Annotated in this window: 64 protein-coding genes and 1 pseudogene (1 of these 65 running past the window's edge); 26 read left to right on the top strand and 39 right to left on the bottom strand. The window is 67.8% G+C overall.

Features of this window, described 5'->3' with window-relative positions:
• Together G7B71_RS04730 and G7B71_RS04725 are read left to right on the top strand one after the other, a co-directional pair.
• On the top strand, nt 1–267 hold the 3' portion of the coding sequence (locus G7B71_RS04730) for a ribose-phosphate pyrophosphokinase (RefSeq protein WP_166038387.1). Its footprint begins 117 nt before the window's first position; 267 of the gene's 384 nt are visible here — the last part of the coding sequence; its start codon lies off the left edge, out of view; the stop codon is at nt 265–267.
• Nucleotides 268–318: 51 nt separating this feature from the next.
• On the top strand, nt 319–978 hold the full coding sequence (locus G7B71_RS04725) for a hypothetical protein (RefSeq protein WP_166038385.1): 660 nt from the start codon (nt 319–321) through the stop codon (nt 976–978).
• A 6-nt stretch (nt 979–984) separates the two neighbouring features.
• Here the strand turns inward: G7B71_RS04725 and G7B71_RS04720 are convergent, their stop codons facing one another.
• The 5 genes from G7B71_RS04720 to G7B71_RS04700 all read right to left on the bottom strand — a co-directional run bounded on the left by G7B71_RS04720 (nt 985) and on the right by G7B71_RS04700 (nt 5,028).
• Nucleotides 985–1,554 carry a TIGR00730 family Rossman fold protein gene (locus tag G7B71_RS04720; RefSeq protein WP_166038383.1) on the bottom strand — a complete coding sequence of 190 codons (570 nt, stop codon included), beginning with the start codon at nt 1,552–1,554 and terminating at the stop codon, nt 985–987.
• 61 nt (nt 1,555–1,615) lie between these two features.
• Nucleotides 1,616–2,602: an adenosine kinase gene (locus G7B71_RS04715; protein WP_166038381.1), complete on the bottom strand. Its 987-nt coding sequence runs from the start codon at nt 2,600–2,602 to the stop codon at nt 1,616–1,618.
• Between the two features lie 4 nt (nt 2,603–2,606).
• Nucleotides 2,607–3,293 carry a 2,3-diphosphoglycerate-dependent phosphoglycerate mutase gene (gene gpmA, locus G7B71_RS04710; protein WP_166038379.1) on the bottom strand — a complete coding sequence of 229 codons (687 nt, stop codon included), beginning with the start codon at nt 3,291–3,293 and terminating at the stop codon, nt 2,607–2,609.
• On the bottom strand, nt 3,293–4,426 hold the full coding sequence (locus G7B71_RS04705; protein ID WP_166038377.1) for a M14-type cytosolic carboxypeptidase: 1,134 nt from the start codon (nt 4,424–4,426) through the stop codon (nt 3,293–3,295). Before G7B71_RS04705 ends, gpmA begins: the two co-directional genes overlap by 1 nt.
• Nucleotides 4,423–5,028 (bottom strand): DUF4136 domain-containing protein, encoded by a 606-nt coding sequence (locus tag G7B71_RS04700; RefSeq protein WP_166038375.1) that lies wholly within the window; start codon nt 5,026–5,028, stop codon nt 4,423–4,425. Before G7B71_RS04700 ends, G7B71_RS04705 begins: the two co-directional genes overlap by 4 nt.
• Nucleotides 5,029–5,278: 250 nt before the next feature.
• Here G7B71_RS04700 and G7B71_RS04695 point away from each other — a divergent pair, with 250 nt between their 5' ends.
• From G7B71_RS04695 to G7B71_RS04685, 3 genes are all read left to right on the top strand, one after another.
• Nucleotides 5,279–6,916 carry a peroxidase family protein gene (locus G7B71_RS04695; RefSeq protein WP_166038374.1) on the top strand — a complete coding sequence of 546 codons (1,638 nt, stop codon included), beginning with the start codon at nt 5,279–5,281 and terminating at the stop codon, nt 6,914–6,916.
• A gap of 89 nt (nt 6,917–7,005) precedes the next feature.
• Nucleotides 7,006–7,131 (top strand): type B 50S ribosomal protein L36, encoded by a 126-nt coding sequence (gene ykgO, locus G7B71_RS04690; RefSeq protein WP_166038372.1) that lies wholly within the window; start codon nt 7,006–7,008, stop codon nt 7,129–7,131.
• A 91-nt stretch (nt 7,132–7,222) separates the two neighbouring features.
• The gene (locus G7B71_RS04685; protein WP_166038370.1) at nt 7,223–7,846 is read left to right on the top strand and encodes an HAD family phosphatase; all 624 of its coding nucleotides are present in this window, start codon (nt 7,223–7,225) and stop codon (nt 7,844–7,846) included.
• Between the two features lie 28 nt (nt 7,847–7,874).
• On the opposite strand, the gene pepN is transcribed toward G7B71_RS04685, so the two are convergent.
• The 3 genes from pepN to lnt form a co-directional block, all read right to left on the bottom strand.
• On the bottom strand, nt 7,875–10,457 hold the full coding sequence (gene pepN, locus G7B71_RS04680; protein ID WP_166038368.1) for an aminopeptidase N: 2,583 nt from the start codon (nt 10,455–10,457) through the stop codon (nt 7,875–7,877).
• Between the two features lie 88 nt (nt 10,458–10,545).
• The gene (gene metK / locus G7B71_RS04675; protein WP_166038366.1) at nt 10,546–11,787 is read right to left on the bottom strand and encodes a methionine adenosyltransferase; all 1,242 of its coding nucleotides are present in this window, start codon (nt 11,785–11,787) and stop codon (nt 10,546–10,548) included.
• A gap of 56 nt (nt 11,788–11,843) precedes the next feature.
• Nucleotides 11,844–13,355 carry an apolipoprotein N-acyltransferase gene (gene lnt / locus G7B71_RS04670; protein ID WP_166038364.1) on the bottom strand — a complete coding sequence of 504 codons (1,512 nt, stop codon included), beginning with the start codon at nt 13,353–13,355 and terminating at the stop codon, nt 11,844–11,846.
• Nucleotides 13,356–13,480: 125 nt separating this feature from the next.
• On the opposite strand from lnt, the gene G7B71_RS04665 reads away from it, so the two are divergent.
• Nucleotides 13,481–14,470, top strand: coding sequence for an adenosine kinase (locus G7B71_RS04665; RefSeq protein WP_243406102.1), 990 nt, complete (start codon nt 13,481–13,483; stop codon nt 14,468–14,470).
• A 59-nt stretch (nt 14,471–14,529) separates the two neighbouring features.
• Here G7B71_RS04665 and G7B71_RS04660 read toward each other — a convergent pair whose 3' ends face one another.
• The 3 genes from G7B71_RS04660 to G7B71_RS04650 form a co-directional block, all read right to left on the bottom strand.
• Nucleotides 14,530–14,688, bottom strand: a complete 159-nt coding sequence (locus tag G7B71_RS04660) for a hypothetical protein (RefSeq protein WP_166038360.1) — start codon at nt 14,686–14,688, stop codon at nt 14,530–14,532.
• A gap of 105 nt (nt 14,689–14,793) precedes the next feature.
• Nucleotides 14,794–16,398 (bottom strand): amino acid permease, encoded by a 1,605-nt coding sequence (locus G7B71_RS04655; protein ID WP_166038358.1) that lies wholly within the window; start codon nt 16,396–16,398, stop codon nt 14,794–14,796.
• 105 nt (nt 16,399–16,503) lie between these two features.
• Complete coding sequence (locus tag G7B71_RS04650; protein WP_166038356.1) at nt 16,504–16,881, bottom strand: histidine triad nucleotide-binding protein; 378 nt, start codon at nt 16,879–16,881, stop codon at nt 16,504–16,506.
• 179 nt (nt 16,882–17,060) lie between these two features.
• Here G7B71_RS04650 and G7B71_RS04645 point away from each other — a divergent pair, with 179 nt between their 5' ends.
• The 3 genes from G7B71_RS04645 to G7B71_RS04635 all read left to right on the top strand — a co-directional run bounded on the left by G7B71_RS04645 (nt 17,061) and on the right by G7B71_RS04635 (nt 19,278).
• A complete protein-coding gene (locus G7B71_RS04645) occupies nt 17,061–17,546 on the top strand; it encodes a ClpXP protease specificity-enhancing factor SspB (RefSeq protein ID WP_166038354.1) in 486 nt (161 codons plus the stop codon).
• Nucleotides 17,547–17,647: 101 nt separating this feature from the next.
• Complete coding sequence (gene fumC, locus G7B71_RS04640) at nt 17,648–19,054, top strand: class II fumarate hydratase (protein WP_243406101.1); 1,407 nt, start codon at nt 17,648–17,650, stop codon at nt 19,052–19,054.
• A 59-nt stretch (nt 19,055–19,113) separates the two neighbouring features.
• Complete coding sequence (locus tag G7B71_RS04635) at nt 19,114–19,278, top strand: hypothetical protein (protein ID WP_166038352.1); 165 nt, start codon at nt 19,114–19,116, stop codon at nt 19,276–19,278.
• Nucleotide 19,279: 1 nt separating this feature from the next.
• Here the strand turns inward: G7B71_RS04635 and G7B71_RS04630 are convergent, their stop codons facing one another.
• Nucleotides 19,280–19,813, bottom strand: a complete 534-nt coding sequence (locus G7B71_RS04630) for a DUF1697 domain-containing protein (RefSeq protein ID WP_166038350.1) — start codon at nt 19,811–19,813, stop codon at nt 19,280–19,282.
• Nucleotides 19,814–19,857: 44 nt separating this feature from the next.
• Between G7B71_RS04630 and gmk the strand changes: the two genes are divergently transcribed.
• Together gmk and G7B71_RS04620 are read left to right on the top strand one after the other, a co-directional pair.
• The gene (gmk, locus tag G7B71_RS04625) at nt 19,858–20,502 is read left to right on the top strand and encodes a guanylate kinase (protein WP_166038348.1); all 645 of its coding nucleotides are present in this window, start codon (nt 19,858–19,860) and stop codon (nt 20,500–20,502) included.
• Nucleotides 20,503–20,573: 71 nt separating this feature from the next.
• Complete coding sequence (locus G7B71_RS04620) at nt 20,574–21,152, top strand: hypothetical protein (RefSeq protein ID WP_166038346.1); 579 nt, start codon at nt 20,574–20,576, stop codon at nt 21,150–21,152.
• Here the strand turns inward: G7B71_RS04620 and G7B71_RS04615 are convergent.
• From G7B71_RS04615 to lgt, 8 genes are read right to left on the bottom strand one after another with little or no spacing between them, the layout of a single operon-like run.
• Nucleotides 21,149–21,841, bottom strand: a complete 693-nt coding sequence (locus tag G7B71_RS04615; protein WP_166038344.1) for an ATP12 family protein — start codon at nt 21,839–21,841, stop codon at nt 21,149–21,151. The two genes, G7B71_RS04620 and G7B71_RS04615, sit on opposite strands and share 4 nt — an antisense overlap.
• Entirely contained in the window at nt 21,838–22,065 is a 228-nt protein-coding gene (locus tag G7B71_RS04610) for a hypothetical protein (RefSeq protein WP_166038342.1), read from the bottom strand. The genes G7B71_RS04615 and G7B71_RS04610 overlap by 4 nt, the downstream gene beginning before the upstream one ends.
• Complete coding sequence (locus G7B71_RS04605) at nt 22,062–22,721, bottom strand: HAD-IA family hydrolase (protein WP_166038339.1); 660 nt, start codon at nt 22,719–22,721, stop codon at nt 22,062–22,064. Before G7B71_RS04605 ends, G7B71_RS04610 begins: the two co-directional genes overlap by 4 nt.
• Nucleotides 22,718–23,302: an FMN-binding negative transcriptional regulator gene (locus G7B71_RS04600; RefSeq protein ID WP_166038337.1), complete on the bottom strand. Its 585-nt coding sequence runs from the start codon at nt 23,300–23,302 to the stop codon at nt 22,718–22,720. The genes G7B71_RS04605 and G7B71_RS04600 overlap by 4 nt, the downstream gene beginning before the upstream one ends.
• Nucleotides 23,302–24,399 (bottom strand): RluA family pseudouridine synthase, encoded by a 1,098-nt coding sequence (locus G7B71_RS04595; protein ID WP_166038336.1) that lies wholly within the window; start codon nt 24,397–24,399, stop codon nt 23,302–23,304. Before G7B71_RS04595 ends, G7B71_RS04600 begins: the two co-directional genes overlap by 1 nt.
• 42 nt (nt 24,400–24,441) lie before the next feature.
• Nucleotides 24,442–24,948 (bottom strand): GNAT family N-acetyltransferase, encoded by a 507-nt coding sequence (locus G7B71_RS04590; protein WP_243406100.1) that lies wholly within the window; start codon nt 24,946–24,948, stop codon nt 24,442–24,444.
• Nucleotides 24,949–24,950: 2 nt separating this feature from the next.
• Nucleotides 24,951–25,973: an SAM-dependent methyltransferase gene (locus G7B71_RS04585; protein ID WP_166038333.1), complete on the bottom strand. Its 1,023-nt coding sequence runs from the start codon at nt 25,971–25,973 to the stop codon at nt 24,951–24,953.
• Between the two features lie 4 nt (nt 25,974–25,977).
• Nucleotides 25,978–26,883 carry a prolipoprotein diacylglyceryl transferase gene (gene lgt / locus G7B71_RS04580; protein WP_243406099.1) on the bottom strand — a complete coding sequence of 302 codons (906 nt, stop codon included), beginning with the start codon at nt 26,881–26,883 and terminating at the stop codon, nt 25,978–25,980.
• Nucleotides 26,884–26,977: 94 nt separating this feature from the next.
• Between lgt and G7B71_RS04575 the strand changes: the two genes are divergently transcribed.
• Nucleotides 26,978–28,657, top strand: coding sequence for a class I adenylate-forming enzyme family protein (locus G7B71_RS04575; RefSeq protein WP_207774715.1), 1,680 nt, complete (start codon nt 26,978–26,980; stop codon nt 28,655–28,657).
• A gap of 269 nt (nt 28,658–28,926) precedes the next feature.
• On the opposite strand, the gene G7B71_RS04570 is transcribed toward G7B71_RS04575, so the two are convergent.
• Nucleotides 28,927–29,241 (bottom strand): hypothetical protein, encoded by a 315-nt coding sequence (locus G7B71_RS04570; protein ID WP_166038329.1) that lies wholly within the window; start codon nt 29,239–29,241, stop codon nt 28,927–28,929.
• A 265-nt stretch (nt 29,242–29,506) separates the two neighbouring features.
• Here G7B71_RS04570 and G7B71_RS04565 point away from each other — a divergent pair, with 265 nt between their 5' ends.
• A complete protein-coding gene (locus G7B71_RS04565; protein ID WP_166038327.1) occupies nt 29,507–30,667 on the top strand; it encodes a PHB depolymerase family esterase in 1,161 nt (386 codons plus the stop codon).
• A gap of 48 nt (nt 30,668–30,715) precedes the next feature.
• Here G7B71_RS04565 and G7B71_RS04560 read toward each other — a convergent pair whose 3' ends face one another.
• From G7B71_RS04560 to G7B71_RS04545, 4 genes are all read right to left on the bottom strand, one after another.
• Entirely contained in the window at nt 30,716–31,489 is a 774-nt protein-coding gene (locus G7B71_RS04560) for a hypothetical protein (protein ID WP_166038325.1), read from the bottom strand.
• Between the two features lie 80 nt (nt 31,490–31,569).
• The gene (locus G7B71_RS04555; RefSeq protein ID WP_166038323.1) at nt 31,570–31,770 is read right to left on the bottom strand and encodes a hypothetical protein; all 201 of its coding nucleotides are present in this window, start codon (nt 31,768–31,770) and stop codon (nt 31,570–31,572) included.
• A gap of 126 nt (nt 31,771–31,896) precedes the next feature.
• Complete coding sequence (locus G7B71_RS04550) at nt 31,897–32,100, bottom strand: hypothetical protein (protein ID WP_166038321.1); 204 nt, start codon at nt 32,098–32,100, stop codon at nt 31,897–31,899.
• A 228-nt stretch (nt 32,101–32,328) separates the two neighbouring features.
• Nucleotides 32,329–32,529 carry a hypothetical protein gene (locus G7B71_RS04545; protein WP_166038319.1) on the bottom strand — a complete coding sequence of 67 codons (201 nt, stop codon included), beginning with the start codon at nt 32,527–32,529 and terminating at the stop codon, nt 32,329–32,331.
• A gap of 73 nt (nt 32,530–32,602) precedes the next feature.
• On the opposite strand from G7B71_RS04545, the gene G7B71_RS04540 reads away from it, so the two are divergent.
• Nucleotides 32,603–33,760 (top strand): HNH endonuclease, encoded by a 1,158-nt coding sequence (locus G7B71_RS04540; protein WP_243406098.1) that lies wholly within the window; start codon nt 32,603–32,605, stop codon nt 33,758–33,760.
• Between the two features lie 192 nt (nt 33,761–33,952).
• On the opposite strand, the gene G7B71_RS04535 is transcribed toward G7B71_RS04540, so the two are convergent.
• The 6 genes from G7B71_RS04535 to G7B71_RS04510 form a co-directional block, all read right to left on the bottom strand.
• On the bottom strand, nt 33,953–35,005 hold the full coding sequence (locus G7B71_RS04535; RefSeq protein WP_166038317.1) for a ribonucleotide-diphosphate reductase subunit beta: 1,053 nt from the start codon (nt 35,003–35,005) through the stop codon (nt 33,953–33,955).
• A 22-nt stretch (nt 35,006–35,027) separates the two neighbouring features.
• On the bottom strand, nt 35,028–35,309 hold the full coding sequence (locus G7B71_RS04530; protein WP_166038315.1) for a hypothetical protein: 282 nt from the start codon (nt 35,307–35,309) through the stop codon (nt 35,028–35,030).
• Nucleotides 35,310–35,314: 5 nt separating this feature from the next.
• A complete protein-coding gene (locus G7B71_RS04525; RefSeq protein ID WP_166038313.1) occupies nt 35,315–35,560 on the bottom strand; it encodes a hypothetical protein in 246 nt (81 codons plus the stop codon).
• Between the two features lie 10 nt (nt 35,561–35,570).
• Nucleotides 35,571–35,831: a hypothetical protein gene (locus tag G7B71_RS04520; protein ID WP_166038312.1), complete on the bottom strand. Its 261-nt coding sequence runs from the start codon at nt 35,829–35,831 to the stop codon at nt 35,571–35,573.
• A 76-nt stretch (nt 35,832–35,907) separates the two neighbouring features.
• Nucleotides 35,908–36,093: a hypothetical protein gene (locus G7B71_RS04515; protein ID WP_166038310.1), complete on the bottom strand. Its 186-nt coding sequence runs from the start codon at nt 36,091–36,093 to the stop codon at nt 35,908–35,910.
• Nucleotides 36,094–36,118: 25 nt separating this feature from the next.
• Entirely contained in the window at nt 36,119–38,047 is a 1,929-nt protein-coding gene (locus G7B71_RS04510; protein ID WP_166038445.1) for a ribonucleoside-diphosphate reductase subunit alpha, read from the bottom strand.
• A 337-nt stretch (nt 38,048–38,384) separates the two neighbouring features.
• On the opposite strand from G7B71_RS04510, the gene G7B71_RS04505 reads away from it, so the two are divergent.
• The gene (locus G7B71_RS04505) at nt 38,385–38,813 is read left to right on the top strand and encodes an addiction module antidote protein (RefSeq protein ID WP_166038308.1); all 429 of its coding nucleotides are present in this window, start codon (nt 38,385–38,387) and stop codon (nt 38,811–38,813) included.
• A gap of 9 nt (nt 38,814–38,822) precedes the next feature.
• Here the strand turns inward: G7B71_RS04505 and G7B71_RS04500 are convergent, their stop codons facing one another.
• The gene (locus G7B71_RS04500) at nt 38,823–39,365 is read right to left on the bottom strand and encodes a hypothetical protein (protein ID WP_166038306.1); all 543 of its coding nucleotides are present in this window, start codon (nt 39,363–39,365) and stop codon (nt 38,823–38,825) included.
• 95 nt (nt 39,366–39,460) lie between these two features.
• Here G7B71_RS04500 and G7B71_RS04495 point away from each other — a divergent pair, with 95 nt between their 5' ends.
• The 3 genes from G7B71_RS04495 to G7B71_RS04485 all read left to right on the top strand — a co-directional run bounded on the left by G7B71_RS04495 (nt 39,461) and on the right by G7B71_RS04485 (nt 40,652).
• The gene (locus G7B71_RS04495; RefSeq protein ID WP_166038304.1) at nt 39,461–39,670 is read left to right on the top strand and encodes a KTSC domain-containing protein; all 210 of its coding nucleotides are present in this window, start codon (nt 39,461–39,463) and stop codon (nt 39,668–39,670) included.
• 70 nt (nt 39,671–39,740) lie between these two features.
• Entirely contained in the window at nt 39,741–40,145 is a 405-nt protein-coding gene (locus tag G7B71_RS04490; RefSeq protein WP_166038302.1) for a nuclear transport factor 2 family protein, read from the top strand.
• Between the two features lie 51 nt (nt 40,146–40,196).
• Entirely contained in the window at nt 40,197–40,652 is a 456-nt protein-coding gene (locus tag G7B71_RS04485; protein ID WP_166038301.1) for an MgtC/SapB family protein, read from the top strand.
• On the opposite strand, the pseudogene G7B71_RS15615 reads toward G7B71_RS04485, so the two are convergent.
• Both G7B71_RS15615 and pyk read right to left on the bottom strand, forming a co-directional pair.
• Nucleotides 40,649–40,945, bottom strand: a pseudogene (locus G7B71_RS15615) (thermonuclease family protein); the annotation flags it as partial. The gene G7B71_RS04485 and the pseudogene G7B71_RS15615 sit on opposite strands and share 4 nt — an antisense overlap.
• A 264-nt stretch (nt 40,946–41,209) precedes the next feature.
• Nucleotides 41,210–42,700 carry a pyruvate kinase gene (pyk, locus tag G7B71_RS04475; RefSeq protein WP_166038297.1) on the bottom strand — a complete coding sequence of 497 codons (1,491 nt, stop codon included), beginning with the start codon at nt 42,698–42,700 and terminating at the stop codon, nt 41,210–41,212.
• A 106-nt stretch (nt 42,701–42,806) separates the two neighbouring features.
• Here pyk and G7B71_RS04470 point away from each other — a divergent pair, with 106 nt between their 5' ends.
• On the top strand, nt 42,807–43,049 hold the full coding sequence (locus tag G7B71_RS04470; protein WP_166038295.1) for a DUF2312 domain-containing protein: 243 nt from the start codon (nt 42,807–42,809) through the stop codon (nt 43,047–43,049).
• A gap of 23 nt (nt 43,050–43,072) precedes the next feature.
• Here the strand turns inward: G7B71_RS04470 and G7B71_RS04465 are convergent, their stop codons facing one another.
• Both G7B71_RS04465 and G7B71_RS04460 read right to left on the bottom strand, forming a co-directional pair.
• Nucleotides 43,073–43,462: a PilZ domain-containing protein gene (locus tag G7B71_RS04465; protein ID WP_243406097.1), complete on the bottom strand. Its 390-nt coding sequence runs from the start codon at nt 43,460–43,462 to the stop codon at nt 43,073–43,075.
• 8 nt (nt 43,463–43,470) lie between these two features.
• Entirely contained in the window at nt 43,471–43,905 is a 435-nt protein-coding gene (locus G7B71_RS04460; RefSeq protein WP_166038293.1) for a PilZ domain-containing protein, read from the bottom strand.
• Nucleotides 43,906–44,044: 139 nt separating this feature from the next.
• Here G7B71_RS04460 and G7B71_RS04455 point away from each other — a divergent pair, with 139 nt between their 5' ends.
• Nucleotides 44,045–45,049: a low specificity L-threonine aldolase gene (locus G7B71_RS04455; protein WP_166038292.1), complete on the top strand. Its 1,005-nt coding sequence runs from the start codon at nt 44,045–44,047 to the stop codon at nt 45,047–45,049.
• Between the two features lie 8 nt (nt 45,050–45,057).
• Nucleotides 45,058–45,996: a DMT family transporter gene (locus G7B71_RS04450; RefSeq protein WP_243406096.1), complete on the top strand. Its 939-nt coding sequence runs from the start codon at nt 45,058–45,060 to the stop codon at nt 45,994–45,996.
• Nucleotides 45,997–46,001: 5 nt separating this feature from the next.
• Here G7B71_RS04450 and G7B71_RS04445 read toward each other — a convergent pair whose 3' ends face one another.
• The gene (locus G7B71_RS04445; RefSeq protein WP_166038290.1) at nt 46,002–46,376 is read right to left on the bottom strand and encodes a hypothetical protein; all 375 of its coding nucleotides are present in this window, start codon (nt 46,374–46,376) and stop codon (nt 46,002–46,004) included.
• A 51-nt stretch (nt 46,377–46,427) separates the two neighbouring features.
• On the opposite strand from G7B71_RS04445, the gene G7B71_RS04440 reads away from it, so the two are divergent.
• Entirely contained in the window at nt 46,428–47,108 is a 681-nt protein-coding gene (locus G7B71_RS04440; RefSeq protein WP_166038288.1) for a tRNA (guanine(46)-N(7))-methyltransferase TrmB, read from the top strand.
• A 10-nt stretch (nt 47,109–47,118) separates the two neighbouring features.
• On the opposite strand, the gene G7B71_RS04435 is transcribed toward G7B71_RS04440, so the two are convergent.
• Together G7B71_RS04435 and G7B71_RS04430 are read right to left on the bottom strand one after the other, a co-directional pair.
• Complete coding sequence (locus G7B71_RS04435) at nt 47,119–47,514, bottom strand: GFA family protein (protein WP_166038286.1); 396 nt, start codon at nt 47,512–47,514, stop codon at nt 47,119–47,121.
• A complete protein-coding gene (locus G7B71_RS04430; RefSeq protein WP_166038284.1) occupies nt 47,511–48,674 on the bottom strand; it encodes a PQQ-dependent sugar dehydrogenase in 1,164 nt (387 codons plus the stop codon). Before G7B71_RS04430 ends, G7B71_RS04435 begins: the two co-directional genes overlap by 4 nt.
• 201 nt (nt 48,675–48,875) lie before the next feature.
• On the opposite strand from G7B71_RS04430, the gene rimP reads away from it, so the two are divergent.
• The 4 genes from rimP to G7B71_RS04410 form a co-directional block, all read left to right on the top strand.
• Nucleotides 48,876–49,424: a ribosome maturation protein RimP gene (rimP, locus tag G7B71_RS04425; protein WP_166038282.1), complete on the top strand. Its 549-nt coding sequence runs from the start codon at nt 48,876–48,878 to the stop codon at nt 49,422–49,424.
• Nucleotide 49,425: 1 nt separating this feature from the next.
• A complete protein-coding gene (nusA, locus tag G7B71_RS04420; protein WP_166038280.1) occupies nt 49,426–51,048 on the top strand; it encodes a transcription termination factor NusA in 1,623 nt (540 codons plus the stop codon).
• Nucleotides 51,029–51,763, top strand: coding sequence for a DUF448 domain-containing protein (locus G7B71_RS04415; protein ID WP_243406095.1), 735 nt, complete (start codon nt 51,029–51,031; stop codon nt 51,761–51,763). The genes nusA and G7B71_RS04415 overlap by 20 nt, the downstream gene beginning before the upstream one ends.
• Nucleotides 51,760–52,334, top strand: a 575-nt coding sequence (locus tag G7B71_RS04410) for a translation initiation factor IF-2 associated domain-containing protein (RefSeq protein WP_207774714.1), incomplete at its 3' end; no start/stop codon positions are given. The genes G7B71_RS04415 and G7B71_RS04410, both read left to right, overlap by 4 nt.

Below are 52,334 nucleotides of genomic sequence, written 5' to 3'. Positions count from 1 at the left end.
CCGCGCATGCGGCAGCTCTGCGTGCTTCTCGGCGAGGTCGATTCGATCGGCGAAGCGAAGGGCGAGCCAGAGCTCGCGGTGCTGGTGGTCCGCCAGTCGGACGGGCTGCCGGGCCAGGGCTGGTGGATCGGCTTGAGCGAGCGCTACGGCTACAAGGGCCCTTGGGAGGGGCCCGAAGCGAGCCGCTTCATCGCCGGTCTTCAGGCGCAATGCTTCGCTTTCTGGACGTCCCGCGCCGGGACGGTCCCGCCAAGAGACGGCGGTTAACCACAAGCGCTCACCCATTGGCGCGTCGCATGAGGCATAAGCCTGATCCTGATGCGCGACCGTAAAGGCCATATGATGCTGTTCTGCGCCGCTTCCGCCGGCCTCCTCCTGCTCGCCGGGTGCGGCGGGTCGACCGAGGCCAATAATCTGGCCCAACTCGACAACGTGATCGCGGCGGCCGACGCCGATCCGGCGCTGACCAGCGCTCTGCAGGACGACATCCTCGTCGACCCCGCCTTGGTCCAGCAGTCGAACGCCAACGCTGTGCGCCAGCCCGAACGGCCGCTGACCGCGCAATATCCGCCGAGCCGCGTCGGCGCCTCCGGGCAGGGCGGCTCCGCAGCCAATCCCGAGGCACCGATCGCGGGGGCCTGCGGCGTTCCGATCCAGTATGGCCCCGAATGGGCCGAGCGACTGCCGCCCGAATTCCCCGCTTATCCGGGCGGACGCGTGACCGAGGCGGCGGGCGTCAATCACGGCAATTGCCGGATGCGCGTGGTCACCTTCACCACCGGGCACAATTGGCAGCAGGTGGTCGGCTGGTATCGCGAGGTCGCGGTCCGCGCCGGCTTCGACGCCGAGCAGCAGTCGCGCGGCGGCGACCAGATCCTGGCCGGCGTCAATCCGCGTACCGACGGCGCCTATTACCTGATCGTGACGCCCGCACAGGGCGGCTCGGAAGTGGCGTTGATCGTCAACAACGGCCGTTAACAGCCGCTACCAGACCATCCCGCGCTCGGTCGCGCCGGAGGCGGCGGACAGCTGTTCGATCGCGTCGTCCGGCCCGCGCGTCACGAGCAGCTGGGCGCGCCGGGCCGGCGAAATGAAGCCGGCCTCGACCGCGGTGTCGAGGAACGCGAGCATCGAATCCCAGAAGCCATCCTCGGCAAGCACCGCGAACGGCTTGGCGTGGTAGCCGAGCGCGTTCCAGCTCCACGCTTCGAACAGCTCGTCGAGCGTTCCGATGCCGCCGGGAATCGCCACGAAGGCGTCGGTCAGCTCGGTCATCAGCGCCTTTCGCTGGTGCATCGTGGTGACGACGTGGAGCTCGGTGAGGCTGGTATGGGCAACCTCGAGATCGACCAGCGCCTGCGGGATCACTCCGAACGCCTCGCCGCCGGCCGCCAGCACCGAATCGGCGATTACGCCCATCAGGCCGCGATGGCCGCCGCCATAGACGAGGCCGATGCCGCGCTCGGCCATGCGCGTGCCGAGCCGGCGCGCGAGGTCTTCATGGGCCGGGTCGGTGCCCATCGATGAGCCGCAATAGACCGCCAGTCGCTTCACTTGTCTCTCACCCTTCGAAATGCGGCGGACGCATGGGCCCGGCGCGGGCCCAAGTAAAGCGTCAGCGCGCGATCAGAGCCTTGAGGTCCGACTGCGGCCGGGCACCGAAATGGGAGATCACCTCGGCCGCCGCGATCGCGCCGAGACGCAGGCACTCGGCGAGCGGTTCGCCGCGGGCGTGGCCGAACAGGCAGCCGGCGGCGAACAGGTCGCCGGCGCCGGTCGTGTCGACGACGCGCTCGATCGGCTGCGCGGGGGCGGAGACGCGCTCGCCGCGGTGGACGGCGGTGGCCCCCGACGCGCCATGGGTGACGACGAGCAGATCGACCTGCGCCGCCAGCTTTTCGGTGGCCGCTTCGACGTCGTCGATGTCGGCGAGCGCGGCAAGCTCGATCTCGTTGAGGAACAGCATGTCGATCTTGCCGTCGGCGAGGAGCCGGACGAAGCGGTCATGCTCGCGGCGGATGCAGGCGATGTCGGACGGGGTCAGCGCGACCTTGCGCCCCGCCTCATGGGCGATTGCGATCGCATGTTCCATCGCCGCGCGGGCGATCGGCGAATCCCACAAATAGCCTTCGAGATAGAGGATGGCGGAGTCGCGGACCTGTTGCTCGTCGATCATCTCCGGCGAGAGAAGGTGAGCGGCGCCTCCGAAGGTGCACATCGATCGCTGGGCGTCGTCGGTGACCAGGATCAGGCAGCGGGCGGTGGCGGCTCCGTCCGCGTCGGGCGGCGTCGCATATTCGATGCCGGCATCGTGAAGCTCGCGGGTGAACAGGGCACCGAGCCGGTCATTGCCGACCTGGCCGACGAAGCCGACCTTGCCGCCGAGCGCAGCGAGGCCGACGGCGGTGTTGGCGGCCGAGCCGCCGCTGATCTCGCGCGCGCCGGTCATCCGGGCGTGGAGGTCGAGCGCCTCGGCCTCACAGAGAAGGCGCATCGAGCCTTTGACGAGGCCGGCGCCCTCGACCAGCGCCTCGTCGGCGGGGGCGATCACGTCGACGATGGCGTTGCCGATCGCGAGGACGTCGAGCCGGGCGGCGGCCACGGCGCTACCGATCCTTGAGGTAGTAGCGCTCCAGCGCGTTCAGATCGTCGTCCAGTTCGTAGACGATCGGCTGGCCGGTCGGAATCTCGAGGCCGGTGATCTCGTCGTCCGGGATGTTGGAGAGGTGCTTCACGAGGGCGCGAAGCGAATTGCCGTGCGCCGAGATCAGCACCCGCTGGCCATCGCGCAAAGCCGGCGCGATGCGCTCCTCCCAATAGGGAAGGACTCGGGCGATCGTGTCCTTGAGGCTCTCGGTCTGCGGGATCGGAACGCCCTTGTAGCGCACGTCCTTGGCGAGGTCCCAGGGATTGCCCTCTTCCGGCAGCGGCGGCGGGATGTCGAAGCTTCGGCGCCAGATATGGACCTGCTCCTCGCCATGCCGGGCGCGCATCTCGTTCTTATCGAGACCGGTGAGGCCGCCATAATGGCGCTCGTTGAGCCGCCAGTCCTTCTCTTCCGGAAGCCACAGCCGGCCCATCGCCTCAAGCGCCAGATGCAGGGTCTTGATCGCCCGGGTCTGGAAGCTGGTGAAGCACTGGTCGAAGTCGAGCCCGCGGTCGCGCATCAGCTCGCCCGCGGCCCAGGCCTCGCGCTCGCCCTGCTCGGTGAGGTCGACGTCCCACCAACCGGTGAAGCGGTTCTCGAGATTCCACGCCGACTGGCCGTGGCGGATCAGGACGAGCTTCGGCATCAGGCGCGATAGTCCGCGAGCTCGTCGAGCATGCCATGGAGCGAGTCGAGGCAGGCGCGCGCCAGCAGTCGGCAGCGGTCGGGCGACCAGCCATATTCCGGATCGGGCAGGTCGGCATTGTCCTTGAACGGCATTTCCAGGGTCATCGACACCGCGCCGAACCGCTCGGCGAGCTGCGCGGTCGACATCGACATGTTTGCCTGGCCCGGCTTGGCGACCTCATAGCCATGCTTCTTCTGGAAGTCGGGCGAACGGGCGACGAGCTCGTTACCGAAGCGGTGGAACAGCTCGAGCTGCTCCTCCTTGATGCTCGGAATGCCCTCGAACCCGGCGAGGAAGTTGTGCGGGATCGCCTCGTCGCCATGGACGTCCATGGCGAAATCGACGCCGGTCGCGTCCATCGCCTTGAGGATGTGGACGACCTCGGGGCTCTTCTCGAGGCTCGGTGCGTGCCATTCGCGGTTGAGGTTGACGCCCGCCGCGTTAGTACGAAGGTGTCCGCGCCGCGAACCATCCGGGTTCAGGTTCGGGACGATGTGAAGCGTCGTGCGCTGGCGAAGCTGGCGGGCGACCGGGTCGGCCGGATCGAGCAGCTTCTCGAGCGCGCCTTCCATCCACCACTCGGCCATGGTCTCGCCGGGATGCTGGCGTCCGTAGATCCACACCTGCAGAGGCCCATCGCCCATGCGCAGATAGTCGATCTCCTGACCGTCGAGGGTCTGGCCGAGCGAGCGGTAGGCGACTCCGGGATGCTCGATCACCGAGGCGATGAGGTCGTGGTGGCGCTCCATCGTGTAGGGCGCGAAATAGGCGATCCAGACGCTGTCGGCGGCCGGGCTCACCCGGATGGTGAGGATTCCGTCGTCATAGGACGTGTCGGTGCGCTCCCATTCGTCGCGGTCGTAGGACACGCAGGCGCGGTAGCCCTCCCAGCCGTTCGGATAGGCCGAGCCGGCGGCGTTGAGAATCCGAAGCTCGAGGTCGCGGCCCGCCGCGCCGGTCACGCGGAAGTAGAACCACTGGTAGAAATCCGACTGGTGATCCTTGACGATCTCGAGGTCGATTCGGTCACCTTCGACGGTGACCAGCTTGATGTTGCCGCCGTCGAAGGGGCTGCTGATGGAAAGACTCATGGCACGCGGATAGTGCGCCCGGATTCTCCTGGGAAGCCTTGAAAGAGCGCCGGCGCGAGTCGGTCGACCGCATTCGCGGCATTGGCCAGCGGCGAGTTGCCGAGCGCTTCCATCTGCGCCCGGCCTTCCCAGATCGCACTGCCGTCGGAGCGGCGCTGCAGCCTTACCGCCAGCTCGGTGTCCACGACCATGTTGGGACGCGAGCCGCCGATCGGGACTTGCACGCCGCCGCCTGCTCCGAAGCCGCCGCCGAGATAGCCGCCGCCGAGGCCGATGCTGAGGCCGGAGCGGCGGGCCCCTTGGCGGGCGCCCTGGTTCACCCGCACGAGGGCAACCTGCTCCGAACGGACATTGCCGCGGGTGACCTGCCAGCCGAGCCGGGTGAGCTCGCGCTCGACGGCATTGGCGAAGCGGTTGAACTCGAAGCTGCCCGCCTGGGTCGCGTCGATTGGCTCGACCGAGATGGTGCCGCGCGCCGGCTCGTGGCCGAGATGGAAGCGGGTGACGTCGACGCCGGAGCTGACCATGCCGCCATTGGTGGCGCATCCGGCGATCAGGGCGGCCAGGCCGATCGCGGCGCCGCGCACGAGCATGAGTTTCATCTTACCCTCTCGTCGTCACGTGAACCCTATCGGTGGTGTAACGATCATCCCGGATTTTTGCTGCACGCGCGGCGCGCACGCCGGCGCGCGCCGCGGCCATGACGCGACAGGGCGAGTGGGCTGGGCGCCGGCCGGTAGCATAGAGCAAACCCAATCATTTTCGCGGCGAGCGAATAGACGCTCCCACGGAGCTGCCAAAAGAGGTAAGTAGAAGAAGCTCCAATTGTTCGACTCGACTTGGGAGGGTGTCATGGCGAACGGCGGACCTTTGTCCTGGATTCCGCGGCCGGTGCGGCCGGTTCTGATCAACATCGTCAACAATACGACGCCGATCCGCCGCTGGGTCAGCAAGAAGACCATCAACCGCTACGGCTATGCGGCGCCGCCGCGGCCGCGGCCGGTGTCGATGGCGGCCGACTATGTCACCTGGCGCGGGCTCACCGACCGCCGCTATTCGGGCCGGCACCTGCCGGTGCCCAAGGACGACGTCTCGCCGAAGAAGCCGGCGATGGAGGACGTGCTTGCGCTGTTCGCGCGCAAGGAATTTCGGCCGGCGAACGACACCAGCCTGCTGTTCCCCTTCTTCGCGCAATGGTTCGTCGACAGCTTCCTCAGGACCAAGTGGGAGGATCCGACCAAGGACCGCCATTTCCAGGAGAATGAGAGCAACCACGAGATCGACCTGTGCTCGATCTACGGGATGACCGAGGCGCAGACCCAGATCCTGCGCGAGAAGAGTGAAGACTCAGGCCGCCGCGGGCGCCTGCGCACCCAGGTCATCGGTGGCGAGGAATATCCGCCCGCTCTGTTCGAGAGGAAGGCGGACGGGACGGTCGGGCTGATCGACGCCTATGACACGCTCTACACGAGAGCCAATTTCGACCGGGTCTACAATCCCCCCGACCCGACCCGCGCGTGGAACGACGAACAGAAACTCCATGCCTTCGCGGTCGGGCTCGAGCATGGCAGCTCGACGCTCGGCAATTCGATCATGAACACCCTGTTCGTCCGCGAGCACAATCGCGTCGCGGGGATCATCGAGGCGGCGCATCCCGATTGGGACGACGAGCGCGTGTTCCAGACTGCGCGCAACGTCGTGATCGTCGAGCTGCTCAACGTCGTGATCAGCGACTATATCGTCCACATCGCGCCGATCGACATCAAGATCGAGGCGGTGCCGGGGATGGCCGAGCGCGAGCGCTGGTACCGGACCAACTGGATGGCCGTCGAATTCGCGCTTCTGTACCGCTGGCACGACCTCATCCCGGACCGATTCGGGGTGACCCGCGAGGACGGCACAATCGAGGAGCATCACGGCAGGGACCTGATGCGGGCCAACAAGCTGCTGGTCGAGGTCGGTCTCGACCGCCTGCTCGACGACGCCAGCCGCCAATATGCCGGCAAGATCGGCATCGGCAACACCGCCGATTTCCTGCTCGAGGTGAAGCGGCTCAGCATGGACATGGCGCGCGCCTGCCGGCTGCCGAGCTACAATGCCTATCGCAAATATTACGGCCTCAAGCCCAAGACCTCGTTCCAGGCACTGACCGGGGACAGCGCGCTCGCCGGCAAGCTCGAGGCGCTGTACGGCGACATCGACCGGCTCGAATGGTTCGTCGGCCTGTTCGCCGAAGGCTATGACGAGGATTCGATGATGGGCGAGCTGCTCGTCACGATGGTCGCCAACGACGCCTTCACCCAGGCGCTGACCAACCCGCTGCTCGCCAAGGCGGTCTATTGCGAGGACACCTTCTCCAAGGAAGGGCTGGAGATCATCCAGCAGAATCGCACCCTGGCCGACATCATCGTGTGCAACACCGGGATACAGAATCCGGCCAAGGTCGGCTTCCAGGTTCGCAAGCCGGTGATGCCCACGCCTGCGGGTTGACTACGGGCGCCCACTTGCCTAGGTGGGCGCCTCGCTTTTCCAGGCAACTCAATTCACTTCCGTTTAGGAATAGGTCAGGTCGTCGCGCCATGAAGATCCGCAACTCTCTGAAGTCGCTCAAGGAGCGCCACCGCGACAACCGCGTCATCCGCCGTCGGGGCCGCACCTACGTCATCAACAAGACGAACCGCCGCTTCAAGGCGCGCCAGGGCTAATAGCCCCGCGTCTGCTGCGACCGCGCACCCTGGCCTCGGGTTCAGGGTGGGTTTTCGTGTGCGCATCGCGCGGCGCTGAAGCAGGTTCGGCATGACGGATCGCGTCGCTCCTCCCACCGCCGTCATCTTCGACGTCGGCAACGTCCTCTACGGTTGGGACCCCGAAAGCTTCCTCGTCCGGCAGATTGCCGACGATTCGGAGCGTCTCCGCTTCATCGAGGACACCAACCTCTACGCCTGGCACGATACTCTGGACGGCGGACGGCCGTTCGACGAGGCCGCGGCCGAGCTCAGCGAGACGTTCCCAGCCTATGCCGAGATGATCTCCGCCTGGGGCAGCCGCTTCGGCGAGACGATCACCGATCCGGTTCTCGGTGTGCATGAAATAGTCGCCGACCTGGATCAGATGGGCGTTCCGCTCTTCGCTATCACCAATTTCTCTGCCGACTTCTGGCCGCCCTTCGTCCAGCGTGAGCAGGCCTTCTTCAGCCGCTTCCGCGACATCGTCGTATCGGGCGTCGAGAAGATGATGAAGCCCGACCCGGCGATCTACTATCTCGCGCTCGACCGCTTCGGCGTCGCGGCGCGCGATGCCCTGTTCATCGACGACCGCCAGATTAACGTCGACGGCGCGCTCGCGGTGGGGATGCGCGCGCACCTCTTCACCGGCGCCGAGGACCTGCGCGCCCGGCTGGCCGCAGAGGGGCTGCTGTAGAGCTCCCTCTCCCCGCTGGGAGAGGGCTTTAAACCAAGCTCTTGCTCGCTTGCTCGAACACGTCCTTCGACGTGCCGGGCTGGTCGACGATACGCTGGAGCTCGGCGCGCATCAGGGCGGCTCGGGGCTCGCCGAAACGGCGCCAGCGGCCGAGCGGCGGCACCAGCTTCGCCGCGGTCTGCGGATTGAGCTTGTCGGCGGCCGCGATCATCTCGCCGAGGAAGCGGTAGCCGCGGCCCGATTCGTGGTGGAAGGCGCGCTGGTTGGCGGCGAACGCGCCGACCAGCGAGCGCAGCCGGTTGGGATTGGTCAGCGTGAAATCGGGATGCCGGGCAAGTTGCTCGACCGAGTCGACGGTGTCGTCGCGAGTCGCCAGCGCCTGGGCAGTGAACCATTTGTCGAGAACCAGCGCGTTGTCGCGATAACGCTCGTAGAAGGCGTCGAGCGCGGTTTCGCGCTCGGGCGCATGGCTGTTGACCAGGATGCCCAGCGCGCCCTGGCGGTCGGTCATGTTGTCGGCCTCGTCGAACTGCTGAAGCGCCATCCGCGGCGCATCGTCGGCGCTGGCGGCGGCGATGTAGCCGAGCGACACCGTACGCAGGCGGCGGCGGCCCTTGGCGGCGGGCGACAGCTCGTAGCGGTTCGCGGTCGACGACCCGTAGGCGGAGCGCCACAGATCCTCGAGCTGCTCACCCAGGGCGCGGCGCAGCGATTCGCGCGCGGCGTGGACGGCCTCGGGATCGACCACCGGGAGATTGTCGCCGATGAACGCCTCGCTTGGCAGAAGCACCGCCTCGCCGACGAAGGCCGGATCGAGCGCCGGGTCGCGAAGGGTCTGCTCGACCGCCTCGACGACGGCCAAGTGGTCGCCACCGCCGTTGATCGACGCGATCAGAGTGTCGAGCATCAGCTGCTGCATCGCCTCGTAGCGGGCGAAGGGGTCATCGTCGCGCGCCGACAGGAAAGCGAGGTCGGCGGCGCTACGGTTCGATTCGACGATGATCGGCGCGGAGAAGCCGCGATTGATCGATAGAATCGGCCGCTCGCCGAGTCCGTCGAACACCAGCTCGGTTCGGGCCTCCTCGAGCATGACCAGGCGGTCCTCATGCTTCTCGCCGCTGCGCTCGCCGAAGAGGGCAAGGCCGATTGGGATCGGCATGGGCTTCTTGGTCGGCTGGCCGGGGGTCGCCGGCACTTCCTGCTCGAGCACGAGATGGGCGCGGCCGTCGCCCGGCTCATGGGTGAGCTCGGCGCGGACCCTGGGCGTGCCGGCCTGGCCGTACCAGAGGCGGAAGCGCGACAGGTCGACTCCGCTCGCCTCCTCCATCGCCCGGACGAAATCCTCGCAGGTCACCGCCTCGCCGTCGTGGCGATCGAAATAGAGATCGCTGCCGGCGCGGAACTGCTCGGGGCCGAGGATGGTGCGCATCATGCGGATCAGCTCGGCGCCCTTGTTGTAGACGGTCGCGGTGTAGAAGTTGCTGATCTCAATGTAGGAATCGGGGCGCACCGGGTGGGCGAGGGGGCCGCCATCCTCGGGAAACTGGGCGGCGCGAAGGGCGCGGACGTCCTCGATGCGCTTGACCGCGGCGCTGCCCATGTCGGCGGAGAATTGCTGGTCGCGGAAGACGGTGAAGCCTTCCTTCAGCGACAGCTGGAACCAGTCCCGGCAGGTGACCCGGTTGCCCGACCAATTGTGGAAATATTCGTGAGCGACGACTCCGGCGACCGCGTCATAATCGGCGTCGGTGGCGATGTCGGGATCGGCCAGCACGTAGCGCGAGTTGAAGATGTTGAGGCCCTTGTTCTCCATCGCGCCGAAATTGAAATCGGCGACCGCGACGATGTTGAACACGTCGAGGTCGTACTCGCGGCCGTAGGTGTCCTCGTCCCACTTCATCGACTGCTTCAATGCGTTCATGGCGTGCTCGGTGCGCGGCAGATCTTCCTCGCGCACCCAGATGCCGAGGTCGACGGCGCGGCCCGAGCGGGTGACGAACTGGTCCTTGCGCGCCTTGAGGTCGCCGGCCACGAGCGCGAACAGATAGCAGGGCTTGGGGAAGGGATCGTGCCACTCGGCCCAGTGGCGGCCGCCGTCCAGGTCGCCGCTGCCGACCGGATCGCCGTTGGAAAGGAGGATGGGGTAGGTCGCCTTGTCGGCGATCATCCTGACCCGGTAGCGGCTGAGCACGTCGGGGCGGTCGGGGAACGGCGTGATCCGCCGGAAGCCCTCGGCCTCGCACTGGGTGCAGAGCAGGCCGCCCGATGCGTAGAGGCCCATGAGCTGGGTGTTGGCGGCGGGCGAGATCTCAGTCTCGGTCTCGACGACATGGGCGGCGCCGGTGAGCGGGATGACGAGCTTGTCGTCGGCGGGCTGGGCGTCGACCGGCGCGCCGTCGACCTTGACGCTGAGAATCTTGCCCGCCTCGGTGTTGAGAGTCAGCGGCGCATCGCCGTTACGCTCGACGGTGAGTCGGCTGCGCACGATCGTGCGCTCGGCGCCGAGCTCGAATTCCAGCGCGATCTCGGGGACGGCCCAGGCCGGCGGGCGATAGTCTTCGCGGCGGGTCGCCGCGGGCGGAGCCGCAGGGGCGCTTCGGGCGTCGAGCATGGCCGGGATTTAGGCCGCCCGGCGGGGACTCGCAAATGGAGTCGTCGGCAAGAGCGCCCGCCCGGCCGTCCGGGCGGGCCGTCCTGTCTTAAAGCGCCGCCTTCAACTGATCGACCAGGTCGGTCTTTTCCCAGCTGAACAGGTCGCCTTCCGCCTTGCGGCCGAAATGGCCGTAGGCCGCGGTCGGCGAATAGATCGGCTTGTTGAGGCCGAGATGGGTACGGATGCCCTTCGGGGTCAGGCGCACCAGAGTCGGGAGCACCTGCTCGAGCTTCTCGGCGCTGACGCCGTTCTTCTCGGTGCCGTGGAGGTCGACATAGAGCGAGAGCGGCTCGGCGATGCCGATCGCGTAGGAGAGCTGGATGGTGCAGCGCTTGGCGAGGCCCGCCGCGACGACGTTCTTGGCGAGGTAGCGCGCCACGTAAGCGGCCGAGCGGTCGACCTTCGTCGGGTCCTTGCCCGAGAAGGCGCCGCCGCCGTGCGGGGCCGCGCCGCCATAGGTGTCGACGATGATCTTGCGGCCGGTGAGGCCGGCGTCGCCGTCCGGGCCGCCGATCTCGAAGCGGCCGGTCGGGTTGACGTAGATCTTGGTCTCGTCGGTGATGAAGCCCTTCGGAAGCACGTCGTTGAACACGCCGACGACATAGTCGCGAAGCTCGGCATACTTCTCGGGATTCGAGCCTTCGCGGCCGTCGTCGCAATAGCCCGGCGCGTGCTGGGTCGAGACGACCAGAGCTGTCGCGGCGACCGGCTCGCCATTCTCGTAGCGAAGCGTCACCTGGCTCTTGGCGTCCGGCTCGAGGAAGTCGACCTTGTTCGAATGGCGATCGGCCGCCATCCGCTCGAGGATGCGGTGCGAGTAATAGAGGGTGGCGGGGAGCAGGTCGGGGGTCTCGTCGGTGGCGTAGCCGAACATGATGCCCTGGTCGCCGGCGCCTTCGTCCTTGTTGCCGCTCTCGTCGACGCCCTGAGCGATGTGCGCGGACTGGCCGTGAAGATGGTTCTCGAAGCTGGCGGTCTGCCAGTGGAAGCCGTCCTGCTCGTAGCCGATCTTCTCGACGGTGTGGCGGACGACCTGCTCGATCTCGTCGCGCACTCCGGGGGCCCAGCCATGGGTGTCGGCGAATTCGGTCTCGTCATAGACGCCCTTGCAGCGGATCTCGCCGCCGACGACGATGCGCTGCGTGGTCACCAGCGTCTCGCAGGCGACTCGCGCCTCCGGGTCCTTGCCGATGAACAGGTCGACGATCGCGTCGGAAATCTGGTCGGCAACCTTGTCCGGATGGCCTTCCGACACCGATTCGGACGTGAAGATGTAGTTGCTGCGCATTGCGAGAACGGCCTTTTCGCTCTGAGATTGGTGGTTATGCGGATATAAGGATGTCTTTATGTGCGGCGCTCACTAGCCCGCTTTGGGCGCGACTGCAACGCCGCGAGCCCAGCCGCCGCGATGACCAGCAGCAGTGCGAAGACGAAGGGCATCCAGTTGCCGGCGCGGGCGAACAGGGTCGGCGGCGCGGGCGGCGGCAGGCGGGTGTCGATGACGCCAAGCTCCTGCCAGGGCAACGAGGCGAGGACTCGGCCGCGCGCATCGATCACGCCCGAGATCCCGGTCGGGGTCGAACGCAGCACCGGCAGGCCTTCCTCAAGGGCGCGAAGCCGCGCCTGGGCGAAATGCTGGGGCGGGCCCCAGCGGCCGAACCAGGCGTCGTTGGAGGGATTGAAGATGAAGTCGGGGCGGTTGGCGCGGTCGACCACTTGCCCTGAGAAAACGATCTCGTAGCAGATCTGCAGCCCGACCCGGCCGAACCGGGGCAGGTCGAGCGTGCGCGGGCCCGGCCCTTCCCAGGTGTCGAGCGTTCCCGGCACGAGGCGCGACAGGCCGATCGGCTCAAGCAGGGCGCGCATCGGCAGATATTCGCCATAGGGCACGAGATGCGCCTTGTCGTAGCGGCCAAGCAAGCGGCCCGCGGGATCGATCACCCAGGCGCTGTTGCGGGCGCCGGTCGCGCGGCCGGCGGAGTCGCGCTCGATCTTAAACCCGCCGGTGAGCAGCAGGTCGTCCTCGCCGAGCCAGCTGCCGATCATCCGCGCGTCGGACGGTCTCTCGTCGAGGAGGAACGGAACGCCATCCTCCGGCCACAGCAGGAGTCGCGGCTCGCCGGTCGTGTTCACCGCGGACTCGCGGAATCGGAGCAGCTGCGGGCCGTAGCCTTCTTCGTGCTTCTGGTCCTGGCTGACGTTCGGCTGAACGATGCGAACGGCGGGTCCGGGTTCACCGCTCGGCGCCGGCGTTGCAAGCCAGGCGATGCCGACCAGTGCCGCCACCGCAACAGCCAGTCCGCCGCCGTCCTTCCAGCCGCGCCGCGCGAGCAGATAGAGACCGCCGGCGATCAGCGCCGCGAGGCCGCTGAGGCCGTAGGTGCCGAACAGGGCTGCGAACAGGGAGGCCGGAGTGAGCAGCAGCGAGACGCCGAGCGGATTCCACGGGAAGCCGGTGAACATCACCGCGCGCAGATATTCCGTCACGATCCATGCCGCTGCGAAGATCAGAACCATCCGCAGCCGGTCCCCACCCGCCCAGCGCCACGCCAGGCCGGCGGCCGCCGCGGGATAGACCGCCAGATAGAGCGAGAGCAGGACCACCGCGATCCAGCCGAGCCAGGCCGGCATGTTCGACTGGTAGGTGAAGGCGGTCGCGATCCAGTTCAATCCGAGCACGAATTGGCCGAGCCCGAAGCCCCAGCCACGAAGCAGGGCGCTGCGCAGGCTCGGAGCGCTCTCGAGCGCCCACAAGAGGAACGCGACGCCGACCAAGGTCAGCGGCCACAGATTGAGGGGAGCGAAGCCGCAGGCGCTCGCCGCCCCCGCCGCGACGCAGGCCAGGAACCATTTCATCGCGCCGAGCTATGGGGGTGGCCAGGCAACCATGCAAGCCAGCCCCGTTCCCGAGAGTCGGCGAACGGTTGCCCCGCGCCCTAACCCCCGCTAGGCGCGGCGCTTTCCAGCAGGAGCCACAAGTCTTGACCGCAGCCAGCCTCGACGTCCTTGCGATCGGCAACGCCATCGTCGACGTCATCGCCGACACCGACGCCGCCTTCCTCGAGCGCGAGGGCCTGCCCGCCGGCTCGATGCGGCTGATCGACGCGACCCGTGCGGTCGAGCTCTACGAAAAGATGGGACCGGGCCGCGAGATCAGCGGCGGCGCCGCCGCCAACACCCTGGCCGGCCTCGCGACTCTGGGCGCGCGCACCGCGTTCGTCGGCCAGGTCGCCGACGACCAGCTCGGCGCCATCTATCGCCACGACCTCACCGCCGCCGGAGTCCAGTTCGACACGCCCGCGCGCGAAGGCGAGCCGACCGGCCGCTGCCTGATCCTCGTCTCGCCGGACGGCCAGCGCACCATGAACACCCTTCTCGGCGCGTCCCATTACCTGCCCGCCGACGCGATTGACGACGAACTGGTGGCCAGCGCCTCGATCCTCCTGCTCGAAGGCTATCTGTGGGATCCGCCCGAGCCGCGCGCCGCGATGCGCCGCGCGATCGACATCGCCCGCAAGGCCGGCCGCAAGGTCGCGCTGGCGACCTGCGCCGACTTCTGCGTGCACATGCACCGCGGCGACTTCCGCACCCTCATCAATGAGGGCCTGATCGACATGCTGTTCGCCAACGACGAAGAAGCCGCGATCTTGGAAGGGACCGACGCCGAGGCGGCCATCGAATCGCTCGCCCGCGACGTTCCCCTGGTCGTCGTCACCCGCGGCGAGAAGGGCGCCGTCGCCGTCCAAGGCGGCGAGCGGGTCGAGATCAAGCCCGAGCCGGTCGACCGGGTCGTCGACACGACCGGCGCCGGCGACCTGTTCGCCTCCGGCTTCCTCTACGGCCACGTCCAGGGCCGCGGCCTCGAAGAGTGCCTGCGCATCGGCGCCATCGCCGCGGCCGAGGTCATCTCCCACTACGGCGCCCGCCCCGAGGCGGACCTCAAGGCGCTGGTCAAGCAGAAGCTGGGGTAAACGCCAATTTCGCCAGAAGCTAAAGGCCTCCGCTCGGGTGAGCGGGGGCCTTTTTGTTGTCAGTCTATCGGCTGACCGGGCGCCGTCCCGGGCGTCTGTGCCGGCCCGGGATCGGGCTGGTCGATGTCGGGCGCCGGGGGGACGATCTCGGGCGGCGGCTGGGTCGGCTGACCCGGTTGAGCCGGTGCGGGCGTCTCGGGCGGCGGTTGAGTGGCCAATTCTTGTCTCCTCACCCGCTCTGAACGCCGCTTCACCTCTCCCAGTTGCGAAACGGGCGGCCCCACCTGGTGGGACCGCCCGCTTCTTCATTCAGCCTCAGCCGATCAGAGCGGCTGGTTGGCGTTGGGATCGTGCGCACGATCCTCGTCGACGCCCGGGATCGGCGGCTGGATGTCGTGGATCTCCGGCTCGTGCACCTCGACGAGGCCGCGGCCGAGATGGCTCTTGCGATAGGAGTAGGCGAAGTAGATCACCATTCCGATCGCCGTCCAGATCGGAAGCACCAGCATCGCTTCAACCGGCAGGTTGAAGAACAGGAACAGGCAACCGAGAACCGTCAACGGCGCCACCAGCCACAGCGCAGGCACCCGGAAGGATCGCGCCCGGCCCGGATCGCGCTTGCGCAGCATCCACACCGCAATCGCCACCATCAGGAAGGCGTAGAGCGTGCCCGCATTGGCAATGTCGGCGAGCTGCCCGACCGGGAAGAAGGCGGCAGCGGCGGCGACGATCACGCCGGTGATCAGAGTCACGACGTGCGGGGTCTTCCAGCGCGGATGCACCCGCGACAGCGCCTCCGGCAACAGGCCGTCGCGCGACATCACGAAGAAGATGCGGGTCTGGCCGAACAGCAGGATCAGGATGACCGACGGAAGCGCAATAAAGGCCGCATAGCCGATCAGGTTGCCGATCGTTCCGAATCCGATCGTGTGGAGCACGTGGGCGAGCGGCTCGCGGGAGCAGACCAGCGCCTCGGCATATTGCGGGGTCGCACACATCCGCGCCAGTTCGGGGGTGCCGGTGCCGAGAGGCGTGCCGTCGGGGCCCATGACCGGCTGGCCGCCCATCGCGCCGATCGCGCCGGCCGCGACCAGGATGTAGAAGATGGTGCAGATGGCCAGCGAGCCGATCAGGCCGATCGGCACGTTGCGCTGCGGGTTCTTGGTCTCCTCGGCGGCGGTCGACACCGCGTCGAAGCCGACATAGGCGAAGAACATCGTGGCGGCTGCGCCGACGATACCGACGCCCGAGCCGAACCCGCCGAACAGGCCGCCCGGAGCGAACGGGGTGAAATTCTCGCTCTCCATGACCGGCAGGGTCAGGATCACGAAGGCGGTGAGCGCGGTGACCTTGATCGCGACCAGCACCGCATTGAACTTGGCGCTCTCCGACGTTCCGACCACCAGCAACGACGTCATCAGAAGGGCGATGATCGCCGCCGGAAGATTGATGAAGCCCCCTGGCTGGCCGCCCAGGATCAGCGGCCCGGCCTTGAGGGCCGCGGGCAATTCTATTCCCCAACTTCGGGCCATGACCGTGTCGGTAAAGTAGTTGGACCAGCCGACCGAGACGGCGGACGCGCCCACCGCATATTCGAGCAGGAGGGCCCAGCCGACGGTCCAGGCGAGGAACTCGCCCTGGACCGCGTAACTATAGGTGTAGGCCGAGCCGGCGACGGGGACCATCGAGGCGATCTCGGCATAGCAGAGCGCCGCGACGACGCAGACCGCGCCGGCGACGATGAAGGCGATGGTGAGGCCAGGGCCGGCCTTCTGCGCGCCGACCGATGTCAGCACGAAGATTCCGGTGCCGATGATGCAGCCGACACCGAACAGTGTCAGCTGAATCGCACCCAGCGAGCGCTTCAGCGATTTCTTTTCCGCCGTCGCCAAGATGGCGTCGAGAGGCTTTACCCGCCCAAAAATCATCGTCGTCCCCTTAAGTCCGCGGCATTGCACGCCCGCCGCTTCGTGGGCGGGGAGCCTAGTGGCTTGTGACGGAGGCGCAATATGGAAAACGCGCTGTCCGCGGCGTCACCTGGACAGCATCGGGCCCAATGGGCCGCCCGCGAAGATGTGGACGTGGAGGTGCGCCACTTCCTGGCCGCTATGCTGGCCGACATTGGCAAGCAGGCGATAGCCGTCGGCGACCAGGCCCTTGTCGCGCGCCACCTTCGCGACCGCTCGGACGAAGCCGGCGATCTCTTCGGCGCTCGCCCGCTCCGAGAAGTCGTCCCACGATACGTAGCGCCCCTTGGGGATCACCAGGACATGGGTCGGCGCCTGCGGGAAGATGTCATTGAAGGCGAGCGCATGCTCGTCCTCATAGACTTTCGAGCAGGGCATCTCGCCGCGCAGGATGCGCGCGAAGATGTTGGTGTCGTCATAGGGCAGGGTCGGGTCGATCGGCATCGGTAGGCTCCACAACTGGCACCTTCATGCCAGCGAAGGTTGGCATCTGCCAGAGCCGGGGACGCGTAGACCCCAGCTTGCGCTTCGGTGACAACCTATCTCGATCCTAACCCTGATTGGCAAAATCTGCGGTTCCAACCGGGTTGACCCTCCCACCGGCGGCGCTACCGTCGGCGGCGATGACCGAAGAGACGCCCGACAGCCTGATTCCCTATGACGAGATCGTCCAGGAGGCACTGCGCGCCGTCGTCGGCCGAGTCCTCGGCGAGGTCGAGAAGAATGGCGGCCTGCCCGGCGGCCACCATTTCTACATCACGTTCAAGACCGGCGCGGCGGGCGTCGACATCCCCAAGCACCTGTCGGATCGCTTCCCGGACGAGATGACCATCGTCATCCAGAATCGCTTCTGGGACCTCAAGGTGCAGGAGGACCGCTTCGAGGTCGGCCTCAGCTTCAACCAGATGCCGGCCAAGCTCCACATCCCCTTCTCGGCGATCACCGTCTTCTTCGACCCCGAGGTCAAGTTCCAGCTCCAGTTCCAGGCGTCGGAAGACGACGAGGACGAGGAGGAGGCGCACGGCGCCGCGGAGAACGACCGGCCGGCCGCGGAGCCGGTCGAGGACGGCAGCAACGTCGTGTCGGTGGATTTCAGCCGAAAGAAATAGCTTCGTGGCGATCCCGGCAGCGTCGGGAATTCGTAACCCAGTCGCGTGCGCCCCGAGACCCTGACTTGCGCCGAGGCGACGCAATTTCATAGGGGGGAACCATGCAGATGAGCACCCAGACCCACACCCGCAGCGAAACCGATTCGATCGGCGCCATCGACGTCCCTGCCGACGCCTATTGGGGCGCGCAGACCCAGCGCTCGATCGAGAATTTCCCGTTCGGAGCGACCGAGCGGATGCCGATCGGAATCGTCCACGCCCAGGCGATCGTGAAGCAGGCTGCGGCGCGGGTGAACGGCAAGCACGGGCTCGACGGGAAGATCGTCGCCGCGATCGAGGATGCCGCGGAGGCGATCACCTCGGGCCAGCTCGACGACCAGTTCCCGCTCGTCATCTGGCAGACGGGCTCGGGCACCCAGACCAACATGAACGTCAACGAGGTGATCGCCGGCTACGCCAACGAGAGGCTCGCGGGCACGCGCGGCGGCAAGTCGCCGGTCCACCCCAACGACCATGTCAACATGAGCCAGTCGTCGAACGACAGCTTTCCGACCGCGCTCCACGTCGCGACGGTGCTCGCGACCGAGAGCGTGCTCCTGCCGGCGCTCGACAAGCTGACCAACGCCCTCGCCGAAAAGGCCAAGGCGTGGGATCACATCGTCAAGATCGGTCGCACCCATACCCAGGACGCGACCCCTCTGACACTCGGCCAGGAATTCTCCGGCTACGTCGCCCAGCTGGTCAGCTGCCGCGCCCGCATCCAGGTCGCGCTCGACGGCGACATCCGCAAGCTCGCCATCGGCGGCACCGCGGTCGGCACCGGGCTCAACGCGCCCAAGGGCTGGGCCGAGGACATGACCGCGGCGATCAGCGACATCGCCGGGACGAAGTTCGAGAACGCTCCGAACAAGTTCGAGCAGCTCGCCGCCAAGGACGGCCTCGTCTTCTTCTCCGGAGCGCTCAACACGCTCGCGGTGGCGCTCAACAAGATCGCCAACGACATCCGCTTCCTCGGCTCGGGCCCGCGCTCGGGCCTCGGCGAGCTGTCGCTGCCGGCGAACGAGCCGGGAAGCTCGATCATGCCGGGCAAGGTCAACCCGACCCAGGCCGAATCGCTGACGATGGTCGCGGCGCAGGTCATCGGCAATCACCAGGCGGTGACCGTCGGCGGCATGCAGGGCCATTTCGAGCTGAACGTGTTCATGCCGCTGATCGGCGCGAACGTGCTCCGCTCGATCCACCTGCTCGCGACCGGCATGATCAGCTTCGCCGAGCGCTGCGTCGAGGGGATGGAGGCCAATGAGCGCCAGATCGCCGAGCTGGTCGGCCGCTCGCTGATGCTGGTCACCGCTCTCGCGCCCGAGATCGGCTATGACAACGCCGCCAACATCGCCAAATACGCCCACAAGAAGGGGCTGACTCTGAAGGAGGCCGGCCTCGAGCTCGACCTCGTCGACGAGGCGACGTTCGACCGAGTGGTCAAGCCGGAGCTGATGATCGGCCGCTGAGTCAGGGAACCGCGTGGGGTCCCCCGCGCTTCTCCTGCGGGAAAGGCAGGAGGCCGAACATGACCAAGGACGAGATCGCTCCCGGAGACATGGCGCCTCCGGGCGCTCCGGGCACCGGCGAGAATGTCTGCCCCGACTGCAACGGCTCGGGCCAGGTCGACGGCGGCACCTGCCCGACCTGTCTCGGCACCGGCCGGCTGATCGAGGGAGTCGGCGGGGCCTAGGTCAGGCCTGCAGCATTTCCTGAAGCTTGAGCACGGTGCGCCAGTTGCGCTGGGTTACCGGCGAGCCCGCCGCCTTGTCGAACAGGGCGGGAGTCAGCTTCGAAGTGCCGGCCCCCGCCGGATAGTGGATCCACAAGGCGTCGCCCTCCAGTTTCACCCGCTCACCCGCAACCGCCTTCGCCTCAAGCAGCTTGGACGCGTCTGCCTTGGGCGGCGATTTGGACAAGCCAAGCATCAGCCGGTTGGGCTCGTCCCGCGCCGCCTCGGGAAAGGGCGAGCCCTTGGCATAGGCTGCCCACTGGTTGGCGCTGCGGATGATGACCGGCCGCTCGAAGCCGAATCGTTTCGCTACGGCTTTTTCGAGCGCCGCCTCCAGCGACGCCGGCTTGTCCGCCGCCTCGAACACCACGTTGCCGCTCTGGATGTAGGTCGCGACATTTTCCCATCCGAGCTCGGCGCAGACTTCGCGCAGCTCCGCCATCGGCAGCTTGCAGCCGCCAACGTTCACAGCACGCAACAAAGCGACGTATCGCATCGTCCCTCCTTGACCTCCGCCACGCGCTTCAGCCACTAGCCCTCATGGAAATCGCATCCGCCTTCCAGCGCCGCGGCCTGCTGTTCGTCCTGTCCAGCCCGAGCGGCGCGGGCAAGTCCACCATCGCCCGAATGATCCTCGAAGCCGACGACGGCATCGCCATGTCGGTGTCCGCGACGACTCGTCCCAAGCGGCCGGGCGAGGTCGAGGGCGTCGACTATCACTTCGTCACCGACGCGGAATTCGACCGGATGCGCGAGACCGGCGCCTTCCTCGAATGGGCGCATGTCTTCGGCTACCGCTACGGCACGCTCAGGAACGAGGTCATCAAGGCGATCGAGAACGGCCGCGACGTGCTGCTCGACATCGACTGGCAGGGCACCCAGCAGCTGAAGCAGGTCGACCCGGACATCGTCCGCGTGTTCATCCTGCCGCCGTCAATGACCGAGCTGGAGCGGCGGCTGAAGAGCCGCGGCACCGACAGCGAGGAGGTCATCGCCAACCGCATGTCGCGGGCGACGGCCGAGATCAGCCACTGGGCCGAGTACGATTACGTCCTCATCAACAACAACGCGGAAAAATGCCGCGAGCTCGTCCACAACATCCTCAAGGCCGAGCGGCTGAAGGCGACCCGCCGAGTCTTCCTCCACGACTTCGTCCGCGAGCTGATCGCCGGCCGCCCGGCCTAGTCTGTCGCAACGACATTTCGCCCCGTCGGTTGTTGCTCTAGGTTGATCCGAAACAACCGAGGGAGAGCGCCATGGTGCGGGTGATCATCGGTGCGGCGGTGGCCGCGATTGCGATGCTGATCGTCGGCTTCCTGTTGTTCGCGACGCCCCTCAACGGGCTCGGCACTGGCAATGTCGGCAATGCCGAGGCCGCCCAGCTGCAAAGCGCGCTGGCATTGAACCTGCCGCGCACCGGCACCTATGCGGTGCCTGATCCCAACACCGCCGAGCAGACCGTGATGTACGGCCAGGGCCCGGTCGCCACCGTGCATTACAATACCGGGGGCTATGCCGCGGGCGATCCGACGATGATCGTCTACGGCGTCGTGCTCAACTTCATCACCGCCCTGCTGATCGGCCTCGGCCTTCTCGGAATCGACCGCCGAGTGCCCGACTTCGCCTCGCGCGCGCGCCTGCTCGTTCCCCTCGCGATCGCCGCGGCGGCGTTCATTCACCTCGGCGAGCCGATCTATCTCCACCACGATTGGGGCAATGCGATCTACAGCCTGTTCGGCAATGCGCTGGCGCTGGTCGTCGGCGGGTTGATCGTCGCCTGGTTCGTCCCGCACCACCGCGCGGCCGCCCCCGCGGATGCGCCGACCGACGTCTAGCGAAGCAGGTCGAGGAAGCGGGCGCCCGCCGCGAAGTCCCGCTGACGCGCCGCCAGCGCCGCGCTCGCTTCGGAATCCTCGCCCCATTGTTCGAGCTGCCATTGCTCGTCGAGGCTCGCCGCGTCCCACGCCTGCTCCAGGTCGATCGCGCCTTCCGCCAGGGCCAGGGCGGTGACCAGCGAGCCGCTCACCGTGACGAGCGGCGACAGTCCGGCCAGCTCGAAGGAAGACCGGGCCGTCACGGCACGGGCCAGTTGTCGCACCGCCGACTCGCTCTGCGGCTGGTGCATGATCCCGCTGACCACGTGGAGTTCGATGTCGAAGCGCTGGCGCGCCCAGGCGAGAATCGGGTCCCAGCGCTCCGCCTGGCGCGCAACCAGCTTGTCGGGACTCTCGGCGCGGTAGCAGAGCAGGTCGCTCTCGGCATATTCGGCGAGCCGCGCGGCGAACGTCTGCGGATCCGGCGCGACTCGGTCGATCGCCGCATTGGCAAGGCCGGTGAGCGGCATCGAGCGGGGATCGATCTCGTCTCCCTGCGCCGCCCATTCCTCCGCCATCGCCTCGGCAAGGGCCTCGCCCGGCACGACCAGCCCGGCCCGCGCCGGAGTCTTCACCGCCCTGCCGTCGAGCAGCAGGGCGAAGCCGGGGTCTTGCGCGGCGACGCCCACATCCTTGTAGAAACGCTTCATGACCCGGGCGGCCGCTTCCACCTCCTGGCCAACATGCGCGGCGCGAGGAAGCTGGCCGCCAGGCCAACGAGCGCGATCGGGAAGCCGATCCAGTGGCCGCCGGCGACGAAGACGTTGGTCTGCCACAGGAGCAAGGCGAGCAGCACGACGACGGTGCCGCCGATCTGGGCCAGGTTGATGAGGATGAACCGGTTGCGCCAGGTGCGCTCGTCGACCTCGTTCATGCCGGCTTCCTCATCAGTTCGATAATCTCCCGCGGATGGGCCGCGACATGATGCGCGCCCGCGTCCCACAATTCCTCTTCCAAGTGATAGCCCCAGGCGACGCCGATAGCGGTAACGCCGGCGGCGCGCGCCATGGCGATGTCATAGCTGGTGTCGCCGATCATCCAGGTCGTCTCCGGCGCCGCGCCGGCGTCGGCCATCGCCTGCTCGATCATGCTCGGGTGCGGCTTGGACGGATGGCGGTCGGCCGTCTGAAGCGTGACGAAGCGGTGGGCAAGGCCGTGGCAGTCGAGGCACAGGTTGAGGCCGCGGTCCGACTTGCCGGTGGCGACCCCGAGCAGGAAGCCGTCTGCCTCCAGCGCCTCGAGCAGTTCGGCGACTCCGTCGAACAGGGGCTCGTCGACCGAGCCGGTCAGCCGCATGCGCTGGAACGCGGTCTTATATTCCTCGGCCATCTCGACGTGCATCGCCGACGCCGCATCGGGCGCCATCACCTGCATCGCCTCGATGAGACTGAGGCCGACGACCCGCCGGGTCTTTTCCTGAGGCGGGCGCGGCAGGCCGACCGCGTCGAAGCAGGCGTCCATTGCCGCGCAGATATTGTGCTGGCTGTCGACCAGGGTGCCGTCGCAGTCGAAGAGGGCGAGGCGGTTCACGGGCGCATCAGCCCCGCATGATCGTGGCGACCGAGAGCGGCGAGCGCTTCGGCGACGCGTTCGCGCTCCTCGGCTTTCTTGTTCTGGCCGAGCTTGCGGTTGCCGCGCAGCGCTTCGATGCTGAGCTCGAAGCCGACGATCGCCTTGAGCATCGCCTCGAAGCGGCCGGGCGTCATCTTGTCGCGGGTCCAGGGCTTCTTGGGCGCGAGCCGTTGTTCATGCTCTGCGCTCAAGCGGTCGAGCAGCGCCGCAAGCTCCGCTTCGTCGAGCCGGCGCAACGGGCCTTCCGCCTCGACCACGAGATAGTTCCAGGTCGGCACCCGGTCGGGCGTGCCGTACCAGTCCGGGCTCACATAGAAATCCGGGCCCATCACCGAAGCGATTGCCCGGGCGCCTTCCAGCTTCGCCGCCGCCGGGTTGCTCCGCGAGACATGGAACAGCAGCCGGTCCCGCCCCGCGACCACCACAGGCGCATGCACCACCGCCGGCCCGTCGACGCAGATCGTCGCGAACGACACCTGCCCGACCAAGGCGAGCATCTCCTGCTCGTCGGTCCAGTGAAAGACGCGGTTGGGGTGCATCAGCGCCGCCGGCTGGTAGCGCCACCGCCGCGGTTGCGGCGCTCGCCGCGGCGTTCCTTGCGGACCTGCTTTGCGTGCTGCTTGGCCCGCGCCTTCTGCTCCGTGCGGCTCGGCGGCGGCGCGTCCTCGATCTCGAGGTCCCCGGCGGCGGCATCGAAGCCGAGCGAAGCGAGGGTCGCGGCGAAATGCTCGGGCGGCTCAGCCGTCACGTCGATTCGTCCGCCGTCGGGATGATCGATGCGCAGCCGCCGCGCGTGGAGGTGCAGCTTGCGGCTGATCGAGCCGGTCAGATAGCTCTCCTGCCCGGCATATTTGCCGTCGCCGACAATCGGGTGCCCGATCGCCGCCATGTGCACGCGCAGCTGGTGGGTTCGGCCGGTGAACGGCTGGAGCTCGACGAAGGCGGCGCGGTTGCCGGCGCGCTCGATCACCCGGTAGCGGGTGCGTGCCACCTGGCCGTTCTCCTCATCGACATGCATCTTCTCGCCGCCGGTGCCAGGCTGCTTGGCGATCGGCAGCTCGATCATTCCGTCGTCGATCGACGGCACGCCCATCACCACCGCCCAGTAGATCTTGCGCGCCGTCCGTCCGGAGAAGGATTTGGACAAGAAGGCCGCTGCCCGCGGCGTGCGCGCCACCAGCAGAGCACCCGACGTGTCCTTGTCGAGCCGGTGGACGAGCTTGGGCCGAGCCGCATCCTCGTCGACCAGCCCGCCGAGCAGGCCGTCGACATGCTCGGTCGTCTTGGTCCCGCCCTGCGTGGCGAGGCCCGGCGGCTTGTTGAGCACGATCGCTGCCGGATCCTCGCTAATCACCATCGAGCGCGCAAAGGCGACTTCCTCGTCGGTCAGCTTGCGGACCTGCTTCCGCGGCGCCGGCGCATGCTCCTCGGGAGTGATCGGCGGGATTCGGATGACCTGGCCGGCCTCGATCCGGTCGCCGGGCGTGGCGCGCTTGCCGTCGACGCGCAGCTGGCCGGTCCGCGCCATTCGGGCGACGGCGGTGAAATTGGCTTCCGGGAGGTTGCGCTTGAACCAGCGGTCGAGGCGGATTCCGTCATCCTCCTCGCTCACCGTGAATTGACGGACATCGCTCATCGCCGCGCATGTAGCGACGCGGGGGCCGCCGCGCCACCCGCGCTACAGCTGCTTGCGCATGATGATGTCGAGGTCGGCATGGGTACCGACCATGAAGTCGTAGGTGCCGACCGCCTCGAAGCCGTAGCGGTCGTAGAAGCGGCGGGCGCGGTGGTTGTCGACAAAGACGGAGAGGTAGAGTTGCTCGGCGCCGCGCCTCTTCGCCTCGGCGATCACCCAGTCCATCAGCGCATGGGCGATGCCGACGCCGTGCCAGGGCTTGAGCACGTAGAGCTGGCGAAGCTCCGCAGTCGGCCCGGTCGGCTCGAACGGAAGCGACGGGGGACCGACCTTGGCGAAGCCCGCCGCCTCGCCCGCATCCTTGGCGATACGGATCGCGAAAGCCGGGTTCGACAGCTCTCCCCGCCAATTCTCCTCGCTATGATTGTCGAGGAACGCCGCCAGATTCTCGGGCGTGTAGAGATGGCCGAACGTCTCGACGAAAGTCTGCTTGCCGAGGCGCGACATCAACGCGGCGTCGCCGGGGGTTCCGTCCCTGTAAGCGATCACGTCTAAAATCCTTCCGGCTCGGGCCAGCGCGGCGCGACCAGCGCCATGACCTTGAACAGACGCCCCATCTGCTCGGGTGCGGCGAGCCGCTCGCGCGCCGCGACGATCTCCTCGGTCCGCTCCGGCGCGGCCTTGGCAAGCTGCGCCGCGCGCAGATCGATACCCATGGCGCGGAGGAACGCGCCTTGCCCGATCGCGCCATACACCCGCACGCCCTCCGCCCGTGCGGCGTCGTGAAGCGCCTCGAAGTCGACATGGGCGGTGAGGTCGCGGGTGCCCGGCGCTTCCCACGGGTCGGCATAGCCATGGTTCGACACGGCTTGCAGGGTGTCACCGATGCCGCGGCGCTCATGGCCGTAATCGATAAACAACGCAGCGCCGCCATGGGCTGCCAGCCGCCGCGCCAGCTTGGCCGCGATCCCGGCCGAGGCCGGCGAGCGCTCGACGATCGCGCCGGTCTCGGCGTGAGGAAGCGCCTCGGTTGCTGCTGGCCCGCTCTCGCGGCGGAAGCCTTCGCCCTCGGTGGCCACGACCAACTCGCGCCATCCGTCATCTTCGCGGACGAACTGGTGCACCGGCAGAGCATCGAAGAATTCGTTGGCGACGATCAGCAGCGGGCCCTGCGTCGGCAGCCCGTCGACATCGTCGTGCCAGCGCGCCGCGGCGATGCGGCTGAGTTGCTCGTCCCTCAGAGCGGGGCTGGTCTCGACCAGCTCGACCGGTGGCTGAAGTCCGATGCCGCGCATCGCGCGCAGCGCGTCGGCCGCGAGCGTTCCGCGGCCGGGGCCAAGCTCGGCATAATGGACTCCGCCGGGCTTGCCGGCGCGCAGCCACAGATCCGCCAGCCACAGTCCGATCAGCTCGCCGAACATCTGGCTGATCTCCGGCGCGGTGACGAAGTCGCCGGCCGCGCCGAGGGGGTCGCGGCTGGCATAATAAGCCGCGTTGGCCGCCCCCATATAATCAGCGACGCTGATCGGCCCCTCGGTCGCGATCCGCGCCCTCAGCGCGTCGGCGATCGACATGGCATCAGGCGGCTTCCCGCGCCTTGACCGCATCGGCAGGCGGTTCGCCGGAAGGGGTGTGGATCGGTTCGCGCGTACGCGCCGTGACGATCAGATAGAGGCCGATCAGGATCATCGGCACGGTCAGCCACTGGCCCATCGACAGCCCGGTCTGCTCGGCCAGCCACATCAGGTGCGCATCCGGCTCGCGGAAATATTCCACGACGAAGCGGCTGAGGCCGTAGCCGAGCGTGAACACGCCGGCGAGCAGGCCGGGCTTGTAGCGCGCGCGGGTCCACCAGAAGAGGACGAACAGGACGAGGAACAGGAGTATCCCCTCCAGGCCCGCCTCGTAGAGCTGGCTCGGATGGCGCGGCGGGCCGACCTCGACCCTGCCGGGGCCCACGAGCTCACGGAACTGCACGGCCCAGGCGACGTCGCTTGGCCGGCCCCACAATTCGCCGTTTACGAAATTGGCGAGGCGGCCGAAGAACAGGCCGAAGGGCACGCAGCAGGCGACATAATCGGACACGCGCAGGAAGGAGAGCCCGTTCTTGCGCGCAAGGTAGAGCATCGCGAGGATCGTGCCGAGGAGGCCGCCGTGGAAGGACATGCCGCCGTCCCACAGTTTCACGATCGCCAGCGGGTCGTTCAGATAATCCATCGGCTTGTAGAACAGGACGTAGCCGAGCCGTCCGCCGAGGATGATTCCCAGCGTCGCGTAGAAGACCATGTCGTCGGCATGGCGCCGCGCCATCGGCGATCCCGGCTGCTTCACCAGCCTGAGCAGGTACATGTAGCCGATGACGATCCCGGCCAGATAGGCGAGGCTGTACCAGCGCAGCTGGAAGAAGCCGAGATCGAGCGCCACCGGATCGAGATTGTGGACCCAGTGAGAGCCGGTGGCCGGCGCGGCCGGAAGAGTGGTCATGACAGTCATATCGCGAGGGCTTCCCCCTTGAGCCTGCCGCCCTCATAGAGGGAGCAAAGCAAAGCGAAAAGCCACGAGAGGAGCCGATCTCACGATGCCCACCGAGCTTGACCGCAAGATGGACCAGATGATCGCCGCCGTGACCGGCGAGGGTGGCCCTATCAAGCTTGGAACGGACGACCAGGGCCGTGTGATCGTCACCAACCTGCCGCCGACGCTGCCGATCTTCTTCGACGCCTTCTGCATGCTCAACCAGTCGTCGGAGGCGATCGTCGCCGACGGCGAGCGGCTGACCTTCGGCGATCTCCTCGCCTATGCAAACCGGCTGGCGCCGGTGCTCGCCGGCGGGTTCGGAATCAACAAGGGCGACCGAGTCGCCATCGCGATGCGCAACTGCCCAGCCTGGATCCTGACCTACATGGCGGTGGTCAAGGCGGGCGGAGTCGCCACGCTGATCAACGGCTGGTGGCAGCCGCACGAGCTCGAGCACGGGCTGAAGCTGACCGAGCCGAAGCTGGTCATCGCCGATGCCGCGCGGGCGGAGCGGGTCGCTGCGACGGGGCTCGGCATCGAAACCGTCACCCTGCCGGTCGACCGGCCCGCCGCCGAGGCTCTGGCGCCGCTGCTCGATCGCGGCGGCGACGCGGAGTTGCCCCAGATTGGCCCCGACGACGACGCCACGATCCTGTTCACCTCGGGCTCGACCGGCACCGCCAAGGGCGCGCTGTCGACCCACCGGGCGGTGACGACCGGGACCTACACCTACTCGGCCTCGCTCGCGGCGCTGAAGGCGATCCTCGAGAGCGAAGGCCGGCCGCCGGCCAACCCGCCGCGCACGCTGATCAACGTGCCGCTGTTCCACGTCACCGGCGAGGTGCCGGTGATGCTCAACTCCTTCGTCATCAACCGCTGCATGGTGCTGATGAAGAAGTGGGACGCGGGCGAGGCGCTGCGGCTGATCCAGGACGAGAAGATCACCTATTTCGTCGGCGTGCCGACGATGAGCCTCGAGCTCATGCAGCATCCCGACCGCGAGACATACGACCTGTCGACCCTGACCGACCTTGCCGCCGGCGGAGCACCGCGGCCGGCGGCGCACGTCGCCCGGCTTCGCGAGGCGTTCAAGACCGCCCAGCCGGCGCTCGGCTACGGGCTCACCGAGACCAATGCGGTCGGCTGCGGCAACGTCTGGTCCAATTATGCCGCCAAGCCCGATTCGACCGGCAGGCCGCAGCGGCCGCTGGTCGACCTCGTGATCCTCGGCCCGGATGACCGGCCGCTGCCGGCCGGCGAGCGCGGCGAGATCGCGATCCGCTCGGCGGCGAACTTCAAGGAATATTGGCGCGACGCGGCGGCGACGGCGGCGGCGTTCACCGCCGACGGCTATGTGCGCAGCGGAGACATCGGCTATCTCGACGAAGACGATTATCTGTTCATCGTCGACCGCAAGAAGGACATCATCATCCGCGGCGGCGAGAATATTGCCTGCCCGGAGGTCGAGGCGGCGCTCTACAGCCATGCCGGGGTGGACGAGGCGAGCGTGTTCGGAATTCCCGACGAGAGGCTGGGCGAGGTGCCGGTGGCCGTCGTCCATCTCGCCGACGGCCAGGCCGCGACCGAGGACGAGCTTCGCGACCATGTCGCCGGGCTGCTGGCGCCGTTCAAGGTGCCCGCGGCGATCGTGATCTCGGCCGAGCCTTTGCCCAAGCTCGGCACCGGCAAGTTCGACAAGGTCACCTTGCGCCAGCGCTACAAGGACCTCCACGGCGGCTGAGAATGGTGGGGCCGGCGCCTGGTCGCGCCACACGCCGACCCCTCCCTCGATACGCTACGCGAGGGAACAGTCGAACCCGCGGTGGGAAGACGGGCAAAGCACAAGCACGCCTGACGGGTCCGCTGCGGGCCTATTGGCCGACTCGCGTTGAGCGGCGTCTGAATGCCGGCGTAAGCGGCTGTTAATGCAGGACTACCGGGTTTTCCGCAGGGGCGCCCGGCGGGTTGAAGGCTCCGGGCGCAGGGAACCGCGCCCGGAGCGAAGCCGGCCTACCAGCGGCGGCCGCGGCGATCGTAGCGGTCGTAGCGGTCCCGGCGATCGTAACGATGGTAGCGGTCGTCGTAGCGGTTGTTGCGCTGGGCGCGGGCGATCTCGCGGCGGCACTCGCGAAGCTCGCGGCGATATTCGCGGCGGCTGTCGGCGCGGCGCAGCTCGCGGCGGCACTCGCGCATCTCGCGGGCGACGTCGCGGTCGTAATGGCCATAGGCATAAGGCGGCTGCGGATAATAACGGCCCTGCGCCGAGGCGGCGGTGGGCAGCATGACGGCGGCGAGGCCCGCCGCGGCAATGAGCAGAGTACGCATCACGATTTCTCCCAGGGAACGGGGCGTCCGCTGGCGGACTCACCCCGGCTAAACGGCCGGATGATGCGCCCCGTTGCATGAACCCCAAACTACCTCGCGTTCATCGGGGGTTTAGAGACCCGAGGGGGGTGCCGTCCGAGGGATCGGGAAGCGCGATCAATAGGTTAGGCGCCGAGGCTATTTTGCTGCAGTGCAGCAACGATCCCGCCGGCCCGGCGTTATGGTCCGTCTGCGCCTCGTTGCGGTGCTGCAAAAAAGGAAGCCCATGTCACTGTCCGACACCCTGTCCCGCCTGTCGCGGGGCCGCGGGGCTTTCGCTGCCGCATTTCCCGCCACCCGACATGAAGCGACGGACGACCGCCTGAGCGAGCTCGAAGCGAGGTTCGTCAATCCAGGCAATCTGCGCGCGCGCTGCTACCTGCCGGACCGGCTGGAGCGGCCGGCGGCGCTTCTGGTGGTGCTCCACGGCTGCACCCAGAATGCCGCAGGCTACGACCAGGGCGCCGGATGGTCGGCGCTCGCCGACCGCCACGGCTTCGCCCTGCTCTATCCGGAGCAGAAACGGGAGAACAACCCGAACCTGTGCTTCAACTGGTACCAGGCCGGCGACTCGCGTCGCGGCTCCGGCGAGGCGGCGTCGATCGCCGCAATGGTCGAGGCGATGCGGGCGTCGCACGGAATCGACCCGGACCGTATCTTCGTCACCGGGCTGTCGGCCGGCGGGGCGATGGCGGCGGTGATGCTGGCGACCTATCCGGAGCTGTTCGCCGGCGGAGCGATCATCGCCGGAATGCCCTATGGCTGCGCGTCGAACCTCGCCCAGGCGTTCGACCTGATGGCGGGGCGCGGGACCGCCGAGCCCGGAGCGCTGGCCGACAAGGTGCGCGCCGGCTCTCGCCACCGCGGCGCGTGGCCGCGGCTGTCGGTGTGGCACGGAAGCGCCGACCGGACCGTCGTCCCCGCCAACGCCGACGCGCTGGTCGCGCAATGGACGGGCCTTCACGGGCTCGGGCTGAAGCCGGACCGGACCGAAACGGTCGACGGCCATCGGCGCCGGGTGTGGCTCGGCCGCGAGGGGCAGGAGCTGATCGAGCATTACGACGTCGCCGGGATGGCGCACGGAACGCCGCTGATGCCGGGCACGGGCGAGGGCGAATCCGGCGAGGCGCAGGCGCACATGCTCGACGTCGGCCTGAGCTCGACCGACCGAATTGCCGCCTTCTTCGGGATCGGGCCGGAAGTGGCGGCTCGGAAGAGAAAGGCGGGGAAGGCGGGCCTCAAGGCGCCGGCCGGCGCGAAACTGAGCGGCGCGGCTGTGCGCCTGCGGGCGCCGAGGCCCAAGCGGCCGGCCCCGACGCCGAGCCCGGTCAGCGTCATCCAGAAGACGATCGAGGACGCGCTTCGCTCGGCCGGACTGATGAAGTGAGGCGGGCGGGATAGCTGCGGCTTTCGAAAGTCACGACTGGCACGAAAGTCACATGGAATCGCGGGGGTCGCCGTCCCGCTCGGCCCCGCGGCCGGGAGCCGATCCGACCGGGCCGTAGCCGGGCGGGATCCAGTGGCCCTCGTCGGTCATGGTCCAGCCCTCGGCGAGCTTCTTGCGGTCCTCCTCGCTGCCCAGCGCTTTGAGCTTCTTGTCGAGCAGGGCGATCGATTCCTCGAACGTCCACGGCTTCTGCTCGGCGGCGATCTCGGCCCTGATCTCGCGCTCCATCTGCTTGCGCTCGTGCTTGAGCAGGCGCTTGCGCTTGAAGCCGGGGCGGGGGCCGTATCTCTTCGGGTCGGCGCCCTGGAGGAGAAGGCGCAGAAGGCTGTCCGAATGGCGCACCCGGATGCGCACCTGGCCGCCGGCGACATAATGTTCCTCGACGCCCTCGACCGCGCGCTGCCAGGCGGCGAGCTCGATCGGCGTGGCGCTCATCCGAAGAGCGATGGCGCAATGGTCCGAGAAGAGGGCGTCGCTGTCCTGGTGGCGATAGACGGTGCGCACGGCGATTCCGGCCTTGCGCGCCGCGGCGGCGATGCAGCCCGTCTTGACCAAAGCGGTGAGGAACAGGCGCTTGCGAGCCTCGGTAAAGCCGTCGTGACGCTCGCGCGGGGCGTCGCCGGGTGCGGTGTCGGCCGCTCCGGCCGGCGGCGCCTCGTCCCACGGATAGCCGCCGGAGTTATCGGTCGCGGCCTGCGGGCCGACTTCACCGGCCGGGACTGCGCCAGCTCCCGGAGCGGGCAGGGCAAGGGGATCGGACATGCGAATTGCTCCTTTGGTTTAAAAGGAGCCGACTACTTATCCTATCTGGTACCCTGTAGGAAAATGGTTTCTTTTGACGGTCAGCTCGTGTGGCACGGGCGGCAGCAATGGTAGCAGCCGTTCGACTGGCTCCACGTCTTCCTGGCCTCGGCGACGGCGGGGGCGCAGCTGCCATACTCGCCGAGATAGGTGCGGTTCGAGGGGAAGTAGGCGCAGGCCGACACATGCACCTCATGGTCGCCGTTCGGCTGGGCGTTGTCGTTGACATAATAGGACGCCATGAGTCCCTCCCCGCGGAAAGGGGAAGCCTAGCCGACGGCGCGGGCGGGCGAGAGGCGAGTCGACTCCGCGGCGGCGCCGGATCGGACGGTTCGGAGCCCGACGGGCGCGGCGCGGGGCCGGAGCGGTCAGGGCTGCTTGTCGGGGCGCTCGATGCGATGGGGGCGGTGCGGCTTCCACACCACCTTGCGGCCCTTGGGGCGGTGCCACTTGCCCGACGGCGTGCGCACCAGATCGACTCCGCAGCCGCGGCACCGGCCGAAATACCAGCCCTTGTTCCAGACCTCGCCGGGCGCGGCGCGGTGCAATCCGAAGCGGCACAGGAGACTCATGGCCGACCCGATAGCACAGGCGCGCGGGCGCTGCGAAACATGAGCGGAAGGAGGGTCGCGCTGGCCACGGTGGAGGGCGACCGCGATCCATCTCACGAGCCCTGGACGAACTCTCCCCCGCTTTTCAGCCGGAGGCCAGGTGGGAGGGTTTAATGAGGTGTTGCGGTTGAGACGGTGCTTACAATGAGAAAAGATTCTTGCTCTTGGTGTCCGGTCAATCACTGCGCTTCACTCTGATCCGAGTACGACCGTTTCGGGCGGGTTCAACTGGACCTCGACCAAGTTCGTCTCACGATCGCAGCGGTGGCAGTGCGCGTAGTCGAACTCGGTGCGGAGCACCCATTGTTGATCTTCAACGCTCCACTCCGCCCAGGCGTCGCGGCTCACATCATTGCTGCCGCACGTGCTACAGACATAGGTGACGGGCATGCTCCACCTCCTTGCCGGACTGGATTGCCAGCGGCAGAGTGGATCTGAATCAAGTGCTTAGCAAGGGGGAGGCATGGCGCGGAGTTGGAGTGAGGCCGTCGAGGCGGCGGTGCGTCGCGTCGTCGGGCGGACAGGAAGCCTCGTCTTCACGCGCCAGGCACTGATCGATGCCGAGCTGGACGCAATCGTGGCCGATACCGGCTCCGCTGGTGCGACGCCGCATCAGACCCTCAGCCGCGAACTCCAGCAACTGCGCGACGTTGGGTTCATGGAGTTCATCGATGCCGGTACCTACCGCTGGCTGGGCGCCCCGTGGGAGTCGCTACAATCCGGCGCGAGCAAAGGTGTCTTCGTTATCGGCTCTCATTCAATTTACGAGGATGAGCCGGAGCGCTTCTATCGCTTCCCTTCCCGGTGGATGGCGAATGCATCCAAAGTGGTTGGCAACTGGATCATCTATCAGGAGCCTCGCCGCGCTGGCCAGCGCGGCTATTACGCCGTGGCGAAGGCGGAGCGGATCATTCCCGATCCGGCCGATGCCAGCATGTACTTGGCGTTGATCCAGCCGGGCAGTTACCTGGAGTTCGGACGGGACGTGCCCTTTCAGTTGGACGGTCAGGCTGTCGAGCGCGGGCTGCTCAATCCCGATGGTCGGTTGAACAACGGGCGGGCGATTCAATCCATCCGGCCGATCTCGAACGAGGATTTCAACCGCATCGTCGCCCTCGGCCTGGTCGAGGAGGACGAACTTCTCCCGCGGGTCGATGAGGACGAACCGGCATCGTCACTCCTCCTCGAGGAGCGGGTTCCATGGGAAGGGCCGGTCGATCGAGCGACGATGCTGGTCAACCGCACCGTTCGGAACCGGCAGTTCCGCAAGCGAGTCCTCGATGTTTACGACCGCCGGTGTGCGCTAACGGGCATGCAGCTGATCAACGGCGGTGGCAGGGCCGAAGCGCAGGCCGCGCACATCATGAGCGTGGAAGCCGGCGGTCCTGACGTGGTTACCAACGGCATCGCGCTTTCCGGTACCGTGCATTGGATGTTCGATCGCGGGCTGATCTCGCTCAGCGACGAGGGCGACATTCTGCTGTCGCGTAAGATCAACGATATCGATGGGGTCCAGAAGCTGATCTACGCCGACCGCAAGGCGCGGCTACCCCACTCAGCCGCGCACAGGCCGCAGACGCGCTATTTGGAATGGCATAGGACTGAGCGCTTCCACGCGTGATTGGCGCACTCTTACCTTAATCAAGCGGCCGTTATTCCAGCGGAAAACGACAGGCATCTCCTCCTCCAAGCCGTCACGGAAGTAAATTCCGTGACGTCGAACCTCGCTGACGCGAGGCCGGCCGGCATTCGGCTGGTCCTCACCTAAGCGCGCTTTGCTTCGCTCCAGCGCGCTTAGGCTCGGGCCTCATGCTTACTCCGCAGCCACCCCCGCCCGCGCGAACATGTCCTCGCCGCCGTCGCCTTCCGGCGTGTCGTTGGCGGCCTTGGCCTGCTTGCGGCGGTCGAAATTGTCCCAGACTTCGTTCCAGTTCCCCTTGGTCGCGGCCTTGCTGTACTCGGTCGCGCGGGTCTCGAAGAAGTTGGCGTGCTCGACTCCGTTGAGGAGCGGGGCGAGCCAGGGGAGCGGGTGCTCGTCGACCATGAACATCGGCCTGAGGCCGAGCTGGCCGAGGCGCCAGTCGGCGATGTAGCGGATGTACTTCTTGATCTCCTTCGGGGTCATGCCTGTGACCGGGCCTTCCTCGAACGCCAGGTCGATGAAAGCGTCCTCGAGGTCGACGGTGTGGTGGCAGACGTCGCGGATGTCCTTCTTGACCGCGGGGGTCAGGCAGTCGCGCTCCTTGACGAAGGCGTGGAACAGCTTGGTGATGCCCTCGCAATGGAGGCTCTCGTCGCGCACGCTCCACGAGATGATCTGGCCCATGCCCTTCATCTTGTTGAAGCGCGGGAAGTTCATCAGCATCGCGAACGAGGCGAACAGCTGAAGCCCCTCGGTGAAGCCGCCGAACATGGCGAGCGTCTTGGCGATGTCCTCGTCGGTGTCGACGCCGAACTGCTGAAGGTAGTCGTGCTTATCCTTCATCTCCTTGTACTGCATGAACATGCCGTACTCGCTCTCGGGCATGCCGATCGTGTCGAGGAGGTGGGAATAAGCCGCGATGTGCACCGTCTCCATGTTGGAGAAGGCGGTCAGCATCATCTTGATCTCGGTCGGCTTGAACACGCGGCCATATTTGTCGTGGTAGCAATCCTGCACCTCGACGTCGGCCTGGGTGAAGAAGCGGAAGATCTGGGTGAGCAGGTTGCGCTCGTGCGGGGTGAGCTTCTGGGCCCAGTCGCGGCAATCCTCGCCCAAGGGCACTTCCTCGGGCATCCAGTGGATCTGCTGCTGACGCTTCCAGAAGTCGAACGCCCAGGGGTACTCGAACGGCTTGTACTGCTTGGATGCTTCGAGAAGGGGCATGTTGTTCTCCTAGGCGGCCGGCTCAGTAGCCGTTCCCTTTTGCGGACAGGTAAGCGAAGACGGCGAGGATCCCGAAGAAGATCAGGAACAGGACGCCGAGGACCGTGACGATCTGGCGCTCGGACCTGCGCCAAGACGCGCGACCGGGCTCCAACGCCCCCTCGAGCGGTGGTAGGTACATGAGGGCCAGGACGACGACGGCGACGATCGCCAGGCCAAAGAAGCCCACCTTGTCCTGGACGAAGGCGAGCAGAGTCAGGACGGCGACTGCCGTGAGTGCGATCGGTCGAGCCAAGTTCGTCATCGTCCTCACTCCGACAGTAACTTGACGATCTGGATGGCGACGAGCGCGAGGCCGAAGAGGATCAGCAGGCGCGGATAGGTGCGGGTCAGCCAGCGGCCCTGCTCGGAGTCGAGCTCGACCGCCTGGGGGCGATATTCGGACGGGTCCTCGGGCCGGGTGAACAGGCGGCGCGGCGCGCTCCACATATAGGCGCCGACGCCGGCGAGGACGAGGCCGACGACGATCCAGAGGACGGGGGAGGCGGCCATCATGCCGCCCTCCTCAGGGGGAGGCGGTCAGCAGCGCGTAGGAGGTGGTGAAAGCGAACATGATCAGGCCGAACGCCATCAGCATCGTTCCGGCGATGATCATCGCATAGTGGGCTGGGTCCTCGGCCGGGACCGGCGCCGCGGGCGGCGGGCGGTTGGACAGGCGCGCCAGCCAGCGCCGCACCCAATTCTGGCGGAACGCGATGTGGAAGCCGGCGACCGCCGCGACGATCGCCAGCGCGTCGGTGATCAGGACGCCGCTCGACAGGCTCATGAGCGATGAGCGAACGGCGCGCGCCCCCGTTCCCTTGCGGGCCGGTGCAAAGAAGGGATGCGCGCATGTCCATCGCTCAACCGGCGTTCCAGGCGCTGAGCGCGCCGGCGACGAAGAAGGCGATGGCGGCGACCGTCATGAGGGCGCTGCTGAAGTGCGCCGAGCGCGCGGCCTGCGGCGTCGCGGCCTTCCGGGCGCGGCCGAACGACGCCATGGCCAAGGCCAGGAAGACCGCTCCGAGCGCGATGTAGAGCGCGTTCACGCCTCCGCCTCCGTTTCGCCGTGGCTCACTGGCAGGCCAGGCATTCGTCATAGTCGGTGGTCGCGGCGAGCTGGATTTCCTTGAGGTCGGGGGTGTTGTCCGCCTCGACCCCGCCGGCGAAGCCCGCGCGCTGAACCGACTTGGAGCGCAGATAGTACAGGCTCTTGATGCCGAGCTCCCAAGCGCGGAAGTGGAGCATCAGAAGGTCCCATTTGTCGACGTCGGCCGGGATGAACAGGTTCAGCGACTGGGCCTGGTCGATATAGGGCGTGCGGTCGGCGGCGAGCTCGATCAGCCAGCGCTGGTCGATCTCGAAGCTGGTCTTGTAGACCGCCTTCTCCTCGGGGGTGAGGAAGTCGAGATGCTGGACCGAGCCGCCCCGCTCTAGGATCGAGTTCCACACGGCGTCGGAGTTCTTGCTCTTCGAGATGAGCAGCTTCTCGAGATAGGGGTTCTTGATCGAGAAGCTCCCCGACAGGGTCTTGTGGGTGTAGATGTTGGCCGGGATCGGCTCGATGCAGGCGGAGGTGCCGCCGGCGATGATCGAGATGCTCGCGGTCGGGGCGATCGCCATCTTGCAGGAGAAGCGCTCCATCACGCCCTGGTCGGCGGCGTCCGGACAGGGGCCGCGCTCGTTGGCGAGCATCATCGAGGCTTCGTCGACTTGGGCGCGGATGTGCTTGAACATCCGAAGGTTCCACGACTTGGCCATGGCGCCCTCGAACGGGATCGAGCGGGCCTGGAGGAAGGAGTGGAAGCCCATCACGCCGAGGCCAACCGAACGCTCGCGCATCGCGCTATATTTGGCGCGGGCCATCTCGTCGGGCGCGCGGTCGATATAGTCGGTGAGGACGTTGTCGAGGAAGCGCATGATGTCCTCGATGAACATCTTGTCGCCGTTCCACTCGTCCCAGGTCTCGAGGTTGAGCGACGACAGGCAGCACACCGCGGTGCGATCGGCGCCCAAATGGTCCTTGCCGGTCGGAAGGGTGATCTCGGAGCACAGGTTCGAAGTGGAGACCTTGAGGCCGAGATCGCGGTGATGCTTCGGCATCGACCGGTTCACCTGGTCGATGAAGATGATGTAGGGCTCGCCGGTCGCGAGGCGGGTCTCGACCAGCTTCTGGAACAGGGCGCGGGCGTCGACCTTGCCGCGCTCCGACTGGTCCTTGGGCGAGCGGAGGGTGAACTCGGACCCCTCGCGCACCGCCTCCATGAACTCGTCGGTGACGAGAACGCCGTGGTGGAGGTTCAGCGCCTTGCGGTTGAAGTCGCCCGACGGCTTGCGGATCTCGAGGAACTCCTCGATCTCCGGGTGGGAGATGTCGAGATAGCAGGCGGCCGATCCGCGGCGCAGCGAGCCCTGCGAGATGGCGAGGGTCAGCGAGTCCATCACGCGGACGAAGGGGATGATTCCGCTGGTCTTGCCGTTGAGGCCGACCGGCTCGCCGATGCCGCGGACATTGCCCCAATAGGTGCCGATGCCGCCGCCGCGCGAGGCGAGCCAGACATTCTCGTTCCAGGTGTCGACGATCCCGCCGAGGCTGTCGTCGACGCTGTTGAGGTAGCAGCTGATCGGAAGGCCGCGGCCGGTGCCGCCGTTCGAGAGGACGGGCGTGGCCGGCATGAACCACAGCTTGGAGATATAGTCGTAGAGGCGCTGGGCGTGGGCGGCGTCGTCGGCATAGGCCGAGGCGACCCGCACGAAGAGGTCCTGGAAGGTCTCGCCGGGCAGCAGGTAGCGGTCGTTCAGCGTGTCCTTGCCGAACTCGGTGAGGAGCGAATCGCGGCTGTGGTCGACCTCGACCGGATAGACGACGGGCGCGACCGCCTTCGAATCGGTGTCGGCGGCCTTGGCGCCCTTCTTGCGAGCCTTGGCGGTCGCCTCGGTAGCCTCGATGGTTGCGTTCATGACGTCGGATACTCCCGACTCGCTGCTGCCTGACAGATCCATCACTCTACCCCTCGTTCTTCTTACGTTCCAGCGGCATCTACCGCCAGCTTAGCCGAATGGAAGGGGCAGCGGCGGACTTCCCTCGCTTCGCCCCCGATATCCACAGGGGACGAAAACGGTGGATCAAATCCTGTCCATCAACACCATGTATGGGGCCGCCCCAGCCATTCAACCGCATCATCTTGTGGCACAGGCGACTCGCCCGCAAGCCGTTAATGTTGTGGAAAGGACTCCGCCCGCCGCATTTCTGTGGATGGTGCGGAGCCGTTCCGGGGGGCTTCGGACAGTCTTGCTAATGCGAACTGTTCGCAATAATAACATGGCCTGGAGGTTCCCGATGTCCCTTGCCTGGCTCGCCCAGCCCGTTCCCCTCGCCAGCTTCGCGCCGGTGCAACAGCGGCTCGTCACCGGGCTTCGCCATTGGGCGGCGGCGCACCGATTCGGGCGCTGGCCGGTGGGCGCGCTCCAGGACCATCTGGGATGCGGCCGTGCCGCGGCGCATCTCCAATTGCTGATCGAGGAGATCGGCCTCGCCTGGCCAGAGGCGTTCCACCTCAGCCCGCTTTGCTGCCGGCGCACAAGCCATGACGAGGCGCTGATCGCGGCGATGGCTGGCGCCGCCGCGGCGGACGACCGGCCGGGCTTCGACCGGCTGACCGCCGAAATGCTGGGCGCCGACGCGCGCGAGCGGCTGTTCCTGTCGCTCGCCCTGCTCAGCGACGCGATTGCCGCCGCCCCGGCCGGGGCCGCTCAGGACCGCGACTGACCGGCGATCCTACATCCCGTTCATGGAGACCATGTTGGCGAGCCCTTGCGAGAGCATCGCCTCGACGCAGGCGGTCTGCACGACGTGGCCATAGATCCCGTCCGTCCCTGCGCGAATCAGCGGCCCGCCACCAGGCTGGACCGGACCGGTCGCATTACCCTCGCGGTCGTAATGGCGGGTGCGGGTGACCCGGTAGCGCATCTTGGCGCAGTCGAGCGCCAGCTCGCGCTCGGTGAAGCCGTAGCGGCTGCCTTCGATCGCCGAATCGTCCGAGCGCACGATGACCCGTGCCGGCCGCGCCTCGAAGTCGGACGCGCGCTGGTCGATATACCAGTTCACGCCAGACTCCTCGGTCCCGCCATAGAGCCAGTCGTCGCCCATTGCCCAGGCGGGAGGGAGCGGCCTTCCAGCGGTGGCGTCCATGTCCGCGGCATTCATGTCCATGACGGTGTCCACCGTCGTGGCGGTATTGTAATCGCCGCCCGGCGGCGCGCTCGACACCGCGGCGGCGGCGGTCGCGACGATCGGAAGCAGCAAGACGGCAGCGCGCATGGTGGTCCCCCTTCGCCGGGAGAATGATCCCATTCGCGGCCGGGTCAAGGCCGAGGCTCGGCGCAGCTTTCGCCCGGCGGCGGCGTTAGTCGCTCATGCCGTCGACGATCATCCGCGCGTTCGACTATCGCCCGGCCTCGCGCGAGCTCGATGTGCTGTTCACCACCGGTCGCCGCTACGTCTATCGCGACGTCCCTCCGCAAGCGGCCGAGGCCTTCCGCAGCGCCTTCGCCAAGGGCCGCTACTTCAACGCCAAAATCCGCGGCCGCTACCCCTATGAGGAGCGCGAGCCGGCGCCGGATTGATCGGCCTTCCCCGCGCCACGATCCCGTGGCATTAAGCTACGGGATCTTCGGGGGAGGGGAGAAGTCGTTCATGTCGCAGGAAAATGTCGCCACGGTGCGCCGCCTCTACGACGCCTTCGCCGCCGGCGACGTCGACACGATCATCACTCTGATGAGCCCCGACATCGAGTGGAGCGAGGCGGAGAATTTTCCTTACGCCGACAACAGCCCCTATCACGGTCCTGAGGCGGTGCTGACCGGGGTGTTCGGACGGCTCGGTACCGAGTGGCACGGCTTCGGAGCCCACCCCGAGGAGTTTATCGACGGCGGCGACACGATCGTCGTGCTCGGCCGCTACAGCGGCAGCTGCGTCGCCACCGGCAATGCGATGAACCCGCAAATGGCCCATGTCCTGCGGGTCACGGACGGGCGAATCACCAGCTTTCGGCAATATGTCGACACGCTCGCCGTCGCGCGGGCGACCGGCGCGGCCTGATCCGCACCGGCGCGGAACCCGGAGGCCCTTTCACGTTTTAGGGGCGCAACAATGCCCCTCGAACAGGTCCTCGTCCGCCTCGGCGTCGCCACCCTCGTCGGCCTTCTGCTCGGCCTCGACCGCGAGGTCCGCGGCTTCCCCGCAGGAATCCGCACCCATGCGCTCGTCGCATTGAGCTCCGCCGCGGTCATGGTCAGCGCCCTCAAGCTGACCGAGACATTCGGCGACGCCGACCCGCTGCGCGCCATCCAAGGCCTCGCCCAGGCGATCGGCTTCATCGCCGCCGGCCTCATCTTCGCCGCCCGCGACACCGTCCACAATACGACCACGGCCGCCAATATCTGGCTCGCCTCGGCGCTCGGAATCGCCGCCGGCGCCGCGCATTTCGACGTGGTGGTCGTCGCCACCGGCTTCGGGCTCGTCCTGCTGGTCGTGGTCGGGCTGATCGAGAAGCGGCTCGGCCTCGCTCAAAAGAATGCGAGCAAGAAGTCAGCCGATGCCGACTAGCACCACGGTTCGCGGCGGCCCGCCCAGGTCCGAGCGAGGCCTTCGGCGACCAGCATGTCGCCGATCGAGCGGCCGTCGCGCACCACGACCCTGAGCTTGCGGCCGTAGCGGTCCTCGTCGCGGCCGCTGCGCACCAGCTCGAACGGGCCGGCGGCGAGCAGCGTCCTCAGCCTTTGAGTCGCCCGCGCCGCCCGCGCCCGTTCCTCCGGGCAGCGGCCGCGCACTTCGGGCGTGTCGATGTCGGCGATGCGGATGCGATCGCCGGCATAGTCGAACGTGTCCCCGTCGATCACTCGGACGACGGCGGGCGTCGAGACCGACGACGCCGCGACCGGAGTGGCCAGCTGGGCACCCGCGAACTGGGTCAAGCCGAAGACGGACAGCCCGATAAGCAGCCCGGCCTCGACCATCAGCCGAGTTTCGCGCCAGCGTCCGCGTTTTGAGCGGCGGCGGAATGGTAGCAAGTCGCCCATGTCACCGGCGTAGCCGGCGATGGCTAACGATCGGCAAACAGGCTGATCCGCTTCGGCGCCGTTCTGGAGGCAGCGCCGCCGGCCTCAGTCGCCGTTGGTCTCGCGGTGGTAGCGCTCGAGCTCGTCGCCGACGAGGCGGACGATGTGAAGCACGTTGGTCGAGCCCGGCGTGCCGAACGGAACGCCGGCGGTGATGATGATGCGCTGGCCGCCCGAGACGAGTCCGTGGCGAAGCGCCATGCGCTTCGACTTGCCGACCATCTCCTCGAAATTGGCGACGTCGCGGGTGCGCACCGCATGCGCGCCCCACAGCAGGCCCATGCGCCGCGCGGTGCGCAGCGACGGGGTCAGCACCAGCAGCGGCACGGTCGGCCGCTCGCGCGCAACCCGGCGCGCGGTGCTGCCCGACGCGGTGAAGCAGACGATGCCGGCCGCGTTGACGACGTTGACCATCGCGCCCGCCGCCTCGGCGATGGCGTCGTTGGTGGTCGGGTCGGCCGGAGTCTCGGTGAAATGGACCCGGGCATGGTGGCTGGGGTCGGCTTCGACCTCGGTGCCGATTCGGTTCATGATCGTCACCGCCTCGATCGGCCAGTCGCCGCTCGCGCTTTCCGCCGACAGCATGATCGCGTCGGCGCCATCATAGACCGCGGTCGCGACGTCCGAGACCTCGGCGCGGGTCGGCGACGGCGAGGTGATCATCGATTCGAGCATCTGGGTGGCGACGACCACCGGCTTGCCCATCTGCCGCGCCGTCTCGACGATCTTCTTCTGGAAAGGCGGGACCTGCTCGGGGCGCATCTCGACGCCGAGGTCGCCGCGCGCGACCATGCAGGCGTCGGCGAGCTCGAGGATCTCGTTGAGGCGAGCGACCGCCTGCGGCTTCTCGATCTTGACGAGGAGCGCCGCCTTGCCGCCGATCAGCCGCCGCGCCTCGGCGACGTCCTCGGGCCGCTGTACGAAGGACAAAGCGATCCAGTCGACATTCTGGTCGAGTGCGAAGGAGAGGTCGCGGCGGTCCTTCTCGGTCAGCGCGGCGAGCGGCAGCACCACGTCGGGGACGTTGAGGCCCTTGTTGTTGGAGATGGTGCCGCCGACCTCGACATAGGCCTCGATCTTGTCCGGGGTGATCTCGGCGACCCGGAAGACGAGCTTGCCGTCGTCGACGAGAAGGCGGGTGCCCGGCTGGAGCGCCTCGAAGATCTCCTTGTGGGGAAGCTCGACCCGGGTGTCGTCGCCCGGCGCGGGATCGCGGTCGAACTGGAAGATCTGGCCCTTCCTGATCTCGGCCTTGCCGTTCTCGAAGCGGCCGACGCGCAGCTTCGGGCCCTGCAGGTCGACCAGGATCGTGGTCGGCCGGTCGAGCTCGCTCTCGAGCGCCCGGATCGCCTCGATTCGCCTCTTGTGCCCGTCATGGTCGCCATGGCTCATGTTGAGCCGGAAGGCATCGGCGCCCGCCTCGGCGAGCGCTCGGATCATCTCGGGGGTCTCGCTCGCCGGACCCAAAGTGGCCAGGATGCGGACCTTGCGGGTGCGCGGGACGAAACGGCTCGGCGTGGATTCTCGCGTCGGCATGGGTGCCGCGCATAACCGCTGTGGACAACAGTGCAAGGCGGGGTTGAGCCGGGCCGGTCGTTTGCCTAGACGCGCCGCTCACCTTTTTTGCGGGGATTAGAATCACATGGCGGAAGGATCGGTCGCGGCCGACGAATTGCGGCTCCTGATCGAACGGATCGAGCGGCTGGAAGAAGAGAAGAAGGGCATCGCCGACGATGTCCGCGACGTCTACGCCGAGGCGAAGGCGCGCGGCTACGATCCCAAGACGATGCGCACCATCGTGCGGCTTCGCAAGATGGAAAAGAACGCCCGCGACGAGGCCGAGGCTCTGCTCGAGACCTACAAGGCGGCGCTCGGACTGGGCTAGCAATCAGGCCGGGCGGCCGCGGCTCAGGCGCGGCCGCCCGCCTGCCTCACGATCATGTCGACCACGGCCGGGTGAAGCGGCCGCTCGAACGCGCAGCCGACGAAATGGCCGGCACTCCACGCGACGGTGGCATGGAGCGGCTCGAGGCCCGGCAGTCGAAGCCACACATCCACTCCATTGTTGAGCTCGAGATGAGTCGAGGCGCGGAAGCCCTCCGGCGACAGGTCGAGCACGCGCACCGACACGCCGGACGCGCCGCGCTGGCGCAGGCCGGCGCTGACCTCGACCGCGACTCGCTCGGACTTGCGCGCCTTGCGGTCCTGGTTGCCGGCGGGCCAGTGCGACAGCTCGGCCTCGAAGCCGTTGCCGTCGCTGCCGATGCACGATTGCCAGGGGGTGCCGATCGCGTCCACCGCGGGTCTCAGAAATCGCCGTCGGAAATGTTGATGCCGACCTGGACTCCCCAGGCGGCGGCGAGGGCGCGCTCCTTCTCGCTCGCGCTTTCCTTGATGCCGGGGCGGCGGAAGCGCTCGCGCGCCTGCAGGTTGGAGACTCGCTTGAGCTGCACCAGCATCTCGTTCTCGTCGATCCGATAGTGGAATTCGAGCCCGACGCGGCCTTCGCCGGACCAGGCGACGCGCGCCGGGACGGTGATCGGCCCGCGCGAGAACACGACCTCGCTGCCTTGCGGCGGAGTCGGCGAACATTCGACCAGCGCGCCCTTCTGCGACAGGTCGCGCAACCGCGCGTCGATCTCGCCATAGGGAGTCTGCAACTTGGCGGCGAGCAGCACCCGGGCACGCTTCGCCCTGCGGGTGCCTGCGCCCGGAGCCGCCGTGAAATTCTCTACGCCCATTCTTCAGCCTCGCATGCTCACGCCACCCTAGGTCGTTCGTCCCTAATGGAGAGTTAAATCGGGGTTCGCGAAAGGCGGGATTTCTGTGGGAAAATCGCGCGCGTTGACGCGCCCGTCGAACCCTCGCAAGGGAGCCGCCATGCGCTTCTTTTCCGACAATGCCGCCGCCGTCTGCCCCGAGGTGATGGCGGCGATCGCCGCGGCCAACCGGCTCGACACCGCCTATGACGGCGATGCGCTCAGCCAGAGCCTGTCCGCGGCCTTCTGCGCGCTGTTCGAGACGCAGGTCGCGGCGCTCTGGGTGGGCACGGGGACGGCGGCCAATTCGCTCGCGCTCGCCGAGCTGTGCCCGCCGCACGGCGCGGTGATCTGCCACAAGGACGCGCACATCAACAATGACGAGTGCGGCGCGCCAGAATTCTACACCCATGGCGCCAAGCTTCTGACGGTCGACGGGCCGGGGGCGAAGCTGACGCCGGCGACGCTGGCTGAGCGGCTCGACCTGGTGCCGGACGGCGTCCACTGGATGAAGGCGCACGCCGTGTCGATCACCAACGCGACCGAATATGGCCGGGTCTACACGCCGGACGAGACCGCGGCGATCGGCGCGCTGTGCCGCGAGCGCGGGCTCGGCCTCCATCTCGACGGCGCGCGCTTTGCCAATGCGGTGGCGCGATTGGGCTGCGCGCCCGCCGACCTGACCTGGCGCGCCGGGGTCGACATCCTCTCGTTCGGCTTCGTCAAGAATGGCGGCATGTCGGCCGAGGCCCTGGTCTTCTTCGATCCCGAGCGCGCCGCCGCGACCCATTATCGCCGCAAGCGCGCCGGCCACCTGCTGTCCAAGGGCCGCTATCTCGCCGCCCAGATCCACGCGATGCTCAAGGACGATTTGTGGCTGCGCAACGGCCGCCTCGCCAACGATGCCGCCGACAGGATAGCCGCGGCGGCCGGGACGGAGCGGCTGGTCGAGCCGGTCGAGGCCAACGAGCTGTTCCTCAAGGTGAACGCGGACGAAGCGGCGGCGCTGCGTGCGCAGGGATTCGACTTCTACGACTGGGCGCCGGGCGAGGTTCGACTGGTGACCAGCTGGGACAGCGATCCCGGCCATGTCGACGCGCTCGCCGCCGCGATCCGCGCGCTCTGAGGTAAGGGGTGGAGCAACGCGAGCCGGGCCTTTCGACCCCGTCGATCCTGATCCCGTTCATCCTGATCTCGCTGATCTGGAGCTCGACCTGGATCGTCATCAAGGACCAGCTGGGCGCCGGGGCGGACGCGGTGCCGCCGTCCTGGTCGGTCGCCTACCGCTTCGCCTTCGCGAGCCTCGCGATGTTCGCGATGGCGCGGATCAGCGGCGCGCCGCTCAGGCTCGGCCGCAAGGGGCATCTCCTCGCGCTCGCGATCGGGATCCCGCAATTCGTGCTCAACTTCAACTTCGTCTACGCGGCCGAGCAATATGTGACGTCCGGCATCGTCGCGGTGGTGTTCGCGCTTCTGGTCGTGCCCAATGCCGGCTTCGCCAAATTGTTTTTCGGCCATGAGCTGAGCCGGCGATTCCTCGTCGGCTCGGCGGTGGCGATGGTCGGCGTGGTCATGCTGTTCGTCGCCGAGCTGCGCGTGTCGGAGGCGCGGCCGGGACAGGTGATGCTCGGCATCGGCTTCACCCTGATCGCCATCCTGTCGGCGTCGGCGGGAAATTTGCTGCAGCTGGTCGACGAGGTGAAGAAGATGCCGGTGGCGAGCCTGCTCGCCTGGTCGATGCTCTACGGCACCATCACCAATGCGGGGATCGCGTTGGCCCTATATGGGCCCCCGGTGGTCGAGAGCCGGCCGGGCTATTGGCTCGGCCTGCTCTATCTCGGCCTCGTCGCCTCGGCGCTGGCCTTCTTCTTCTACTACCGCATCCTGCGCGCCATCGGCCCGGGCAAGGCGGCCTATTCGAGCGTGCTGGTGCCGATCGTGGCGATGCTGCTGTCGACGATCTTCGAGGATTATCGCTGGACCGTGCTCGCCGCGGCGGGCGGAATCCTCGCCATGGCCGGGCTCGTCGTCGCGCTCAGCGCGCGGCGGCCGACCCCCGTCATCATCGACTGAGCGGCCTAGCCCTCGACCCGGCAGCGGACCTGATATTGCCGGCCGCCATAGCGCAGGGTGCCGGCATATTGGCCGCGCTCGCTCGGGCGAGTCGTGCGCAGGCGCGCGATATATTGGCTGCCGTTGGCATCGACGATGTCGACGTGGAGCGCCTGCGCGTCGAGCCAGGACTGGGCGATCGTCGCGCCGCCGTCACCGGTGACGGTGCCGTCGCCGAACCGCGCCTGGGCGATCACCGGGCCGACCATGTGGCCGATGACGAGGTCAAGTGTGATCTCGGGGTTGATGGTGCCGCGACAGCTCGCGCTGCCGGTGGCGAGCGCCGGAGTGGCGCTGGTCATCAGGGCGGCGGTCACGAAGGCTGCTGCGGCTGATCTCATTCTTCTCTCTCCGGCTTGGCTCTTTGTCCTTGCGCGATTAACGCGCGCCACGTGAACGATCCCATTACCATCCGCCGCCTGTACGGCCGCCGCTCCGGGCACAAGCTTCGGGTCGGCCAGGCCGAGCTGGTCGAGAAATTGCTGCCGCAGATTTCGGTGCCGGAGGAGGGGCCGCTGTCGGCGCAGCTGCTGTTCGGCGACGACCGCCCGCTCCATTTCGAGATCGGCTTCGGCTCGGGCGAGCATCTCGGCTACCGCGCCGACATGCTGCCGGACCACGGCTTCATCGGCGCCGAGCCGTTCATCAACGGCGTGGTCGGGGGGCTCATCCAGGTCCGCGACAAACATTTGACGAACGTCCGCCTGCACATGGGCGACGCGCTCGACGTGCTCGAGCGGCTGCCCGACGCGAGCCTGCGATTCGTCTATCTGCTCCACCCCGATCCCTGGCCGAAGGCGCGTCACGCCAAAAGGCGGATGGTCAATCACGGCCCGCTCGACCTGATCGCCGCCAAGCTCCAGCCGGACGGCGAGTTCCGCCTCGGCACCGACGATCCCGTCTATTGCCGCTGGTCGATGATGATCATGCACCAGCGCGAGGACTTCCGCTGGATCGTCGAGAAGGCGTCGGACTTTCTCACTCGTCCCGGCGGCTGGCCGGAGACGCGCTACGAAGCCAAGGCCCGCCGCAAGGGCCACGAGGTCTGGTACTTCCGCTACCAGCGGGTGTGACTCGGCGTCGCTATTCGCGCTCGATGCCGTCGCCCTTGATCTCGAGCCAGCCGGGCTTGCGCTCCTCGAAGACCGAGACCCCCGGCGCTGGGAAGTCGACGTCGGCGAAGCCTCCCACGGGAATCGCGAGCGCGTCGGGGAAGCCCTCGTTGCGGTAGGCGATGGTGCCGCCGCACTGCGGACAGAAATAGAAGCGGGTCTTGTTGCCGGCGTCTGAGACGCGCTCCCATTCCATATGCTCGCCGCTGATCCTGACCTGCGCCTCGGGCCAGCGCGCCTGGTAGGCGAAGGCGCTGCCGCTGCGCTTCTTGCAGTCGAGGCAGTGGCAGACGGAGATGCGGAAGGGATCGCCGGTGCATTCCGCCTTGAGCTGGCCGCACAGGCAGGAGGCGGTGCGGGCCGTCATCGCGCCGGGGTCAGCCGGAGCAGCCGGCCCTGCGAATCGCGGCCGCCATCCTCGAGCAGGTAAAGGGAGCCATCCGGGCCCTGGTCGACCGCGCGGATTCGGGCGCCCATCGGATAGCGGGCGACCTCGCGAGCGTTGTTGCCGTCGATCGCGACGCGGATCAGCGCCTGGCCGGACAGGCCGCCGATCAGCGCGTTGCCGCGCCAGTCGGCGAACTGGTCGCCGGTGTAGAAGATCAGGCTGGAAGGCGAGATGACCGGGGTCCAGGTGATCTCCGGCGCGTTGAACTCGGGCCGAGTGTCGTGGTCCGGAATCGGCCGGCCGTCATAATGGTCGCCGTTCGACACGATCGGGTAGCCGTAGTTGGAGCCGCGCTCGATCAGGTTGAACTCGTCGCCGCCGGCCGGGCCCATCTCATTCTCCCACAGGCGCCCGTCCGGGGCGAAGGCGAGGCCGAGCGGGTTGCGGTGGCCCAGCGACCAGATCTGAGCGGTGACTCCGCCGCGGTCGGCGAAGGGATTGTCGGCCGGGACTGAGCCGTCGTCGCGCAAGCGCAGGATCTTGCCGGCGTTGGAGTTCATGTCCTGGGCGGGATCGAATTCCTGGCGCTCGCCGGAGCTGATGAACAGGTGGCCGTCGGGCGCGAAGGCGATGCGGTGGCCATAATGGCCGCGGCCGTCGAACTTCGGCACCTGGCGCCAGATCACCTGCCAGCCTTCGATGCGCGGCGTGCCGCCGTCGACGACGAGGCGGCCGCGGCCGACCGCGGCGCCGCGCGTGCCGCCCTCGCCGGCCTCGGCGAAGCTCAGATAGACAAGGCGGTTGCTGGCGAATTGCGGGTGGAGGACGACGTCGCCGAGGCCGCCCTGGCCGCCGGCGTCGACCTGCGGCACGCCGGCGACATCGACCGGCCGGTTCTGCCCGCCGGCGCGGCTCCAGTGGATGAGGCGTCCGCTCTTCTCGGTGATCAGCGCCGAGCCGTCGGGGAGGAAGGCCAGCGCCCAGGGCGACTCGAAATCGGCGATCGCCTCGACGGTGAACGGCTGGCCGGATGCCTGGATAGCGCCGCCGTCGGCGGTTGCGGTTCCGGCGGCGTCGCCATTGCCGGCGCAGCCGACCAAAGCGAGGAGGGGAAGGGCGGCGTGGACGATGCGGCGCATGGATCGAGCTCCCGGAATGTCTGGCGACCTCAATCGAGAGAGCGCGAGCCGAGGTCAAGCGGCCCGCCGCGAAAGCGGTTGCCGCGCCGGCTCCTCGCGCATATATGACGACTACCTCCTCGACATCGTCAGATGCCTGAGGCTGGTCCCGGGGTCGGGGCCGGCGCGGGAGGACTTGGTTTTTTCGCGTGGGAGCTTTCCTTGGCCGACCTTGCCGCATTGCAGCAGCTGATCGAGCCCGCCGTCGAGGCGGAGGGGCTCGCGCTGGTGCGCGTCAAGATGACCGGCGGCAAGTCGGACCCGACGCTGCAGGTCATGGCCGAGGACCCGGCGACCCGCCAGCTCACCCTCGACGATTGCGCGCGGCTGTCGCGGCGGCTGTCCGAGATGCTCGACGCGCTCGAGGCCGAGGGCAACGACCCGTTCGACCATGCCTACCGGCTCGAGGTCAGCTCGCCCGGAATCGACCGGCCGCTGACCCGGCTCCAGGATTTCGAGGACTGGAAGGGCCATGACGCCCGCGTCGCGCTCGAGGACCCGGTGGCGGAGCGCAAGCAGGTCGCCGGACCGCTGCTCGGGGTCGAGCGCGAGCTGGTCGGAATCGACGTTCCCGGCCATGGCGAGATGTGGGTGACGCTCGCCAACATCCGCAGCGCCAAGCTGGTCATGACCGACAAGCTCATCGAGGCGACCGCGCCGCTCTCCGCGGAAGGCGCCGATCGAATTCAAGTGGAAGGACAGGATAGCTAACATGGCGACCACCGCCCCCAACCCCGCCGCTCCGGGCGCCGTCTCCGCCAACAAGGCCGAGCTGATCGCGATCGCCGACGCCGTCGCGCGCGAGAAGCTGATCGACAAGGGCATCGTCATCGAGGCGATGGAGGACGCGATCCAGCGCGCCGCACGCGCCCGCTACGGCGCCGAGAACGACATCCGCGCCAAGCTCGACCCGGTCTCCGGCGACCTTCGCCTGTGGCGAGTCGTCGAGGTGGTCGAGGAGGTCGAGGACTATTTCAAGCAGGTCAGCCTGGACGACGCCCAGAAGCTCCAGAAGGGCGCGGTCGTCGGCGACTATATCGTCGACCCGCTGCCGCCGATCGAGTTCGGCCGGATCGCCGCCCAGGCCGCCAAGCAGGTCATCTTCCAGAAGGTCCGCGACGCCGAGCGCGAGCGCCAGCATGAGGAGTTCAAGGACCGCGTCGGCGAGATCATCACCGGAGTCGTCAAGCGCGTCGAGTTCGGCCATGTCGTCGTCGACCTCGGCCGCGCCGAGGGCGTCATCCGCCGCGACCAGCAGATCCCGCGCGAGGTGCTGCGCGTCGGCGACCGCACCCGCAGCCTGATCCTCAACGTCCGCCGCGAGACCCGCGGTCCGCAGATCTTCCTGTCGCGCGCCCACCCCGACTTCATGAAGAAGCTGTTCGCCCAGGAAGTGCCCGAGATTTACGACGGCATCATCGAGATCAAGGCCGCCGCCCGCGATCCGGGCAGCCGCGCCAAGATCGGCGTCATTTCGCATGACAGCTCGATCGATCCGGTCGGCGCCTGCGTCGGCATGAAGGGCAGCCGTGTGCAGGCCGTCGTGCAGGAAATGCAGGGCGAGAAGATCGACATCATCCCCTGGTCCGAGGACCTCGCGACGTTCGTCGTCAACGGCCTCCAGCCGGCGACCGTTAGCCGAGTGGTCATCGACGAGGAGGAAGGCCGGATCGAGGTGGTGGTGCCGGACGACCAGCTCAGCCTCGCCATCGGCCGCCGCGGCCAGAATGTGCGCCTGGCGTCGCAGCTGACCGGCTCGCAGATCGACATCATGACCGAGGCCGACGCGAGCGAAAAGCGCCAGCGCGAGTTCGTCGAGCGCTCGACCATGTTCCAGGAGGAGCTCGACGTCGACGAGACGCTCGCCCAGCTGCTCGTCGCCGAAGGCTTCGGCGCGCTGGAGGAAGTGGCCTATGTCGAGCCGGACGAGATCGCCTCGATCGAAGGCTTCGACGACGAGCTCGCCGCCGAGCTGCAGAGCCGCGCCGGCGAGGCGCTCGAGCGCCGCGAGGCCGCGTCCCGCGAGGAGCGGCGCGCGATGGGCGTCGACGACGCTCTGGCCGAGATGCCCTACCTCACCGAGGCGATGCTGGTGACGCTGGGCAAGGCGGGCATCAAGACGCTCGACGACCTCGCCGACCTCGCCACCGACGAGCTGGTCCAGAAGAAGCGGCCCGAGCAGCGCCGCCAGCGCGAGCGCGCCGAGCGGCCCGAGGACAAGGGCGGAATCCTCGCCGAATATGGCCTCAGCGACGAGCAGGGCAACGAGATCATCATGGCCGCCCGCGCCCATTGGTTCGAAGAGGAGGACGCGGTTGCGGAAACCTCCCAATGAGACGCTTGAGCTAAGCGACGACGGAAGCTCGGGGCACGTCCCCGAGCGCACCTGCATCCTGACCCGGGAAGCGGCGCCGCGGGCGTCGCTGATCCGGCTCGCGCTCGGGCCTGACGGCACCGTCGCGCCCGACGTGCGCGCCAAGGCGCCGGGGCGCGGCGCGTGGATCGGGGTAGATCGGGCGGCGCTCGAAGCAGCGCAGGCCAAGGGCAAATTGAAGGCCGCGCTGGCCCGAGCGTTCAAGACCGGCGCGGTCACCATTCCCGACGATCTCGGCGCGCGGATCGAGGCGGCGTTGCGCCAGGCGGTGCTCGACCGGCTCGGGCTCGAGGCGCGTGCCGGAAATCTGGTAACGGGCGGCGAGAAGATCGACGTGGCCTTGCGCCGCGGCGAGGTCCGCTTGCTCATCCACGCGTCGGATGCGGCGGCCGACGGACGCGGCAAGCGCGACCAGGCGCTGCGCGTCGGGACGGACGGGGAAGAGCGGCAAGGGCTGGTTTTTCCGGCCGACAGAACCATATTGTCGTTGGCCCTCGGCCGGCAGAATGTGGTACATGTCGCCATCCTGGACCCCGCGGCCGCCGCGCGGGTTCGCGACCTGCTGAGCAGGTGGGGCGCTTTTATCGGAAGAGATGCTGCGCTAGAGGCCGCTTCCGCGGCTTCCGGCGCTTCCGCCCATCACGGGGCGGCTGAACGACACGAAGGACAAGAATGAGCGATACGACCGACAAGCCGAAGCTGGGAGCGCGCGCACCGCTCGGCATCAAGCGCACCGTCGAGGCGGGCAAGGTGAAGCAGAGCTTCAGCCATGGCCGCTCGAACACGGTCGTGGTCGAGGTGAAGAAGCGCCGAGTGCTCGGCCGCCCGGGCGAGACCGTCGAAGCGCCGAAGCCCGAGGTCGTCGAGGCGGCGCCGGCCCCCGCGCCCGCGCCTGAGCCGGCCCCGCGCCCGGCCCCGCCGAAGCGCCCGGTCTCGAACGAGACTCCGCAGGAGCGCCAGGCGCGCCTGCTGCGCGAGGCCGAGGAGCAGCGCATGCAGGCGCTCGAGGAAGCGCGCCGCCGCGAGGATCGCGACGCCAAGGCCGCGACCGAGGACGAGAAGCGCCGCGCCGAAGAGAATCGCAAGGCCGAGGAGGCCGCCGCCGAGGCCGCGCGCCAGGCTGCCGAAGAAGCCCGCAAGGCCGCCGAGGCCGAAGCCGCCGCGCCCAAGCCCGCCGAGACTGCCGCGGCTCCGGCCGCGCGCGAGGACCGTCCCGTCCGCTTCACGCCGGTCGCGCGTCCCGCGCC

This window comes from Sphingosinicella sp. YJ22 (assembly GCF_011320075.1).
Taxonomy (GTDB): domain Bacteria; phylum Pseudomonadota; class Alphaproteobacteria; order Sphingomonadales; family Sphingomonadaceae; genus Allosphingosinicella.
The sequence above is the reverse complement of the archived record's forward strand: the minus strand, read 5'-3'. Positions and strand labels throughout refer to the sequence as shown.

What these genes read in the sequence shown, in the direction of transcription:
- G7B71_RS04725 (WP_166038385.1), top strand. Translation starts at nt 319, where the DNA reads ATGCGCGACCGTAAAGGCCATATGATGCTGTTCTGCGCCGCTTCCGCC.
- gpmA (WP_166038379.1), bottom strand. Translation starts at nt 3,293, where the DNA reads ATGCCGAAGCTCGTCCTGATCCGCCACGGCCAGTCGGCGTGGAATCTC.
- G7B71_RS04705 (WP_166038377.1), bottom strand. Translation starts at nt 4,426, where the DNA reads ATGAGTCTTTCCATCAGCAGCCCCTTCGACGGCGGCAACATCAAGCTG.
- G7B71_RS04700 (WP_166038375.1), bottom strand. Translation starts at nt 5,028, where the DNA reads ATGAAACTCATGCTCGTGCGCGGCGCCGCGATCGGCCTGGCCGCCCTG.
- G7B71_RS04695 (WP_166038374.1), top strand. Translation starts at nt 5,279, where the DNA reads ATGGCGAACGGCGGACCTTTGTCCTGGATTCCGCGGCCGGTGCGGCCG.
- ykgO (WP_166038372.1), top strand. Translation starts at nt 7,006, where the DNA reads ATGAAGATCCGCAACTCTCTGAAGTCGCTCAAGGAGCGCCACCGCGAC.
- G7B71_RS04685 (WP_166038370.1), top strand. Translation starts at nt 7,223, where the DNA reads ATGACGGATCGCGTCGCTCCTCCCACCGCCGTCATCTTCGACGTCGGC.
- pepN (WP_166038368.1), bottom strand. Translation starts at nt 10,457, where the DNA reads ATGCTCGACGCCCGAAGCGCCCCTGCGGCTCCGCCCGCGGCGACCCGC.
- metK (WP_166038366.1), bottom strand. Translation starts at nt 11,787, where the DNA reads ATGCGCAGCAACTACATCTTCACGTCCGAATCGGTGTCGGAAGGCCAT.
- lnt (WP_166038364.1), bottom strand. Translation starts at nt 13,355, where the DNA reads ATGAAATGGTTCCTGGCCTGCGTCGCGGCGGGGGCGGCGAGCGCCTGC.
- G7B71_RS04655 (WP_166038358.1), bottom strand. Translation starts at nt 16,398, where the DNA reads ATGATTTTTGGGCGGGTAAAGCCTCTCGACGCCATCTTGGCGACGGCG.
- G7B71_RS04650 (WP_166038356.1), bottom strand. Translation starts at nt 16,881, where the DNA reads ATGCCGATCGACCCGACCCTGCCCTATGACGACACCAACATCTTCGCG.
- G7B71_RS04645 (WP_166038354.1), top strand. Translation starts at nt 17,061, where the DNA reads ATGACCGAAGAGACGCCCGACAGCCTGATTCCCTATGACGAGATCGTC.
- fumC (WP_243406101.1), top strand. Translation starts at nt 17,648, where the DNA reads ATGCAGATGAGCACCCAGACCCACACCCGCAGCGAAACCGATTCGATC.
- G7B71_RS04635 (WP_166038352.1), top strand. Translation starts at nt 19,114, where the DNA reads ATGACCAAGGACGAGATCGCTCCCGGAGACATGGCGCCTCCGGGCGCT.
- G7B71_RS04630 (WP_166038350.1), bottom strand. Translation starts at nt 19,813, where the DNA reads ATGCGATACGTCGCTTTGTTGCGTGCTGTGAACGTTGGCGGCTGCAAG.
- gmk (WP_166038348.1), top strand. Translation starts at nt 19,858, where the DNA reads ATGGAAATCGCATCCGCCTTCCAGCGCCGCGGCCTGCTGTTCGTCCTG.
- G7B71_RS04620 (WP_166038346.1), top strand. Translation starts at nt 20,574, where the DNA reads ATGGTGCGGGTGATCATCGGTGCGGCGGTGGCCGCGATTGCGATGCTG.
- G7B71_RS04615 (WP_166038344.1), bottom strand. Translation starts at nt 21,841, where the DNA reads ATGAAGCGTTTCTACAAGGATGTGGGCGTCGCCGCGCAAGACCCCGGC.
- G7B71_RS04610 (WP_166038342.1), bottom strand. Translation starts at nt 22,065, where the DNA reads ATGAACGAGGTCGACGAGCGCACCTGGCGCAACCGGTTCATCCTCATC.
- G7B71_RS04600 (WP_166038337.1), bottom strand. Translation starts at nt 23,302, where the DNA reads ATGCACCCCAACCGCGTCTTTCACTGGACCGACGAGCAGGAGATGCTC.
- G7B71_RS04595 (WP_166038336.1), bottom strand. Translation starts at nt 24,399, where the DNA reads ATGAGCGATGTCCGTCAATTCACGGTGAGCGAGGAGGATGACGGAATC.
- G7B71_RS04585 (WP_166038333.1), bottom strand. Translation starts at nt 25,973, where the DNA reads ATGTCGATCGCCGACGCGCTGAGGGCGCGGATCGCGACCGAGGGGCCG.
- lgt (WP_243406099.1), bottom strand. Translation starts at nt 26,883, where the DNA reads ATGACCACTCTTCCGGCCGCGCCGGCCACCGGCTCTCACTGGGTCCAC.
- G7B71_RS04575 (WP_207774715.1), top strand. Translation starts at nt 26,978, where the DNA reads ATGCCCACCGAGCTTGACCGCAAGATGGACCAGATGATCGCCGCCGTG.
- G7B71_RS04570 (WP_166038329.1), bottom strand. Translation starts at nt 29,241, where the DNA reads ATGCGTACTCTGCTCATTGCCGCGGCGGGCCTCGCCGCCGTCATGCTG.
- G7B71_RS04565 (WP_166038327.1), top strand. Translation starts at nt 29,507, where the DNA reads ATGTCACTGTCCGACACCCTGTCCCGCCTGTCGCGGGGCCGCGGGGCT.
- G7B71_RS04560 (WP_166038325.1), bottom strand. Translation starts at nt 31,489, where the DNA reads ATGTCCGATCCCCTTGCCCTGCCCGCTCCGGGAGCTGGCGCAGTCCCG.
- G7B71_RS04555 (WP_166038323.1), bottom strand. Translation starts at nt 31,770, where the DNA reads ATGGCGTCCTATTATGTCAACGACAACGCCCAGCCGAACGGCGACCAT.
- G7B71_RS04550 (WP_166038321.1), bottom strand. Translation starts at nt 32,100, where the DNA reads ATGAGTCTCCTGTGCCGCTTCGGATTGCACCGCGCCGCGCCCGGCGAG.
- G7B71_RS04545 (WP_166038319.1), bottom strand. Translation starts at nt 32,529, where the DNA reads ATGCCCGTCACCTATGTCTGTAGCACGTGCGGCAGCAATGATGTGAGC.
- G7B71_RS04540 (WP_243406098.1), top strand. Translation starts at nt 32,603, where the DNA reads ATGGCGCGGAGTTGGAGTGAGGCCGTCGAGGCGGCGGTGCGTCGCGTC.
- G7B71_RS04535 (WP_166038317.1), bottom strand. Translation starts at nt 35,005, where the DNA reads ATGCCCCTTCTCGAAGCATCCAAGCAGTACAAGCCGTTCGAGTACCCC.
- G7B71_RS04530 (WP_166038315.1), bottom strand. Translation starts at nt 35,309, where the DNA reads ATGACGAACTTGGCTCGACCGATCGCACTCACGGCAGTCGCCGTCCTG.
- G7B71_RS04525 (WP_166038313.1), bottom strand. Translation starts at nt 35,560, where the DNA reads ATGATGGCCGCCTCCCCCGTCCTCTGGATCGTCGTCGGCCTCGTCCTC.
- G7B71_RS04520 (WP_166038312.1), bottom strand. Translation starts at nt 35,831, where the DNA reads ATGAGCCTGTCGAGCGGCGTCCTGATCACCGACGCGCTGGCGATCGTC.
- G7B71_RS04510 (WP_166038445.1), bottom strand. Translation starts at nt 38,047, where the DNA reads ATGGATCTGTCAGGCAGCAGCGAGTCGGGAGTATCCGACGTCATGAAC.
- G7B71_RS04505 (WP_166038308.1), top strand. Translation starts at nt 38,385, where the DNA reads ATGTCCCTTGCCTGGCTCGCCCAGCCCGTTCCCCTCGCCAGCTTCGCG.
- G7B71_RS04500 (WP_166038306.1), bottom strand. Translation starts at nt 39,365, where the DNA reads ATGCGCGCTGCCGTCTTGCTGCTTCCGATCGTCGCGACCGCCGCCGCC.
- G7B71_RS04495 (WP_166038304.1), top strand. Translation starts at nt 39,461, where the DNA reads ATGCCGTCGACGATCATCCGCGCGTTCGACTATCGCCCGGCCTCGCGC.
- G7B71_RS04490 (WP_166038302.1), top strand. Translation starts at nt 39,741, where the DNA reads ATGTCGCAGGAAAATGTCGCCACGGTGCGCCGCCTCTACGACGCCTTC.
- G7B71_RS04485 (WP_166038301.1), top strand. Translation starts at nt 40,197, where the DNA reads ATGCCCCTCGAACAGGTCCTCGTCCGCCTCGGCGTCGCCACCCTCGTC.
- pyk (WP_166038297.1), bottom strand. Translation starts at nt 42,700, where the DNA reads ATGCCGACGCGAGAATCCACGCCGAGCCGTTTCGTCCCGCGCACCCGC.
- G7B71_RS04470 (WP_166038295.1), top strand. Translation starts at nt 42,807, where the DNA reads ATGGCGGAAGGATCGGTCGCGGCCGACGAATTGCGGCTCCTGATCGAA.
- G7B71_RS04460 (WP_166038293.1), bottom strand. Translation starts at nt 43,905, where the DNA reads ATGGGCGTAGAGAATTTCACGGCGGCTCCGGGCGCAGGCACCCGCAGG.
- G7B71_RS04455 (WP_166038292.1), top strand. Translation starts at nt 44,045, where the DNA reads ATGCGCTTCTTTTCCGACAATGCCGCCGCCGTCTGCCCCGAGGTGATG.
- G7B71_RS04445 (WP_166038290.1), bottom strand. Translation starts at nt 46,376, where the DNA reads ATGAGATCAGCCGCAGCAGCCTTCGTGACCGCCGCCCTGATGACCAGC.
- G7B71_RS04435 (WP_166038286.1), bottom strand. Translation starts at nt 47,514, where the DNA reads ATGACGGCCCGCACCGCCTCCTGCCTGTGCGGCCAGCTCAAGGCGGAA.
- G7B71_RS04430 (WP_166038284.1), bottom strand. Translation starts at nt 48,674, where the DNA reads ATGCGCCGCATCGTCCACGCCGCCCTTCCCCTCCTCGCTTTGGTCGGC.
- nusA (WP_166038280.1), top strand. Translation starts at nt 49,426, where the DNA reads ATGGCGACCACCGCCCCCAACCCCGCCGCTCCGGGCGCCGTCTCCGCC.